Here is a 47617-nt window from a genome sequence, read left to right as displayed (position 1 = left end):
CAGCTCCGGCGGCTAGTCCCTCGAGGTCATAAGTCAAATCAACCAAAATGGCAAAGAGCGCCATTCCGGTTGATTCGCCTTATGCTTGTCGGGCCTGCCCAAGCCGCCTCCACTTTTCGGTTGTCCAGCTCCGGCGGCTAGTCCCTCGAGGTCATAAGTCAAATCAACCAAAATGGCAAAGAGCGCCATTCCGGTTGATTCGCCTTATGCTTGTCGGGCCTGCCCAAGCCGCCTCCACTTTTCGATTGACCAGCTCCAGGGGCTTGGGGCTCGAGGTCATAAGCCAAGTCACCCAAAAAGGCAAAGAACGCCTTTCCGGGTGACTCATCTTATGCTTGTCGCCCCAAGGCAAGCCCCTTACGCTTTTTAATTGTTCAAGAACTTGTCATGACCTTGCGTTGAAGTGTGGGAGGGTTGTCAGTATAATGGGGGTAGGTGTTAATTGTGAAATGAGGTGAGAAGATGCATTTGGCTATTTTCGGTTTTATGGCGTTATGGAGCCCGTTTTTTCTCATGACGTTAGTGTTTTTGACTGTACTCTACTTTTTGATCACGGTAAAGTGGAAGGATAGCTTTAAGGATAATAGAAAATTGACTGGTAAAGAAGCAGGATTTTTCCTTGTTTCAATGGTCTTGCTCTACGCTATTAAGGGCTCTCCTGTTGAGGTGCTCAGTGGGATATTGTTTTCTGCTCACATGACGCAGATGGCCTTTTTATATCTAGTCTTCACTCCATTATTGATATTGGGTATACCGGATTGGTTATGGAAGGCAATTATTGAATTGCCGGTTGTCAGAAAGATATTCCGTTTTATGACGAAGCCGCTGATCTCATTGTTGTCATTTAATTTGGTGTTTTCGATTTATCACATTCCATTGATCTTTGACAACGTTCGAACCGATGTCACCCTTCATGGGTTGACCACGTTTGTATTGTTCATTCTTGCGGTATTTATGTGGTGGCCGTTAATCAATCCCGCCGATGAAGATATTGAGCTCAGTGGTTTAAAAAGGATCGGTTATATACTTGGAAGCGCCGTGTTATTGACCCCGGCATGCGGATTGATCATCTTCGCAGAAAATCCCATGTATGCAACGTACTATGATCCAAATGAATGGCTTAAAGCGTTATCTCTTTGTGTACCGGTGAATACACTCGATGGCCTGACACTGACCGGACCGGAATTATTTACGTCCATGTCAACGATCAACGATCAACAGCTCGGTGGAGTTCTGATGAAAATTGTTCAGGAAATAGTATTTGGGGTGGTTCTTTTCAATTTATTCTTCCATTGGTATAAAAAGGACCAGGAGCAACAGGAGAAGCAATCTTATGATCCAATAGCAGATTCACCCTTACAGGAGCAATAAAAATGGTACAGGAATAGCCAGGTGAAGTTATCCCTGTACATACATATTTTTTTAGTTTTGCTTCTTGTAAGTTCCATGTAAGAATTTTTTAGAAAAGAGAGGAAATGAGATGGATTTACCTATATTACCTACGATAAGTACAAGCTTTATCGTTTTAAGTGCTGTCACTGTGGCAATAGGCTGGTGGCAGATAAATCAGAGAAAGATCGAACAGCACCAGAAAACGATGACACTTGCGGGGATTTTTGCCCTTATCTTTTTCGTTATTTACTTAAGCAGGACAATTTTTATCGGGAACACATCATTTGGCGGTCCAGATGATATCAAAGTTTATTATACGATCTTCCTGGTCTTTCATATTACGTTGGCAACGGTTGGTGCCGTGTTTGGTATCCTGAGCCTTTGGACTGGATATAAGGACCAGCTTAAAAAACATCGCAAACTCGGTCCGATAACGAGCTTCATCTGGTTCTTTACAGCCATCACAGGCGTAGCGGTCTATTTGCTTCTTTACGTATTTTACAAAGGCGGAGAAACGACTTCAGTAATCAGAGCCATCCTCGGTTATTAATCCAAAAGAGGCTGGGACAAAAGGTTTTAGTCAAAGTAAAATCCGAACGATTTCCGAAATTTTTTTGTGAAATTCGAAATCGTTCGGATTTTTTATTGTTATAGCTAAAGCATACTTAGTATATATATCAGGTTCTAGTTGTTAATTGGAGTGCAAGGCGAAGACTGCTACGGGAGTTGCGGATTGAACGAAAAGCTTAGGCGGCTTGCACAGCACCGACAAGCATTAGTTGAATGGGCTTAAGAAGGTGTTTTTTGCCTTCTTGGACCATTTAGCTTATGACCAGAGGGGTTAGCCGCCGGAGCCAGACAGGTGAGTCCCCTAGAGGTGCGACAGCGACGAGGAAGCGAAGTCTTGCGCGGAATCGGGCAACAAGAGACCTAGAAAGGTCATTAGTACAGATAATTCGTCTTTAAATGGGATATATGTAGTCATGTCCCAGCGTATTTTATCTTTCAAGATATAAAAAGGACAAATCCCAGATTTGGGATTTGTCCTTTTATAATTTGAAATTGGTTTTAATGATACCGGCTTCTTTAGCAGAGTTGAACACGATGAGTAACAATGGACCGATGATGAATCCCAACACACCAAAGAGTTTGAGACCGAGATACATCGCAATCAGTGTGGCTAGTGGAGATAATCCGATGTGACTTCCCATCACTTTAGGCTCAACGGTCCTTCTAATGATCAACAGTATGGCAGCCAATACGGCTAATTGGGTGCCGAGAGCAATATTACCCGTCAACAGATGGAAGATTGCCCAAGGACCAAGTACTACGATGGATCCAATCAGTGGTATGAAATCAATCACCCAGATGATGATGGACATCACGATTGCAACGTCAGGAGCAATGAAGAGAAGTCCGATCAAGGAGACGATAAAGATGATGATGCTTACGAGAAATTGAGCTTTAAAGAATCCAAATATGACGTAGGTGAGCCTTGACGTCATAAAGGTAACTTTTTCAGCTGTTCTCTCTGTCAGGTGACCATAAATGGATTTCTTAATCCTGGGTAAATCCAGCATGAATAGAAAGAGTGCAATCAAGTAGACGAGAAAGCTTACCAGATAATTTGGAATATACGACAAGAACAGGCTGATTCTTTCAATGTTGAAAGAATTGAGAATCTTTGTTTTGCCACTGTTTAGAAAGCTCTGGACGTCCTCGCTGAAACTCTTTACCAATTCATCTGGAAGGTCTTCAGTTGCATTCAGCAATCGATCTTCATAATCCAGCCAGATATCGCTTAGTTGATTAACGTATTTGGGTGCATCTTCGATAAGTTTGATTCCTTCTCCCACGACTTTAGTGGTGACGAAGAACGAAGAAACGCTAATGAGGAGCAAAAACAATATGAAAACGGACAGAACTGCGAATCTCCGTTTAGTTGAAAAGCGTTTTTGTATGAAGCCGACAGCTGGCTCCAGAAAAAGAGCGGTGATGATTGCAGTAATCAGCGTTACGGAAACCGGTAGAATAAAGAAAGTGATTAATGCTATCAATAAGATGATCAAAGAGATCATTAATACTTTTTTAGTGAAGAACTTGGACAATTGTGTACCCCTTTCTAACAGGAACCTCTTACATATTATTATATTAGAGACAGAGAAGAATGAACAGTGGGAAGAAAGTGAAATTTTGAAGGTTTTGTAACCATTGATAATAAAGGGATTCTTTGAATTCACGGAATGAAGAGGATAAGAAAAGACTGTCTGTAAGCCAGACAGTCTTTAGTATGTTACCATGCAAAGTTCGTAGCATCCTTCTTAACATCCGCTAATAGCTTTTCACATGAAGTGACTAGGTGTTTAGGGAACTCTTCCCCTTCACCATATTCCACTCCGTGAGGGTAGTAATGTTTCCCAAGTAGAGGGGTCATCAATTGAATAACAGCGTCATGCTTCCCGATATCTCCTTCGACAGCAAGACCTTGGATTCGTAAGTAGAAAATACCTTCTCTAATTTCGAACTTGCGATCATAGGTCACACGCTCATAGTCCCATTGACCGGCACGGACCAGGCCGTGAGATTCCATAATTTCATCTAATCGGTTTAAATCCACTTTTAAGCTTTCAAACTCTGTTGCTTCAAAACGCATAATTTTTTCCTCCTATATTGGTCTGCATGAGGATATCAAAGTTATTTTCGCCCCATGCTGTCCGTATGTTAGAAGCATTTATATCGGTGTATGTACAGTGATACTAAATGCGGTATTTCTCCTTCTTAATAATAGTGGAAAAATCTTTATCTTGCAATGTCTTGAATCATTTGAATATGGCGATTTTTTAAAAGACGAATATCTTTCTCGATGAAGTTGAAAAATATAAGAGCAAATGTTCAACCCGGGAGGATGATTAACTTGACTAAAATCAAGGATATGATGACAAAGGATGTTGAGACCTGTTCATTACTCGACAATGTGTATGAGGTCGCTCTTAAAATGAAAGAACATAATATTGGATCCATCCCCATTGTTGATGGGGAAAAAATTGTAGGGGTGATGACAGACAGGGATATTGTCCTCCGCTGTATTGCAGAAAAACACCCTGCTTCCTCAAAAGTAGAAGATATTATGAGTAAACATTTGATTACGCTAAGTCCTGAGGCTTCAGCTGAGGAAGCCGCGCATATCATGGCCCAGAATCAGATCAGGAGACTGCCCATTGTGGAAGGAGATTGCTTAGTTGGAATGATTTCCTTGGGGGATCTGGCCATTAGGGAATCGTTAGGTAGACAGGCATATGTTGCTCTGGAGAATATTTCCGAATCCAACTTCAGAAATAAACCATTTTAATGTAAAGGGGTGATCATGTTCATAACACGATCACCCCTGTTTTAATGTACGGCAGTGAATAAACGGGTAGGTCAGTTTTAGAACGAAGAAAAATATGCTATTCTTGATTGGAGACTCCATTTATAGCAACAACTTTAGTGGTATACTGTACCTAGTAATGGTGGAAATATCTTATTGTGAAAATAGAGAGGAGGGAAAACTCTGAGAACGGTTTTACGTATTTTGATCATTCTTGTCATTATTTTAATTATTGGAATTTATCAAGGTCAAAAGCAGGAAAACGAACCATTAAGGGGACCAGAAACCCAAACTCTAAAAGAAAACAAAGATAACCAATTAAACCCTACAATTGAAACACCCGGAGAAAGACCTAATTCCGGTCTATCGATCTGGATTGGCAAAGACACAAAAAAGCTGAAAGAAGCTTTTGGTGAACCTAAAAGGGTCGAGCCGAGTTCCTACGGGTATGAATGGTGGGTATATCCGATTTCAAATAAACAATACATACAAATGGGCGTTGTCAATCATAAGGTAGTGACACTCTTTGCAATAGGAAATCAAGTGGATGTTGCCCCTTATAAACTCGGTCAGCGATTGGAGGACATTTATCGTTTTACTATTGTCGATTCTGAAATTGTGGTAAACGATGATTCAGGTTCCTACCAATTTGAATTGAACGAAGAAGACTTGAATACTCGTCTGCTCGTTCCACTCGGAAATATCTTTGCCCAGCTTTATTTGGATAAATTTACAGGAAGGTTGACGAGTATCCGCTTTCTGGATGGCCCGACACTGATTGAGATGCATCCTTATGAGATGATGTATCGGGGTGAACTGGCGGAGGATATGGAACCAACTGAAGACGAATGGGATAAGGTGAACACGGCCAGTGAACAACAGATTTTTGATATTACAAATGTGATCAGACATCAATTCGATCAAGATGTCCTCATGTGGGACGAGGATACAGCCAAGGTAGCCAGAGGGCATAGTCAGGAAATGTATGAAAAAGATTACTTCTCACATGATTCACCTACTCTCGGGGATCTTTCACAGCGACTCGATCAGGAGGATGTACCATTTAAGGCTGCAGGAGAAAACATCGCCTCTCAATATACTGATGCTCCGGAAGCGGTGCATGGCTGGCTCAATTCAGAGGGTCACAGGAAGATCATGTTAGAACAGAATTTCACGCATCTTGGCGTAGGGGTATACAAAAGATTTTATACCCAGAATTTTATCGAAAAGAAGGAAGAGGAAGAATAAACAAGTGGAATCCCCTTCATTGTTTGGGGATTCCACTTTTTGCATTATTGCTTTTTTTTGAAAATAAAAAACGAACCGGTTGAGTTTGCCACGAGCTTTCCGTCGGAATTGACCACTTTTCCATCCACTACAATGGTTTTGCTTCCTTGATGAACGATTTCCGCATGAGCGGTAAGATGTTCACCTACCCCTGGCGCCAAGTAATGGACATTTAAGTTTGTTGTTACCGCCCCATATCCTTCTGGAAGCATCATATTTGCCAACGTCCCCATAGCTGTATCCACTAATGTGGCCGTCACACCTCCATGAACAATCTCCAATGAATTGTGGGTGACGGGTGTGATTGGAATGCTTACCTCAAGGTGTCCATCCTTCATTTCCCTATCCATAGCGAAAATTCCGCCGATAATTGACCCATTCTCCCTGTTGCACTTTCGTTGTACGCCTTCAAGCAGCTGCTTAATGATTTGGAGGTCCTCATCGGTTGCTTCTGATAGACATTCTTTGAATAATTCTTCTACCTGTTCTTTCATTCTTATTCATCCTTTTTTAGTATTCACGGTCTCGATGTCAGTTAAGTAAACAAATGCGTCAATATGCATATTACTACAAAAAGGAATGTATCACCATTCTTTTCGTTTCTTCATAAAGTGTAATAGGTAGATGCCTGTAATGGAGGTGTTCATGAAATGGGAAAATCATTACACCCAAAAGTGAAAGAATTTAAAGGATTTGTGAAAAAACATCCGAAAATCGTAAAAGACGTACGAAATGGAGATGCGGATTGGCAGGATCTCTTTGAAGATTGGTATTTGCTTGGCGAAGAAGACACTAGATGGGATAAGTATAAGAATGAATCCTCGAAAGGAAATGAGACACCATCAACTACTCAGGAGAATAAAGGGGGATGGATGGATCAAGTGGGGGAAATGGTGAAGAAAATGGATGCAAATCAATTGCAGCAGCATATAAACAGCTTAAGTGAAGCACTTGGGGCGGTCCAGGGTGTGCTCAGTCAATTTCAATCCGGCAACAGCAGGGGGGCGGGAACTGCTACCAAAACGGAAACGCCATCCAAACCTTCCCATCCTTTTTCGTTCCGAAAAGATTAGGAGGAGGTCAAATACATGAGAGCAGACATCATAGAATACATTTATACAAAAGAAGATTTGAAATTGTTCCTCAGAGATCAACCCCAGTGGTACCGTACACTTTCCCGAAATCCCAATGAATTAGAAAAATTTGAGATAGCTTCAATCAATCATTTTCAGAAAACGATTCCCCACAGGGTACAGAAATTCTCGAATGGAGTTCAGATGGCTTCCATGATGATCAGTATGTTTCAATCAATGAATAGTGCCGATAATTAAGGTGCTATTTTTTTTGCCACCACTCTATGTAGACAACCGAGTTCTTTGAGTAAAATGGGTGTCGATTGGGCAAGGCTATAGGTAAGGAGTGGTGTAAACGATGAAGAAACGATTGTTGTTCTCGATTGGTTTATTGTTGATATTAAGCGGCTGTAAAGAAAAGATGCCAGAACCAGAAAGCTTTACATTCACAAAAAAAGTGGAAGCTGCCAATACGGAGCAGAAATCTGTTTCCATTAAACATATGGTTCAAGGTAATCAAGTGTATATTGAATGCATTGTACCTGGGATTACGTTTAATTCAGAAAAAAAAGGTGCGAAAAAAGGAAAAATTGTCGTTCGTTCCAATACAGGTAATTTGTATAAGGAATATCATACAGCAGCTTTCGTAGTAAAAGGATTACCGAAAGGTGTGCATCTTTTAAACGTCGAAATCGTAGGCAAGAATAACAAATCATTAGGATTGAAAAAGCAGTTTTATGTCACAATTCAATAAAGTAAGCGCAATCCAGTCACATAATAGTGTCGAGTATGTTTTTGATTTATAACCGTCCAAGGAGTTAATGGATCTGAAAGTTTCAGACAAGCATATTCGCTTCCTTCTGTGAAACATGTTAAAATAATGTTTACGGAGGTGGGCGTTATGCTTGCTACTATAGAAAGAATGGAGATTTTGGATTCAGCTGACGAGTTATCTCAGTGGATCTTAGAATCTGATGTGGCAGAAAATTATCGAAAGTCTTTATATAAACTTCGCAACAACTCTGAAACCCAGCGTAAGGTACAAACCTTTTCCCGGATGAAAGAGAGTTACGAAGAAGTTCAGCGTTTCGGCAGATATCACCCTGATTACAAAACCATCATGAAAGAAATCCGTGAAGTTAAAAGGGAAATGGATCTTGATGAGAATGTAGCAGAGTTCCGAAGAGCCGAAAACGAGTTACAAGATCTCCTTGATCAAGTGAGCCTTATGATTGGACATTCCGTTTCTAAAAATGTAAAGGTTCCTTCAGGAAACCCTTTCTTCTCAAGTGGGGGATCATGTGGTGGAGGCTGTGGTTCAGGCGGCAGCTGCGGATGTTCAGCGTAAATCATATGTAAAAAGAGCGTACCTAAATGGGTCCGCTCTTTTATAAAGCATTATTTTAATCTGACACAATCAACACAAAGGTTCCCGCAGCAAAACATTTTTTCTTGGGGGACATAGAACCTATGTCGATAAACGTATAAAGTTTCCTCTTCCCTGAAGAAAATGGTATCAGAATGCAGTCTCTTTCCCCGCATCGCCTTTGCCGACCATTTCTTGATGCAGAACTCAATATCACTTTTCGCTTTCTTGGATCGAATATAGATGAAAGGAATGCCTGCGCTCCATTTAACATGCGCTTCTTCAATCCCTTCCTCCTTTTTTAAATGTTCGATGAAAAAGTCCCAAATCACATTCAAGTCCATGGAGGTCCTCCGTTCTCTACTACAGTATGTAGTATTCACTATACACCTTATTTCATGATAGTTCATACCATTACATATTGCTTACCCCCACGTGATTATGCTAGACTTAATAAAAAGTGATTCCTAGAGGGGAAACTATATGTTAACAGAAAGACAAGGTTTAGTTGTTTGGTTACATAGTTTGAAACATGCCAAATCCCTTAGACGATTTGGGAATGTTCATTATGTATCGAAGAAAATGAAATATGTTGTACTGTACTGTAATCAGGATGAAATCGACTCTGTGATGGAGAGAATATCGACTTATTCTTATGTCAAGAAAGTAGATCCATCATTTAAACCATTCATCAAGTCTGTGTTTGAAAATTCCAGACCGGACAAAGCGAAGGAATATGATTACAAAATGGGATTTTAGTGATTGCTGCCAAAGAGTATGTTTTGGCAGCTTTTTTCATATATTAGAACCGTTTCCCTTCCTTTTAACATTCATGTATGACACGTTTACTGTAAAGGCAGGATATAATGATTTAATCGCAAAATGGCGATCAGATGTTGATAATACAGGTCAGTCTCCGGAAATAGAGTGGAGGGCTTCACATCCATTTGAATAATCACCTTATCAAGTTTCGCAGCGGTTTCCTCAAATAAAGAGTATCGCTGGTTCGGTTTCATATTTGGGTTCGGAATTCCTTCTCTGCATATATAGATGGCTTGAAATTTTCCTTCCTCTGTAGGCTCCATCACAAGAGCGAGAGAGGTGACCGCTCGTTCTTTCACAACAGTATGGAACGCTAACATATGCTGTAGGCGTTCTTTATTTGCTCTCGCAAGTTCCACAAGTTCATAAATATCTGAATATCCTTCACCTAATTCAATAAATCGTTGAATCATTCTTTCATTCCCCTTTTCTTACCGAGTTAATCAATTCCTTATTATTTCAAACCTATCGACATAAGTAAAGATTCTTATCTAACGATTATGATAATGTTTCACAAAAATGTCCCCCTATTTCTTATCCACATCTGATATTCTTGAAGTAGCATAAAGAGGTAAGGGGTAGGGTATGAAACGTCTTTTCATTACATTCGGATTATTGATGATCCTTATTAGTTCAGGCATCCTCGTTTTTCAATGGATGGGCTTTCGTACTGAGAGTGCCGTAGAAACAGGAACTGTCGAGGTCAATCAATCTTATTCCATCGTTCATCAAAATGGAAAATTTAAAGTTAACCAAACGATTCACTTTCCAACTTCGGTTCCAGATTCTATGACCATTTATTGGCCGGATGGGGCAGAGAACTTTACTTGTAAGAATCAGGATGGGAAGAATTGTTTGACGAAAGAAAACGGTGAATTTCAAATTAGTACATTAAATGTTGAGCCTCAGGAAATCACCGTTACCTATACGATTCATCCGTCGATTGAAGCTGGGTTTATCCTATTAAGGGATTGGTTTCCTGTGTTTTCTGGTGTTTCAACTTCAAGTACAGTTATTCAGTTAACAGAAAAGAGTCTTAGAACCGGAAATTGGATAGCAGGGTATCAATCTGCCAGCCATAAGAAGCTGGATTATATTGATTATTATTTCTTCAGTGGAGAGGGTCAACCATCGGATTTACTATGGACAAAGAACGCGTGGAAAGAGAAAAGATCGTCTGCAGTAAGGATGTTGACAGAGGAAGGGGTTCCCACAGATTTTGGAGATTCCCTGGATTCCCTGGATTCCGATGACGGTTTCGTCACCATCATCCAAACCAAAAAAATCAAACCGTTTCAATCGCCACACCTCATTGTGATGGGCGGTGCTTTCGGAGGAGATCAGATCAACAATATCAGGCGAAGTTTGCTATATCAAACAATGTCCTCCAGGGACGATGATGCTTGGTTGAAGGAAGTGGTTGTCGGCCTCCTTTTAAACGATGCTCCACCTACTGGCCAATCGGCGTGGGCATATAAACAGTTGAAAGATGGACTAAGCCCTTCAGAGTGGGATGAGCTTAGACAAATGGTTAAGAATCCTACTGTTGATCATATCATGTTGGATGATGCAGTAAGCAAAGTGACAGGCTTTACGTCCTCATTCTTTGCAGACAGTGTGAAGGGGAAGGGGAAGGGGAATGAGAATCAAACTCTCATCCTTCATGGGAATAAGCCTATTATAATCAATCAGGAATCAAAGGAATTATCATATCTTTTATTCCAACAAAAAAAGTACATTCAGTTTGCCGAAACAGTTAAAGATTTGGGTTTCGAGATGAGAGAGATAGAGCCGGGTGTATTCTTAACAACTGTAAATGGGAATTCATTAAGGTTTTATGTCAATGAAGACTACTTTATTTATAACGAGGAAAATTACGGTGTATTAGTTAAGCCGGTTCAAACGATAGGGGATTCTGATTATATAGATATCCAGTGGTTGGAGAAGTTGTTTAAAGTAGATGTCGTAGAAAATGATCAAGTCATCAAATTGGTAAAAGAAAAGTAAAAAAGCCCTGCAGAACTTTCTGCAGGGTCCTTCTATATCCATCTCTGGAAAGAAGGCAAAGGGAGAGGAGAAACCGGAGGAAGAACTTATGGGGAATCGTAAGTCTTCTCCGCGGTTGGCAACAACATCAGTTAGGATGCTGTTACTTTCATTATCACCTATCAAAATGATTTTATACATTTTTGTATCAATTTTAGAATGTGGCGATATGTGTCGAGATATGATAGGATAGGGAAGAAAAAATACATATATGGTGGATGATTATGAGAGTCATATCAGGTACGTTAAAGGGCAGGCCGTTAAAGGCGGTTCCTGGAAGTGGAACACGGCCCACAACAGATAAGGTGAAAGAGTCAATATTTAATATGTTAGGTCCCTATTTTGAAGGTGGGACCGGATTGGATTTGTTCGCAGGAAGCGGCGGACTTGGTATTGAGGCTTTAAGTCGAGGGCTTGATTCCGTCATTTTTGTGGATAGGGATGTCAAGGCATTTCAAACCATAAAGACCAATCTTCATGATTGTGAACTGTCGGATCAAAGTGAAGTATACCGAAATGAAGCCACAAGAGCGTTAAAGGCGATATTAAAAAGAGAAATAGTCTTTGACTATATCTTCCTGGATCCTCCATATAAACAACAAAAACTTCAGCAACTCCTGGAATTCATCGACGAACACAACCTTCTAAATGAAAGCGGTTACGTCATGTGTGAGCATGGATCTGAGATATCCTTGCAAGCAAGCATCGGAAGCCTGAGGAAGATAAGGGAAGAGACATATGGAATCATCAGGATTTCGATTTTTTCCAGGGGAGAATGATTGAGGAATATGAAAAAGAGCCGGGAGGTATGAATATGCCAAGTATAGCAGTTTGTCCAGGGAGCTTCGATCCTGTTACATACGGACATTTAGACATTATCAGGCGTGGTGCCAAAGTTTTCGATCAAATACACGTAGTAGTGCTAAATAATTCTTCAAAGAAACCACTATTTTCAGTAGAGGAAAGAATTGAGTTGATCCGTGAAGTCACTCGCGACATACCTAATGTAGTAGTCGATTCTTTTCAGGGTTTATTAGTTGATTACGCGAAAAATGTTCATGCTAAAGCGATTATCAGAGGATTAAGGGCGGTTTCGGACTTTGAGTACGAAATGCAAATTACATCTATGAACAGAGTCCTTGATGATGAAATCGAAACGTTCTTTATCATGACAAATAATCAGTATTCTTTCTTAAGTTCCAGTATCGTGAAGGAAGTGGCTAAATATGGCGGCGATATCTCAGAGCTGGTACCAAAGCGAGTGGAAGAATCATTAAAGAAGAAATATCAGGATAACTAATTTAAACAGGGTTGATCCGGTTATAGACCTCAAATTATCACGCATTGTGAAAATAAGAATGGTCTATAGGGATCAACCCTTTCGTTCTTTTATACACTCCTTTTCTGAGCGTATAGGATCATATATACAACCAGACTTAAAATCGTGATAATGGGACCTGCTGATTTGAACCAATAAAGCATGTCGGTCCAAAATGCGTCGTTATGCCTGGCAAAAACCGGTATGGCATTGGATAGCTGCTCATTGGAAAACCGCTCATAAATAGGCTTCCAAATGAGGATGGTGGTGACAGAGGCTGCAAGTCCGTGAACAAAGCGCGCATAGAAAAACGGTTTAAACCGAATATCTGTCTCAGCCAGAATACTTGCCACTTGAGCCTGGACACTGAACCCGCTGAAACCTAAGATAAAGCTTGTGATGATCGCTTGATGAAGGAGGGTGGCTTCAGTGACACCGCTTGTCAGCTTTGATCCCAACGTAATTTCAAACATACCGGAGATTAACGGTATACTTAACTGTTCAGGTAAACGAAATAGAAGGAATAACGTCGATAAACCCTCGGCCAAAAAGGTCGTGATGTGAAGGTGATACAGCATTTTATTTATGACAGAAAATAAGATGATGAATCCACCAATCATCAATAATGTTTGGATGGATGAAGTAACGGCATCCCCCAGCAGTTTCCCAATTGGACGCTTATCCTCAAGTCTAGTCTTGTGAAGAGCGGAAAAGGCTTCTTTGACGATGAACCCTTTTTTATTGGAAGTTTCCTTCCTTACATCATTTCTATCTGATCCTCCATAGAACCTCATGATGATCCCGACACATACGTTTCCAATATAATGTGCAGCTGCCAATACGATCCCGAGGGTAGCATTTTGGAAAAAACCCACAGAGACAGCACCGAATATAAATAAAGGGTTGGATGAGTTTGTGAACGAAACGAGCCTTTCGGCTTCAACATTTGTAATTTGTTCTTCTTGACGTAATCGTGCTGTCAATTTAGCCCCTGCTGGAAATCCAGATGCCATTCCCATCGCCCACACGAATCCTCCAACTCCCGGGACCCTGAATAATGGTCTCATCAAAGGTTCCAGCATTACCCCTATGAATTTGACCACACCAAAACCGATTAGCATCTCAGAGACGATAAAAAAGGGCAATAAAGAGGGAAAGACGATTTCCCACCACATGTCGAGTCCCCTGATGGATGCTTCGAGGGACTCCCCTGGCATCAGGATGAGAGATGCAGCAAATATCGTAACACTAATGGATAAAGCCAAGGTTTTTAATTTAGATTTGTACAACCGGACTTCCTCCCCTTATAAAATAGGTTCCTACTATTTCAATCCCTTGTGAAACGGGAAAACAATGATAAAATGAGATTAATTCAACTTGTCCTCATATTATTCAATATACTCATACATAATTGAAATAGACCATATGATGACTATACCGAGAACTCGGGAAAAGGGGGAAGGGCATGGATAGACCAAAGATCGGATTAGCCCTCGGCTCGGGTGGCGCAAGAGGATTTGCTCATTTAGGGGTATTAAAGGCATTTGATGATGCGAACATCCCGATTGATATGATTGCAGGCAGCAGCATGGGGGCACTTGTTGGCTGCTTCTATGGGGTGGGTCATAAGATGGAGGATCTATATAAGCTTTCCACTACCTTCAGGAGGAAATATTATTTAGATTTTACCGTTCCGAAAATGGGCTTCATTTCTGGTAAAAGAATAAAAGAATTCATTCAGCTTTTCACTCATAATAAACATATCGAAGATTTAAATATCCCTGTAAGTGTAGTGGCAACAGACATTACTAACGGGGAGAAAGTTGTGTTTACCACGGGTCCCATTGCGAGTGCTGTAAGGGCAAGCATCGCCATACCGGGAATTTTTGTTCCTGAAAAGATAAATGGCCGTTTGTTGGTGGACGGAGGAGTGATCGATCGAGTCCCGGTCTCAGTTGTAAAAGAAATGGGAGCTGATATCGTTATAGGAGTCGATGTATCACACGTAAAACGAAATGCAGAAATCACCACCATTTATGACGTCATCATGCAAAGCATTGACATCTTACAATTAGAAATTGTCGCTCACCGGGAATTTGCTTCCGATTTCATGATCAGGCCACACGTCGAAATGTACAGCACTAGAGCCTTTAAAAATATTGAGGAAATCATCGATATGGGAGAAGAAGAAGCGAAGAAGGTTATTCCTTCAATTCAGGAAGCTCTAAACAATTGGAAGGAGTAAAGAATAATGAAAACGAAAACGTTAATAAGAACGCTGGTCATCATGACCATCATTATGGTTGCCAGTTCCTTTTATTATCTCCCTTATTATGTTACGAAGCCTGGGAGTGCCCATGAACTTGATCCAATCGTCCACGTGGAGAATGGATATAAAGATGACGGGGAATTGATGCTGACAACAGTAAGAATGGGAAGAGCGAATATTTATGCCTATTTAATGGCCAGCATAAGAAAATACGAATATATCTTTCCCGTCGATGAAATCAGAAGTCCTCACGAAAGCGATGAGGAATACAATCTACGTCAACTGCAGCTCATGAATAACTCTCAAAGTCATGCAATTGAAGTAGCGTTTAAAAAAGCCGGTAAACCATATGAATACAACTATAAAGGGATATATGTATTGAATATATACCCATCCATGCCTGCTGAAGATGTCCTTAAGCCCGGGGATCGGATCACCGCCATCGACGGTCAAACGTTTCAGTCTTCACAGGAATTCATCGACTATGTAAGTGGAAAATCAAAAGGGGAAAAAGTGGATATCACGTTCGTTCGAAATAAGAAGGAGAAGATTGAAACGATCCCTTTGGAAGCATTTCCGGATATGCCCGATAAAATCGGTCTTGGTATAACATTGAGCGATGATAAAGAAATCATTACAGATCCACCTGTAACGCTTGAGACCGAGGAGATAGGAGGGCCCTCTGCCGGTTTGATGTTCAGCTTGGAAATCTATGACCAACTAACGGAGGAAGACCTTCCCAAAGGACACAGGATAGCTGGAACCGGAACCATTTCAGAAGATGGGGAAGTGGGGCGTATCGGTGGCATTGAACAAAAAATAATCGCTGCTGACAAAGCCGGAGCTGAATATTTCCTAGCCCCGGATGAAACCATTACAAAGGAAATGAAGGAAAAATACCCTGACCTCGAATCAAACTATATTGCTGCCAAAAGGACCGCAGAAGATATCGGAACTGATATGAAGGTGATACCAGTGAAAACGTTTGATGAAGCACTGGCCTTCCTTCAATCAATAGAAAAATAAACAAAGAGACTGCCTTAAATGAAGGGCAGTCTCTTTGTTTAGGAGCTATGATTGGCTAGATTATGATAGGTGGCTGGGACCATTCCTTGGTCAGCAGTTTTTTCCGCGAAGCAGGATCATGCAAACCTAATGAATAAATTTCAGCAGCCTTGACATCTAATTTTATTGATCGTGGGTCCGCACTTGAAAGCTTACTGATCAGTGGAAGGGACAAGTTCTTTTTCTGCATTCGGATAAATTCCCTGCCTCTCTCATTCATACCCAACAGGCGTATATACCCGGGGGCAACGTGTCTCTCTCGCATATCTTCTTTATGCGTATCGGTTAAAATATGAAGGAGCATTCGTTGGAGACGTGTCCACGTATATCGCTTTGTCTTAAGCTTAATCATGAATTCTTCGAAGCAAAGAGAGTGTCTTGCATACTCTACCATCCGATTTTCAATACCTTCTTCAATTTCATATATGTCTCTCAATTCATCTTTTGAAGAGGAGAGAAGTTTGAATTGAAGCATAGTCCAATAGTTCTCCCATCTATGAAATTCACCAAATTCGTGTACATATTTATCCAGTTCTTTTACAGAACTTTCTGGAAGATAAGAACTGATCTCATGTTGATCATCGGTGTTAAATATACTTTTGCGAATACTGGTCGCACTGGCAATCGAAGGTGAAGCAAAGTGTTCATCATGGTACCCTGCGGATTCACGCGTAATGGTATACGCCTTGAGAGATGATGACAGGAGATCTCTTGCCTCCATATAGTGAAATCCCAGAATATTGTTTGGTTTACTTAGATCGATGACAGATTCTTGATTTCCTAACTTTTTGAATGCATCGGCAAGTGCCGATGGATAGCTCATTCCTTCTTGGATGAATTCCCTTATGTATTGATCGTATTGCTCTTGATTGGACTTGATAAAGCGAAGTGTATTGGAGAAGGCTTCAATATCTCCGTCCTCGCTTCCAAAGCAGAAGCTTTCACATCCAATTTGATCTAAAAGCGCAATGGCTCCCCTTGAAAAGATTTCCGCATGTTGTGTGGCAAAGCTATAAGGGAGCTCGATCACCACGTCCACCCCGGCATCTAAAGCCATTTTTGTTCGGGACCATTTGGAAACAAGTGCAGGCTCTCCCCGTTGGAGGAAATGTCCACTCATCACCGCCACCACAATATCTGCACCCGTTGCAGTGCGAGTCGCTCTTAAATGATGTAAATGTCCATTATGGAAGGGATTATATTCTACTACCACACCTGTGGCTCTCATGTTATTCCCACATCCTTTCTAATGCTTAATTCGTGCTTATTATGTTCATTATATAAGGAAATGATATAAATTCTCCCCTTTTTTGAAAGAATCATAACGAATGTTATAAAATATTTGAAAGGCCTCCTCATTAAACGTTATAATGACAACACTATGGTTAAAAAGAGTGTAAAGAAAAAATATTGACAAACGGTATTATGAAAGCTATAATTACCTTTGTTGCCTTGAGGTGATGACATTGAAATGGTCAATAATACAATTACAAAAATTTAGAGACAAGGGACTTTCCATAGACGAAACAATTAATTTGGATGAACTGAAAGAAGTCGATCCCCAAATTATAGAAGTCTCACCTATTCGAGTGTCTGGAAAGGCTGATATCGGTTCAAACCGTGTCACTTTTCATCTTCATATAGAAGGGAAGTTAGTGTTACCTTGCTCAAGAACCCTTGTGGATGTTGATTTACCAGTTGACATTCATACGATTGAGACGTATCTTCTTAATGAGGCTGATTATGATCAGTATGAGGAAGAGGAAGTACATCGTATACAAGGTGATGTTATTGATTTAAAACCGGCTATCAGAGAATTGCTGTTACTTGAGATTCCAATGCAAGTAATCAGCGATGAAGCGAGAGAACAAGATGAGATGCCTTCCGGTAAGAACTGGGAAGTGATGACGGAAGAACAAGCTCATGGAGTCGAAGAAGAGGAAGAGAAGAAAGTGGATCCTCGACTCGCTGACTTAGCGAAACTTCTTGATCAAAACAAGAACTCTTAAAAGCGAAGTACCAGTCCGACTGGCTTCATAATGAGTATGAATCTCTTTTAAGGAGGTGGGAAGAATGGCAGTACCTTTTAGAAGAACTTCTAAAACAGCAAAAAGACAACGTCGTACACACTTCAAACTACGTGTACCTGGTATGGTAGCATGCCCAAACTGTGGTGAAATGAAACTAGCACACCGTGTTTGTAAAGAGTGCGGAACGTATAAAGGAAAAGAAGTTGTAAACAAATAATCGTTTACAGCGCATAAAAGCGTGAAGAGACCATGGCTCTTCACGCTTTTTTTGTTTTTAAGAAGAAATGCCTGTTCAACCAAAGGGGAAAACCATACACTATAAGTAAGAAAAATAGGGGGGATCAAATTGGGAGAATATTTAATACATATGAATGCTGATGGAATATTGAAGTTTATCATCAATCGACCTGAAAAGCGAAATGCAGTGAGCTATGAAGTGATGGATGGACTTGAGAAGGCATTGGAAGAGAGTGTTCATAACGATCATGTAAAGGCTCTTGTGATAACTGGAAGTGGTGATCGTGCTTTTTGTTCCGGTGGTGATTTATCACAATTTCACAATCTCAAAACAGAAACAGAGAGTTATGGCATGCTTAGTAAAATGGGCGGACTTCTTACGAGGCTTGCCTTTTTGCCGAAACCTACAATCGCTTTCATTAATGGGACTGCGGTTGGCGGTGGGTGCGAAATCGCTACTGCGTGTGACTTCAGAATTGCGAAAACAAACGCGAAACTGGGATTTGTACAAGGAAATCTTGCCATCACTACCGGATGGGGAGGAGGGACCTTGCTCCTTGAAAGACTCCCGGCATCAAAGGCGCTTTCTCTTTTAATGACAGCACGATTGGAACACGCAGAAGCACTATTTGATTTGGGATTTATAGATGAAGTAGTGGATCACAATGTCCCATTGGAGGAAAGTCCGCTGTTTAACATGATCTCATCGAAATCTATAGGGGTCTTGGCAGCATATAAATGTCAACTTCTTGCTAAATGGGATAAGGAAAGAATAGAGAGAAATATTTTAAGTGAAATTCAAAGGTGCTCAAAGCTATGGGCACGTGATGAACATCATGAAGCTGTAGAAGAATTCCTGAACTAAATAGAGTATTTCCGAGTGGAGCAGGTGAGATATTGGCCTGTTCTTTTTCTTTATATGTAAAAAAGAGTGATGCTGATTCTATCTTCTCTAGTAAGAGCATATGTATGGAGAAACTGATCAAACAGGAGGGATGGAAATGTCTTCAAATAGACAAGATGCTTGGAGCCAGGATGAAGATGTATTATTAGCTGAAGTGGTATTGCGTCACATACGCGAAGGAGGAACTCAGCTGCAGGCGTTTGATGAAGTAGGAAAAAAACTATCCAGAACATCGGCGGCATGCGGCTTTCGTTGGAATTCGTTTGTCCGTAAACAGTATAAGTCGGGAATCGAACTTGCCAAAAAACAAAGAAAACAAACTAAAAAGCACTCACCATCAGCGAAGGTGTTTGAAGGAAAACAGGAAATTCCAAAGGTAGAGAGTACATCGGAAGCTCCTGAAGCATTTTCTATGGGAAGTATGATACAGTATCTCCAAAAAGCGGAAGAAGCCGTTCGAAACGAAGAGGCAGTAAGGAATGAAAACAGTCAGCTGTCTGAACAAATTTCACAACTCCAGGATAAGCTCAAAGAAGCGGAAGAGGAGTTGAGAGAATATGAAGAAAAATTCAATCTCCTGGAAGAAGATCACAAATCATTATTAGCTATCTTTGAAAAAGCTAGAAAAATGGCATTACTTCAAGGGAACGAGGACAAAGTGAAATTCCAGATGGATAAAAACGGAAACTTACAAAGGTTGAATAAATAAAGTGAAAAAAGGCTGACTCAACAATATTTGAGCAAGCCTTTTTTTGTGTTAACTGATTTTTTGTTCTTTTACACCTTCAGGGAACCAGACATAAGGGTTTTCTCCTAAATCTCTTTCCACTTCGTATGTGACAGCTTCAAAGCCCATTTTTTCCCAAAATCCTTGGGATTTGATGCGGGAGTTTGTCTTGATCGGCAAACCGAAGTTTTTGGCAAACTCCACTAGAGCTTTCCCGTAGTTCTTGTTTTGATATTTTGGTAATACTTCAAGCTTCCATAGCTCCAGATAATTCTGGGGAGGATCGAAGTATTGATCGAATCGGGCATTCCGTTGATATAAGCTCATTCTAGCAACCAGGGTATCACCGAAATAAATACCGTAAAATGGTGATTCACTGTCGTTTTCGATAATATTTGCCTGCAAGTCTTCAAGCATGGATAATTCTTGGACACCATATTCTTTAAATTTCTTAAACTCTTCCAGAGTTTTATAATTCACTTTTAACTTTTCTACTTTAACTGCCATCGTATGACCTCCTATAATGCTGAAAAATAATTCTGGGAAAACATGATGAGTGCTTTGTCTTTTTCGGTTGACTCTTTTCTTAGAGTCTATATTTATTATTATTATATAACAAAAATACAAAAAATTCTGCACTTAAATAAGAAAACGTTTACAATAGAGAAGAAGGATTTCGACGATTTTTGTAGAATTCGTACTAAGAACAGATATGTTCTGTTATGAAAGGGGAGAGATTGTGCAGAAGATACTAATTGCAAACAGGGGAGAAATCGCTTCTAGAATCATCAAAACATGTAAACAATTAAACATTCAAACAGTCGCGGTATATTCCGATGCAGATCAGGATATGCCCTTTGTGAAAGAAGCGGATGTCGCATACCGCATAGGTGAATCACAAGTAAATCGTTCATACTTGGTAGTGGAGAATATACTCGATGTAGCTAAGAAGGAAAAGGTGGACGGAATCCATCCTGGATATGGATTACTATCTGAAAATGCTGCCTTTGCGAAGGCGGTGACAGAAGCGGGTATTACGTTTATCGGTCCCGCCCATGACATCATCGACAAGATGGGGGATAAGGTAGAGGCGAGAAAGGTAATGCAGGAAGCGTCAGTTCCTGTAGTGCCTGGAAGCGAAGGTGGGGTAGGTACCATTGATGCAGCCAAGGAAGTTGCCCTGGCGATCGGTTACCCCGTCATGTTGAAAGCAAGTGGGGGCGGCGGTGGAATTGGTATGATCCGCTGTGAAAATGAGCAAGCGCTCGTTCAAAGCTTCGACTCTACTAAAAATCGTGCAAAAGCCTATTTTGGGAAAGAAGAAGTCTTTCTAGAGAAATGTATTGAGAATGCGAGACACATAGAAGTGCAAATCTTCGGGGATCAACACGGCAACCTGGTTCATCTGTTCGAACGTAATTGTTCTGTTCAACGGAGAAATCAGAAAGTGATTGAAGAATCACCTTCTCCTGACCTTTCTCATGAAACAAAAGAGCGAATGTTTGCAGCTGCTGTGCAGGCTGGAAAGGCAGTGGGATACACGAACGCAGGAACCGTGGAATTTATCGTAGACGAAGAGGAGAATTTTTATTTTCTTGAAATGAATACACGTCTGCAGGTAGAGCATCCGGTCACTGAAACGATCACAGGTCTTGACCTTGTGAAATGGCAGCTGCTTGTTGCGGACGGGAAGCCCCTTCCTTTATGCAAGCAGGAGGAGATCCTTCATCACGGTCACGCGATTGAATTCAGGATTTATGCAGAAGATCCAAAGACTTTTTACCCTTCTCCAGGCCAATTAAATGTGTTGAAATGGGGCGAAGGAGAGGGTGTCCGTATCGATAGCGGATACGAAGAAGGAAACAAGGTTACCCCGTTCTATGATCCAATGATCTCAAAATGTATCATCAAGGGTAGGGACCGCAATGATGCATTGCATAAAGCGAAGGTATTCTTTGATGGTGTCAGCATTGAAGGTGTCAAGACCAATGTGACGCTATTCAAGGATATCATTGAGGACAACGGCTTTATTGAAGGTACTTACACGACGAAATGGCTTCAGGACTTTTTGACAGCCAAACGCACTCATTGATAAGGGAGTGCTCCCTTTACAAAATACAGTTTTTATATAATAAAGATGGAGGAATCACACATGAAGGAAATTACATCAACAATGGCTGGAACAGTATTAAATGTATTAGTGGAACAAGGTGGGGAAGTGTCTACAGGGGATACTGTACTCATGCTTGAATCAATGAAAATGGAAATTCCTGTTGAAGCTGAAGCTGGCGGGAAAGTGGCGGAAATTAAAGTAAATATAGGTGATTTCGTGAACGAAGGGGATGTATTGCTCGTTATCGAAGGATAAACTCTTTCATTTAATGACAAGTCTGAGGTATATGACCTCCGACTTGTCTAGATGGATACCAATACGTTTACATAAAACGACGGAGGGGATAGTATGTCGACATCCAAAACGATCATCAATACTCTTGAGGAAACAAGAGAAAGGATAGCGTCTGGCGGTCAGCCTAAATATCATGAGAAGTTGAAAGAACAGAAAAAAATGTTTGTTCGTGATCGACTTCAACAATTATTTGACAATGGAGATTATCAGGAAGACGGGATGTTTGCGAACAATAAGGCAGGTGACTTGCCAGCTGATGGAGTGGTTACAGCAATCGGGAAAGTGGGAGGTCAGACTGTGTGTGTCATGGCCAATGACTCTACTGTGAAGGCCGGCTCCTGGGGTGCAAGGACTGTAGAGAAGATCATCCGAATTCAAGAGACTGCATTGAATTTAAAGGTGCCTATCTTCTATTTAGTGGATTCTGCAGGAGCACGGATCACCGATCAATTGGATATGTTTCCAAATCGACGTGGTGCTGGGAAAATATTTCATAACCAAGTGAAGATGTCTGGGATGGTTCCGCAAGTCTGTATCTTGTTCGGGCCATCTGCCGCAGGTGGGGCATACATTCCTGCATTCTGTGATATCGTCATCATGGTTGATGGAAATGCATCTATGTACCTGGGCTCTCCCCGTATGGCAGAGAAAGTCATCGGTGAGAAAGTGACACTTGAAGAAATGGGTGGAGCAAGGATGCACTGTACCGTCAGTGGCTGCGGGGACCTCCTTGCTGCATCCGAACAGGAAGCGATTGAGGAAGCGAAAAGGTATTTAAGTTATTTCCCGGCAAATTATCAAAACAAGCCGAAAGTGGTGGATGGAGCTGCCCCTAAACATGAAAAATTGTTAGAGGACATCATTCCTGAGCATCAAAACGCCCCATTCAATATGTATGATTGCATTGATACGTTGATTGATGAAGGAAGTTTCTTTGAAATGAAGAAACTATTCGCTCCTGAATTGATCACAGGCTTCGGACGACTGGACGGAAAGGTCGTCGGAATCATTGCGAATCAACCTAAAGTAAAAGGTGGGGTCCTTTTCCATGACTCGGCCGATAAAGGGGCTAAATTCATCCAGCTGTGTGATGCTTTCCACATCCCGTTATTATTCCTTGCAGATGTACCAGGATTCATGATCGGGACCAAAGTGGAAAGAGCAGGAATAATCCGTCATGGTGCCAAGTTGATCGCTGCCATGAGCTCTGCAACGGTAACCAAAATTTCTGTTATCGTCAGAAAGGCTTATGGTGCCGGTTTATATGCCATGGCTGGTCCTGCATTCGACCCGGATGTATGTATTGCTCTTCCAACTGCGCAAATTGCCGTAATGGGTCCGGAAGCTGCGGTGAATGCTGTGTATTCCAATAAGATTCAGGCCATAGAAGATCCAAAAGAAAGAATACAATATGTACAAGAAAAACAAAAAGAATATAAAGAGCATATTGATATTTACAAGTTGGCATCTGAATTAATTGTAGATGAAATCACTGCCCCAAATGAATTACGCTCCGTATTAATTCAACGGTATAGTTTATATGAAACGAAGGATGTTCAATTCAGCGAGAGGAAACATCCTGTTTATCCTGTCTGATCGTGATAATATCAGGGTCCGTTCCTTTGGAACGGGCCCTTTCTTTACCTAAGGGGAATGATTCTTTTAGACTATACGTTTTCTTCATGTGGGAAATTTGGTAAAATGTTCTTAAATGAAGTGGGAGAAGGGGTATTTATGAAAATAGGAATCTTTGGAGGAGGGGCGCTGGGTCTTTTATTTGCCGGTTATTTGGGCCGTTTATTCGATGTCACCCTAATTGTAAGGCGAGACTCTCAGGTCAGCTCACTGTTAACCAATGGAGTTACTATACATAGAGATGGTTCAACAATCAATACAAAGGTAAAGGCTGTTAAACAAATAGAGGCAAAGCCGGAATATGACCTAGGAATTGTAGCTGTGAAGGAATATGACCTCGCATCACTAGAAAACATTCTTTTGAAATTTCATCCCGATCGTCCCCTTCTATTTGTCCAAAACGGGATAGCTCATGTCGAATGGGTAAAAACATTGCCGCATCGTCATTTGATTGCCGGCTCAGTTGAACATGGGTCCATGAGAGAGAATGATGATACCGTTCATCATTTAGGAGAAGCAGGGACTAATATTGCCTTAATTAGAGGGAATTGGGGTGTGGTAGAAGAAGTAGTATCACAGAGTGCCCATTCATTCCCTTTTTCAATCCAACCCGATTTCGAAAAAATGCTCCTGACCAAACTTTTTATCAATGTTTTGATCAATCCTTTGACTGCCCTCACCGGTGTGGTAAATGGAAGAGTGGTTGAAAATCCGTATTTACATCAAGTACAGAAGGATTTATTCCGTGAGTTACATCTATTGTTTCCTCATATGGAAGGGGTCATATCTTTCGATAAAGTGGTCGAGATCTGCAGGAACACCTATCAAAACAGATCTTCCATGTTAAAGGATATTGAATCAGGAAGAAGAACGGAAATCGAAGCGATACTAGGCGTACTTCTCGACAAAGCAGAAAAGGAACACCATTTTGTACCCAGCATGAATCTACTATACAGATTAGTTAAAGGAATAGAAACAGAAGGTCTGGGGGGATAAAATGGCATCCGTTTTTTCTACGATCATAGCCATTTTCGTTATGATCCCGTTTTTGGGATATTTCATTAGCTTCATTCTTGCTAAGGAAATCATGAAGAGCCATCGGAAAGCGGTCCATATCGCTATCGATATTACCACCTTTCTATTGATCGTCTCGGTTCACTTTATTGTCATAGCCATTTGGCAGACATCTTATCTATGGTTGATTTTCATCGTGATCTGTTCCATCGGGGTCCTGTTTGCGATTATGTATTGGAAGGCGAAGGGAGAAATTAACTACCCAAAAGTATTGAGGGGGTTCTGGCGAGTAAACTTCCTCTTTTTTTTCACAGCCTATATTACACTAATGATCACGGGACTCATCCTTCGCATTATGGAGTTGAATTAATATTTACAGGCAATTTTTTTCCTTTTCCTCATGTGGAATGATATACTCGTCGTTAGGATATTAAGAGCTAGAAAAGGAGTCATTCATATGGAATTGGGAAGCTTAAACATTCCTGCAATCAATCAGTTTGCATCTAAATATTTAAAACAGGAAGAGCCTGTCACTTCTTTTTTTCACTATAACATCAATATGCCTACAGTATATCAAGAACGGATAAAGGACTTACGTTCACGTCAATTCCCAAGAGAAGGGCTGACTGAATGTATCTCCTCTTATATGGAGGGGCTGCCTTCTTCCGGGGAAGTGGAGGAGTCACTCGGGAAGCTGAGGGATAATGCCGTAACGGTAGTGGCCGGTCAGCAGGCGGGCCTCTTGACAGGACCACTCTATACAATACATAAAATTATTTCAGTCATCCAACTGGCGAGGCAGCAAGAAGCCGAACTTAAACAACCTGTTGTACCGGTTTTTTGGATAGCTGGAGAAGATCATGATTATCAGGAAGTGAATCATATATACGTTGAAAAGGGATTGAAACTTGAGAAGGTTGGATATCCTGAGAGGGTATTAGAAAAGAAGATGACCTCACATATAACGTATACAAAGTCAGTGATGAAGAAGTGGATTGATGACATCCTGGCGGCGTTAGGTGAAACAGAATATACAAAGCAGCTAGTGGCGGACCTCAATAAGATGATTGACCAGGAAGAAACGATTGTTCGTTTATTTGCTCATATTGTCATGGGATTGTTTAAAGATTTCGGATTATTAGTCATCGATTCATCTTACCCTGCGCTTAGAAGACTTGAAGGAGAATATTTTCACCATTTGCTGGAGAGCTCGAAACCCATCACAGATGCTGTCCTGGAACAACAGAGAATCATACGGGAAAGTGGGTTCAGCACTCAATTGGACATATCCCCCACTGCTGCAAATCTATTCCTCCAAATTCAAAACGAAAGAGCGTTGCTCGAGCGAGAGGGGGATCTGTTTTTTGAGAAGAATAGTGGGAAAACATTTTCTACCTCTGAGTTGTTATCCATTTTGGAAAAGAGTCCTGAATCATTCAGCAATAATGTCGTGACAAGGCCGCTGATGCAGGAATGGTTATTCCCTAACCTTGCATTCGTTGCAGGACCCGGGGAAATTGCATACTGGGGGGAATTGAAAAGAGCATTTGAATATGTAAATTTAAAAATGCCTCCAGTTGTGCCCCGGTTAAACATCACCATCATGGAGAGAGAGGTCCATAAGAGGATTCAGGAACTTCAGTTATCCCTTCAAGGAGTCATTACAGAGGGTGTTGAAGCAGCGAGGGATGCCTTTTGGAAGTCTCTCGAACAACCGGAATTAGAAATGGAAATGATAGATATCCAGAATGATCTCCTAAGGAAATATAAGAGAATTAGGGAACAATCTGTTTCGATCGATAAAGGGTTGGCTCCTATTATTGATAAGAACCTTGAATTTCATCTCAGTCAATTCGATTACCTGCGCAATAAGCTGGATAAAGCATTGAAAGATAAACATTCATTGATATTCGATCAATTTAAGAAAGTGGAAAACAGTATCAGACCAAACGAGGGACCACAGGAAAGGACCTGGAATGTACTCTATTTTTTAAATAAGTACGGTCCCACTTTCGTAAGAGACCTTACTCTTCAAGAGTTTACGTTTGATGGAACTCATAAAGTGATATATATCTGACTACCGGAAAATAAAAAAGGACCCGATTCGTTAGGAAGTGCGAATTGGGTCCTTTTTCTGTTGTAAACAGACAAATTTCTCTTAGTGAAATTTGTCTGGAAAAGCGGGAAAAAGACTAATGAAAAAAAGAGGGAATATTTTGCAAGGAAAGAATATAGAAAAGAGTGGAGAAAAGTGGGGGGATGTGGTACATTTGTGTTAGAAAGTGGGGGCAGTGCATATGTTCATGGGCGAATATCAACATAACATTGATAATAAAGGCCGTTTAATCGTACCTGCCAAGTTCCGTGATCACCTTGGAGATTCATTTGTCATCACTAGAGGGCTTGATCAGTGTTTATTTGGTTATCCCATGGATGAATGGCGTTCCCTTGAGGAAAAGCTTAAAGCCCTGCCACTTACAAAGAAAGATGCCCGAGCCTTCACTCGTTTTTTCTTCTCAGGGGCAACCGAGAGCGAACTGGATAAAACGGGCAGGGTTAATATTCCTGCTTCACTTGTGAATTATGCCCAATTGGATAAAGAATGCATTATTTTAGGAGTTTCCAATCGAATTGAGATTTGGAGTAAATCATTATGGGAAGACTATTTTACACAATCTGAAGATTCATTTGCTGAGCTTGCAGAGAATATGATAGGGTTTGATATCTAACCCCCACAAAACGTTCGATTGGAAAGGTGAAGTCAACATGTTTAAACATACAACTGTATTATTAAAGGAAACGGTAGATGGCTTGGATATAAAGAAAGATGGAGTATATGTGGATTGCACGTTGGGTGGAGCAGGTCATAGTGAATACCTGGTCAGTCAGCTATCAAAAGACGGACATCTATATTGCTTCGATCAAGATGAAACAGCCATTAACCATGCCAAAGAAAAACTTTCATCCTATCAGGACAGGGTTACATTTGTTCAATCAAATTTCCGAAATATCAAGGAAGAACTTGAAGAACTCGGAGTACATAGTGTGGATGGGATTTTATACGATCTTGGTGTGTCATCTCCTCAACTGGATACTCCAGAAAGAGGCTTTAGTTATCACCATGATGCGCCTCTCGACATGAGGATGGACTTAGAAGGGGAAGTAAGTGCTTATGATGTCGTCAACCATTGGTCGTTTGAAGATCTTGTTAGAATCTTTTATCGGTACGGTGAAGAAAAGTTTTCCAAGCAAATTGCCAGGAAAATTGAAGCGGCACGTGAAGTAAAAGCAATCGAAACCACAGGTGAACTAGTGGAACTGATCAAGGAAGGGATCCCTGCCCCTGCAAGACGAAAGGGAGGGCACCCAGCCAAGAGGGTCTTTCAAGCGATTCGTATTGCCGTGAATGATGAGCTTGGAGCCTTCGAAGATTCGTTGGAGCAAGCCATTGGACTTCTGAATAAGGGTGGAAGGGTGAGTGTTATTACGTTCCATTCGTTAGAAGACCGGATTTGTAAGACAATGTTCAAAGAAAAAGCTTCTGGGCCAGATTTACCTCCTGGATTACCTATCATTCCAGAAGGATATGAAGCTGAACTTAAGCTGGTAACAAGAAAACCGATCCTGCCAAGCGAGGAAGAGCTTGATGAAAATAATCGAGCAAGGTCGGCTAAACTGAGAATCGCAGAAAAAAATATATAAAAAGAAGGAAATAGGAGGGAGAATTTTGAGTAACTTAGCCAGAAATTACGAGCAGCAAAAAGTTGAGAAATCTTATCAATCCGTTCAAGCCAAGCCTAAAGCGTTAAGAGAGGAAAGAAGGTCCGGCATCACTCCGGGTGAGAAAATCCTTGTAGCCATCTTTGCAATGGTATTTTGTTTCCTTGCCGTTCAAATCGTATCGACACAGGCAGCCATCTATGATGTGAACAAAGAGGTTCAGCACGTTGAAACCACTATTGAAAAACAGGAAAAAGCTAATAATGACCTGAAACTTCAAGTGAGTGAACTGAGTACGTATGAACGTATTCTTGAAAAGGCAAAAGAACTTGGACTTAACTTGAAAGATAAGAATGTTAAGGTTGTTGAACAATAATGAAAAAAAGACCAAGTATGAACATAGGGGCAGCCATCCTTTTCGGGATTTTCGGCTTGCTCTTTTTTGTATTAATGGTTCGCTTTGTCACCATTCAGGTCACTGGGGAAGCTGAAGGGAAAGTACTGGCATCACAGGCAGCAAAAAAATATATTAAGAGTCATATTTTAGAAGCGCACAGAGGCACGATTTTTGATGGAAAGGGTGAGGCAATCGCGGAGGATACCTCCGCCTATACTTTGGTTGCAATATTGGATCCAAGCATCACAAGTGATCCAAAAAAGCCGAAGCATGTCACAGATCCTGAAAAAACGGCCAAGGTTCTCGCTGATCACCTAGATATGAATGAAAATGAGATTTATAAACGCTTAACCAAAAAAGGTTCGAACAATAAATCCCCTTATCAAGTGGAATTCGGTGCAGCAGGAAGAGATCTATCCCATCAGATGATGCTTGAAATTAAAGAAGAGGATCTTCCGGGTGTTACGTTCAGAAAGGAAGCGAAGCGATTCTATCCTAACGGTTCATTTGCTTCTCATCTCATCGGATTTGCACAAAAAACAACCGATGAAGATGGGGATTCCACTACAATCGGAAAAATGGGTGTAGAAGCAAGCTTTGACGATGTGCTGAAGGGTAAGGATGGCTCTGTCTCGTATAAAAGTGATGTATGGGGTTACCTATTACCTAATGCAGATGAACATGTCACTCCTCCTGAAGATGGGGACGACATCTATCTGACAATCGATAAGAAAATCCAAACATTCCTTGAAGAGGCAATGAATGAAGTTCAAAAAAAGTACAAGCCGAAGAAAATGTTTGCTATAGTTTCTGATCCTAAGACAGGGAAGATTCTGGCGATGTCCCAAAGACCTACCTTTCATCCGGATACAAGAGAGGGGCTCTTGGATAACTGGACCAACATCATTGTAGAGGATACCTATGAACCGGGTTCTACAATGAAGTCCTTTTCTCTGGCTGCAGCGGTGAATGAAGGGAAATTCAACCCAAATGAAACATACGAATCAGGAAAGTTCTATGTGGAAAATGTTCCGAACCCGATTCGTGATCACAATGGTGGAGAAGGATGGGGGACGATCACGTACTTGGAGGGAGTTCAAAGATCTTCTAACGTTGCGTTCGCCAATCTATTAGATAAAATCGGATTTAAAAAATATGAGAATTATTTACATGAATTCGGTTTTGGTGAGGCTACGGATGTAGGATTACCTAACGAGGCATCGGGCTCGATTCTCTATCATTATCCGATAGAGAAGTACACAACCATCTTCGGTCAGGGGACTACTGTCACACCACTCCAAATGATACAGGCAGAGTCAGCTATTGCGAATGACGGCAAAATGATGAAACCATATATTATCTCCAAGATCGTTGATCCGAATTCGAAGAAAGTGATTAAGGAGACGAAGCCCGAAGTGTCAGGAAGCCCCATTTCGAAAGAAACAGCCAAAAAAACGAGGGAATACCTGGAGACGACTGTCACATCTGAACACGGTACTGGGCAGAGGTTTGCAATAGAAGGGTATCGCGTTGGTGGTAAATCAGGATCGGGTCAGATACCCGATCCCGAAAATGGGCGATATATGGTGGGTAAAGAGAATTATCTCTTCTCCTTCATGGGGATGGCTCCCATCGATGATCCTCAACTGATTGTATATGTGGGGGTTCAACAGCCTGAATTGGAACCGACTGAAATCGGCTCTGATCCGGTATCTGCGGTCTTCAATCCTGTTATGCAGAATAGCTTGAAATACTTAAATATTAAACCACAGGAAAAAGTGAGCCTGAAAAAACAGTCTCTACCTGAAACAAGAGATATGAGCGTAGAAGAGGCGAAAAAAGAGCTGGAAAAAGCAGGGGTTACCCCGATCGTCGTCGGGAATGGGTCCCGAGTGGTCAAGCAACTTCCTCAAGGTGGAGATGCCATTCTTGAAGGGGAAAGGGTTGTGATTAAAACCGACGGGGATATGACCCTCCCGGATTTGAAAGGCTGGTCCGTAAGAGATGTCTTTAAGGTAGCCAATATCGCAGGTCTGAAGATTAATATGGTTGGAAATGGTTATGCCGTCAGCCAAAATATCCAGCCTGGGGAAAAGGTGAAAAAAGATGAGCCCCTTGTCGTCAACTTCAAAACCCCTGAAGAGGCAGCGGTACCTGAAGCTGATGAAGAACAGCCTTTAAACTAACAAAAAGGATGACTATTGAATGAGACACCTTTCCCCCTGTGCCAGCATCATAGGAAACAGGCATAGGATTGGAAGGGTCTCAGCGTGGTCACCTTTTTTATTTTGCTCACTCCTCGCTATTATTACGCTTATACATATTGATTCCTGACATCATCTGTCTTTCAATGATTTCAAACATACCCCAATAAGTCCAAGCATATAATGGAACGAGCCATAGAAGGGGAGGTTCCATTTGTGAAAAGAGTATCGAATGTAACGGTAAGAAAGAGATTAGCTGTAGCGCTTGTAGTAGGAGTCCTCATATTCTCCATCATAGATATCAGGCTGGGGTATGTTCAGTTTTTTAAAGGGGACTGGCTTACCGGATTAGCGAAAGACTCCTGGAGTCGAAATATACCATTTCAACCTGAACGTGGAAAGATTGTAGACCGAAATGGAGTGGAACTCGCTGGAAATCAGAGTGCGCCAACAATATTTGTCGTTCCACGACAAATCACCGATCCTCAGGGAACAGCAGATAAACTGGCTGCCGTTCTTAATATTTCGGTAGAATCTGCATATAAATATGTAACACAGAAAGCCAATATGGTGTTGATAAAGGAAGCAAGAAAAATTTCATACGAAAAAGCGAAAGAAGTAAGGGACTTGAATTTAAAGGGTGTTTATTTAGGGGAGGATTCTAAGCGTTATTATCCGTATGGAAGCTATTTATCCCATGTTCTCGGGTTTGCGGGGATTGATAATCAGGGGCTGATGGGTCTTGAACTTTCATATGACGAAGAGCTTAGTGGAGATAAAGGGTATGTGAAATTTTTTTCTGATGCCAAGGGGAAGAGAATGCCCGATATGGCGGATGATTTTGAAAAACCACAAAATGGATTGGATTTAAAGTTGACGATTGATACCAAAGTACAAACAATCGTAGAACGTGAGTTGGATATCGCTGAGGCTACGTATAATCCAGATGGTATCATAGCGATTGCCATGAATCCAAAGAATGGTGAAATACTGGCCATGTCGAGCCGGCCGACATTTGATCCTGCGAACTTCCGCAATGTACCTCAGGAGATATATAACCGTAATTTACCGATTTGGAGTACGTATGAACCTGGGTCCACGTTCAAGATTATCACGCTTGCCGCGGCCCTGGAAGAAAAGAAAGTGGACCTTTATAAAGAAACATTTCATGATCCTGGTCACATAGAGGTGGCGGGTTCGACCCTTCATTGCTGGAAACGGGGAGGACACGGGACACAAACGTTCCTGGAAGTCGTACAGAACTCTTGTAACCCTGGTTTTGTTGAATTGGGTCAGAGGTTAGGGAAAGAGAAATTATTCGATTATATCCATGATTTTGGATTTGGAGAAAAGACTGGCATCGATCTGCAAGGTGAAGGTAAGGGTATCCTGTTCAACCTTGACCGTGTCGGTCCCGTGGAGCAGGCGACGACCGCATTTGGCCAAGGTGTTGCCGTTACTCCTATTCAGCAGGTTGCAGCTGTTTCTGCAGCAGTCAACGGAGGAGTATTGTATCAGCCTTATATTGCAAAAGAGCTGATTGACCCTTCTACAGGAGAAGTAGTCATGAGAAAGACCCCTCAAATCAAGAAAAGGGTCATATCTGAAGAGACATCCAAGCAGATTCGGGATGCGTTGGAAAGTGTCGTTGCGAAAGGCAGCGGTAAGAAAGCTTATGTAGACGGTTACCGGGTAGGCGGAAAAACAGGGACAGCTCAAAAAGCAAAGGATGGTAAATACCTCGAAAACAATCATATCGTTTCATTTATGGGAGTCGCACCAATGGATGATCCTGAAATAGTCGTATATGTTGCGGTTGATAATCCAAAGGGTACAATTCAATTCGGTGGGGTCGTTGCTGCCCCTATCGGTGGAAGCATTATTGGTGATAGTTTAGAAGCAATGGGTGTACCGAAGCGTAAAGGTCAAATTGAAAAAGAATTGACTTGGACTGACACTCCAATGATTGAAACCCCTGACTTGATTGGATTAACGAAGAATGAACTTCAGGAACAACTTGTGGATCTCAACTTGGACGTAAGTGGAAGTGGAGAAAAGGTGGTAAGCCAATCTCCTGACCCGGGGGTGAAAGTGAAACAAGGATCTAAAGTGAGGGTATATTTATCTGAGTAAACACAATAGGGAAAACTTCTTTAAAAATATTTCATGGTATACTTATTATTTTGATAAGCAACGTGAAGAACCGGAAGGAATGGAAAAAGATATCGAACTAAGTTAAAAGGTTGATAGCTTTCACACGTATTTTTTTGTAAAATATAAAAAGGTTGCTTTCTACCTGTGAGGAGTTGAAAAGATGAGATTGCACACTTTGCTGGAAGTACTACCGTTTTTCTCAGTACAGGGTGAAGGGAATCCAGCTATTTCAAACATCGCGAACCACCATAAGAAAGTGAAGAGTGGAGATTTATTTATCTGTATCAACGGGTTAGAGATTGATAGTCATTCTCTTGCAGGAGTAGCTGAAAGAAATGGTGCAGCAGCCATTCTAGCAGAGAGGACTTTAGAAGTAGACATTCCCGTGATTGTTGTTCCTGATACGAAGAAAGCGATGGCCATTCTGGCAGACTATTTCTATAAACAGCCCTCTCACCAGCTTTTTCTCGTCGGAGTGACGGGAACGAATGGGAAAACAACAACAACCCTTCTCATTGACCAGGTTTTTACTCAAAGTGGAATGAAAACTGGATTAATTGGGACCATGCACATTAAAGTGGGGGATGAATTACAAGTCAGCCACAATACGACCCCTGACAGTTTAACCCTGCAACAGACCTTTAGGAGTTTTTGTGATAAAGGGGTGCGTTCAGCCATCATGGAGGTTTCTTCCCATGCCTTGGATCAAGGGCGTGTACACGGATGCGACTACGATATCGCCGTGTTTACAAACCTGACTCAGGATCACCTGGATTACCATAAGACCATGGATAATTATCGTAATGCAAAAGGCTTATTGTTTTCTCAATTAGGGAATACTTATTTTAAAAAATCCCCTAAATATGCCATTATTAATAAGGATGACGAAGCAGCTGACTATTTCATCAAGTCTACAGCCGCCCATGTAGTTACATACGGTCTGTCTCCTTCAGCTGACTTCCATGCGAAAGATTTGATTCTTGGTGCAACAGAGACCCAGTTCACTCTCGTGTCCCCTTTCGGAGAACAAAAGATGGTCTTAAATTTAGCGGGGCAATTTAATGTATACAATGCTCTTGCAGCCATTGCGACAGCTTTTGCGGCAGGAATCCCAATCGAAGAGAGTATAGGGAGCCTGGAAAAGGCAAAAGGGGTCAGGGGACGATTTGAAACGATTTCTGAAGGGCAGCCATTTTCTGTCATCGTTGACTACGCCCATACACCTGATGGTTTGAAGAATGTACTGGAAACCATCCAGACCATTGTTGCAGGCAAGGTGATAGTAGTGGTCGGTTGCGGTGGGGACAGAGATAGGATCAAGAGGCCGATCATGGCGGAGATCGCCTGTGATTACGGTGATTATGCTATTTTCACCTCTGATAATCCAAGGACCGAGGATCCGGTTGGCATCTTGAAAGATATGGAGTCGGGTGTCTTTGGTAAACAGTATCAACTGATCGTCGACCGTAAAGAAGCAATCAAAGTAGCTTTGAATAGGGCACAACCTGGAGATGTGGTGTTGATTGCCGGGAAGGGTCATGAGACCTATCAGATCATAGGGAATAATGTATACGATTTTGATGACCGGGAAGTGGCAAGACACTTCATCAAGGGAATGTAGAAATGCTCCTATACGATGATGTAAAGAAATTGTTTCCCGATGCAAAAGGAATTTATCTGCCCGGCTATACGTTTTTAGTAGTTTCAAATTCAACTAGTATGAGGATGGAGAAGGGACTATATGTCCCTTTTGGTGATAAAATCGATCTTTTCAAAAGTATTGAAATGGGGGCAATCGCTTCACTATGGCCAAATAGTGAACAAGTGCCCTCCTTTGTTCCAAATCACTTTCCGTTATTTATGGTTGAAGATGTGTACTTGGCCTATGTAGACTTACAAGAGAATTACAAACAAAATTACAATCAAGAAAAGTGGGAAATTATGACGAAGTTTATTTATATCAATGAACCTGAAAAACATCAAACAGTGGAGAACGGATCTGCTATGAAACAAAAAAGAGAAAAAGGAGGGGAATAACCATGATGGAACAAGTGATCTTATTTACGATTATAATGGCATTTTTAATAACCGTATTGCTTGCACCTCTATTTATTCCTTTCCTCAGAAGGTTGAAGTTTGGACAAAGCATCCGGGATGAAGGTCCACAATCGCATCAGAAAAAGACTGGAACCCCTACCATGGGTGGGATTGTGTTCCTGCTCTCCATTGTCATTACAACATTTATTATGACAGGGAAATATTCAGAGCCGGGTCCTGAAACATATTTAATGATCCTGGTGACAGTTGGTTTTGGCTTATTGGGATTCCTGGACGACTTTATCAAGGTCGTGATGAAAAGGAATTTAGGTTTGACATCCAAGCAGAAACTCCTTGGACAGATCGTCATATCGGTCATTTTTTACCTTATTTACACTCAGAATGACTTTCCGACTTCGGTATCGATACCGCTAACGGATCTTTCATTTGAACTGGGTTGGTTTTACTGCTTATTTATCATCTTCTGGCTGGTCGGATTTTCAAATGCAGTCAACTTGACGGATGGGCTTGATGGACTGGTATCCGGCACGAGTGCCATCGCCTTTGGTGCGTTGGCTGTCCTTGCATGGAGCCAATCACAGTATGATGTAGCCATATTTGGGGTGGCGGTAGTAGGTGCAGTACTCGGTTTTCTCGTTTTCAATGCCCATCCTGCCAAAGTGTTCATGGGGGACACTGGATCGCTGGCTCTCGGAGGTGCGATTGCCACGATTGCCATTTTAACCAAACTTGAAATTATCCTAATCCTGATTGGAGGGGTTTTCGTCATCGAGACTCTTTCCGTCATCTTACAGGTTGCCAGCTTCAAAACAACCGGAAAACGAATTTTTAAAATGAGTCCTTTACACCATCATTACGAGTTAGTAGGATGGTCAGAATGGCGAGTAGTCGTTACATTTTGGACTGTAGGACTACTTTTTGCTGTATTAGGAATCTATATTGAGGTGTGGTTATAAGTGAAAAAAATAACAAAATTCAAACATAAAAAAGTACTGGTATTAGGCCTGGCAAAAAGCGGGGTAAGTGCTGCCTCTCTCCTACATAAACTGGAAGCATTTGTTACGGTGAATGATCAAAAGCCTTTGTCTGAAAACCCTGAGGCTCAGGGGCTTCTTCAGGAAGGGATTAAAGTAATTTGTGGCAGCCATCCCATTGAGCTTTTGGATGAAGGTTTTCAATATGTGATAAAAAATCCTGGGATTCCCTATCACAACCCATTGATTCAAAAAGCAATCGAAAAGAATATTCCAGTCTTGACGGAAGTAGAGCTCGCCTATTTGATTTCCGAGGCAGAAATGATTGGAATCACAGGAACAAATGGAAAAACGACGACAACCACTCTTCTGTTCGAGATGTTGAAAGAGGACAACCAAAAGCCTTTGATTGCGGGGAATATTGGAACTGTTGCTTCTGAGGTAGCACAGAATGCAAAGGAAGATGAGAAAATGGTCGTCGAGCTCTCATCTTTCCAACTGATGGGAATTGAAGAGTTTGCTCCTCACGTCGCCATTATAACCAACTTGTATGATGCTCATCTGGATTATCATGGGGATTTATCAGAGTATTGGAGAGCGAAATCCAATATCACAAAAAACCAAACAGAAAAGGATTATCTGATCATCAATGGTGACCAAGATCATGTTCAGGAAGCAGTCAGCTTTACAAAAGCCCGGGTCATTCTCTTTTCAACACAAAAAGAGGTTCGGGACGGAGCCCATATCAAGGATGGTGCGATTTATTTCAAGGATGACAGAGTCGTTGAATTAGACTCAATCGTCCTGCCTGGAGAGCATAATCTTGAAAATATCTTATGTGCTGTTGCAGCCTGTAAGATTTATGGTGTATCCAACAACAGCATCCAGAAGGTATTGAGTACTTTCGGTGGAGTGAAACACCGCACTCAATTTGTACGGGAACTAAATGGAGTTAAATACTACAATGATTCGAAGGCAACGAACAGCTTGGCAACGAAGAGCGCCCTTAAGGCATTTGACTCTCCTACTATCCTGCTTGCAGGAGGTTTGGATCGTGGAAATGAGTTTGATGACCTGATTCCATTTCTGTCCAAAGTGAAGACGTTGATTACATTTGGAGAAACGTCATCGAAGCTTGTGAAAACAGGGGAAAAGGCAGGGATACAAACCATCATTCCTGTCGATAATGTTGAGGAAGCGGTTCCGGTCGCATTTAAGAACGCTGAAGAAGGGGACGTAATATTATTGTCTCCTGCGTGTGCGAGCTGGGATCAATATCGAACTTTTGAACAACGTGGTGACATTTTTATTGAAGCCGTGCATAAGCTTAAATAAGGGCTTGTCCAGATAGAGCATCCATACCAGCGCAGCCAGTCATTCAGGGATAAACGATTTTCTATGCTCGAACGGCTCTAAATTTGTCTATTCGAGGTGTTTAGCATTGCCTTTAAAAAAATCGACTCCCGATTTTATTCTCATTATGGTCACCCTCACATTACTTGCCATTGGACTGGTCATGGTTTACAGTGCAAGTGCAGTATGGGCGGATTACAAATTCGATGATTCCTTTTTCTTTGCAAAAAGGCAGGTTTTGTTTGCCGGTGTAGGATTATTTGCCATGTTCTTCATCATGAATGTAGAGTACTGGACATGGAGAAAATGGTCAAAAATCATTATCATCGTTTGTTTCGTCCTTCTTGTCCTCGTGCTGGTCCCCGGTATTGGGGTATTGAGAAACGGTTCGAGGAGCTGGATTGGCGTCGGTGCCTTTTCCATTCAGCCTTCAGAATTCATGAAGCTTGCCATGATTGCTTTTCTTGCAAAATATTTATCTGAAAATCAAAAGTACATCACTTCTTTTAGAAAAGGGGTCCTGCCCGCACTCTTGCTCGTGTTTACAGCTTTTGGAATGATCATGTTGCAGCCGGATTTGGGAACGGGTACCGTAATGGTTGGGACATCCGTTGTGATGATTTTTATATCAGGGGCTAGAATTAAGCATTTCGTAGGTTTAGGAATGATTGGTTTGTTGGGGTTTGTTGGTCTGGTTATATCTGCACCATACAGGATTAAACGGATCACCTCCTTTTTAGATCCATGGCAGGACCCACTAAATAGTGGATTCCAAATCATTCAGTCACTATATGCGATAGGACCGGGTGGGTTATTCGGACTAGGACTGGGACAGAGTAGACAGAAGTTCTTTTACCTGCCGGAGCCGCAAAATGACTTTATATTTGCCATATTGGCAGAAGAACTCGGTTTTATTGGTGGGACCCTGGTCCTAATCTTGTTTTCATTGATCTTGTGGAGGGGTATCCGGATTGCGCTGGGGGCACCAGATCTATTTGGAAGCTTTCTTGCATTAGGGATCGTTTCCATGATTGCGATTCAAGTAATGATCAATGTAGGGGTTGTGACAGGGCTGATGCCTGTTACAGGGATTACACTGCCATTTTTGAGCTACGGCGGATCTTCTTTAACTCTGATGCTTATGGCTGTAGGAGTACTGTTGAATATTAGTCGTTATACAAGGAATTAAAACCATGTAATGTTAGAGATCGATGAGAGAAAAGCTGATGCAAGTGGAGGATGAATCTTGAAAATCATTCCTGAACCACTTTCACCTCTTTTCTTTTGTCGTTCTCTTTTTTTTTTTCGCTCTTTTCGCAAAAAATGTTGTTATACTTGCACAGACTATGATTTGCAAAAGCTCTGTCAATTATTATTTGGGAGAAGGGGAAGTGTTGACAGAGCAAAGGTTCATGAATATCAGTTGAAAAAGAGTTGCTGTAAGTTATCCTGACAGTACACTGGTATTGCTGAAACATTTATGCTTAGACAGTTGATTGGAGCGGAAGATGCTCGACTCCTGCGGGAAACGCTGGACAGGTGAGACCCCACAGGACTTTAGCCCGAGGAGGCTCACCGCCAGCCCCGCGGAAAGCGAGCACCTGGAGCGGAGATCAACCACTTCTCTCTACATCCAAAAGCAACAATGTTTATGAAAACAGACTTTTTTATCGATGAAGGAAATCTAAAGAAAATCTATGTTTTATTGAAATAACAATAGGATATTTAAAGATGGGATGTTACAATAAATTACATATACGTAATTCATTATTATCATGCCTTTTCAAAATAAAGGAGAGTTTGTTACTTTTGTTAACCAAAACTTTTACAATTCAATGACATGCATTCATAATGCTTAAATTGTTGTTTAAAATAGGGTTTAAGAGTGAAATACATAAGGTAGCCTTTCCTCTGGAAAAGGAATGAAAGTATATCCCAAAAGTGGTATGAGCAATCCATCTTAGGGATCTGTTTAATCATTCTCTTAAATAGGACAGGCTGTCGAGAAATGTAGTCACCCGGTAACACTCATTTGTTTTCAAAATGGTTTATGGCAGAAAACGTTCTGTTCCTCTTTTAACCTGGTATACCTTCGTATAGAATAGAAGTATCCCAATGTAAAGAGTACTTTCATTATAAGACAAGATGAGTTTAACTCATCCCATACATAATGAATTCAAAGTGAAATTGAGGAGAACGAAATGAAAAAAGAAAATGTTGTTTCCATAGAAGATCGAATTCCCAAATTAAAACAACACCGAAAAAAGAAGGCAAATCGAAGACTTTTGTTTTTACTTGCTTTATTCTTTCTGATGATTCTTTCGGTTGTATACTTTCAATCGCCTTTGAGTCATGTACACAAAGTGACTGTGGATGGGAATGAGCTTATTTCGAATAAGACGGTTCTTCAAAAAAGTGGAATTGACAATGGAATGAACGTGTGGAGTGTAAACAAAGAGAAAACGGTGGAACAATTAAAGAAGCTTCCTGAAGTGAAGGATGCAACGGTAAAGTTAACCTTTCCCAACACTTATCAAATCTCCATCCAAGAATATGATAAAAAGGCTTACCTTTCGAAGGGAAGTAAGTTTTATGTCATATTGGAAAATGGAAAGGTATTGGATAAAGGGACAGAATCGATCCCTGTCGATGCACCTTTATTAAGAGGGTTCGAAGAAGATAAGACTCTAGTCATAATGGTTAACGAACTAGGGAAGCTTCCAAAGGAAGTACAGCATCTTATCTCAGAGATTAATCTTGTTCCCAAGAAAACAGATCAGTATCACTTGACTCTCTTTATGAACGACGGATTCGAAGTGAGTGCAACCATACGAAGTTTCTCAGAAAAGATGATGCATTATCCTTCGATTGTCAGCCAATTGGATCCATCGGTCAAAGGGGTTATTGACTTAGAGGTTGGTTCTTATTTCAGAGCGTACGAAACGGAAGGTGAACAAAGCAATGAAGAGGATGAGGGTGAGAGGTAAGCACGTGATCCTCTCTCTTGTATGTCTGGTTTTGGGTTTCATCCTTGCTTTTTCATTTAGTCTGGCAAACACAGAACAAGCAGAACTAGGGAATCGGACAAATGGTCAGTGGAAACAGGAAGAAGCATTAAGAGATCAAATCCTCGAGTATCAGCAGAAGAATAACAATCTTCAGGAAAAGCTCTACGAGAAACAGGAGAAGGTCGGCAATATGGAGAAGGAATTCTCCAAAGAGAAACAAATTTATTTTAACCTGGCAGAAGATGCCGAGAAGTACAGAATGTACTTAGGCAAAACGAAAGTGAAAGGTCCTGGGGTAACGGTAACCTTATCCGATGCGAAATATGATCCAGAGGAAGAAAACGCAAATAATTATATTGTCCATGAACATCACGTGTTCAAGGTGATTAATGAATTATATATAGCGGGTGCTTCTGTAGTTGCAATCAATGGGCAAAGGCTTAAGCATGATTCATACATACTCTGTAACGGTCCGGTCATCCAGGTAGATGGAATCGATTATCCTGCCCCGTTCAAAATTACGGCAATTGGAGATCCGGAAGTATTATCCTCTGCCATGAATATAACGGGCGGAGTGAAGGATCAGCTTGTGAACGACAATATTATCTTTGAAATGAAAAAAGAGAATTCGGTCATCCTGGAACCGACGATTGGTGAATGATGTGCTTGCACCCATTGAAGTGTACGATTGGGTGTATTCAGGATGAGGGGTAGTTTTGAAAGTAAGGTGCACTAAATGGACAACAAACTTAAAATCAGCTTTACCGTCATTACGGTCATAATCGGATTTATGATTGCCATCCAGTTCCAGACTGTCAAAGAGCCCGTAGTCCGGGATACAAGAGATATATGGGAATTGAGGGAAGCTCTTTTGAAAGAAAAGGAAGTGAATTCCAATTTACTTTCCGAAACGCGTTCTGTGGAAGCGAAGCTTGAACAATATAAGACAGAACAACAATCGAGTCCCGAACAGGCATTAAAGCAAACCCTGGAGGAATTGAAGACTGAAATGGGCTTGACAGAGAAGACAGGTCCCGGCCTCATCCTGACGATCGAGCCTTCAATGGAAGAAATCCTGTTGGGTGAAAAGGTTCAAAACGTTTCACCTGAGCTTCTGGAGAGGCTAGTAAATGAGCTGAACCAGTATGATGCAGTGGATATTGCAATTGATGGCCATCGACTAATCAATACTTCGGTCATTCGGGATATTAATGGAGAAACGAAGGTTGATGGTAATACGATAAAGAAAATACCGTTTGAGGTGAGGGTTCTGACCAAAGACGTAAAAGCTGCCAAGGACTTGTATAATCGTATGCAGGTTTCACGGTCGGTAGAAGATTTCTTTATCGATAACCTGAGGGTCAGCATTTCAAAGCCTTTAGAAAAGCTGGTGGTACCAGAGTATAAGGATAGCATCCGGATCCGATTCATGGAACCGGTTAAGGAAAGAGGAGGGAACGAATAATATGTGGCTTCCCGTTTTAGGGTTGCTAGTAGGGGTCTTCCTTGGGCTTCTCACAGATATTAGAATTCCAGAAGAGTATTCAAATTATTTATCGATTGCCGTTCTGGCAGCATTGGATACATTGTTTGGCGGTATTCGTGCTCACCTCCAAAATATTTATGATGATAAGGTCTTTGTTTCTGGGTTCTTTTTTAATATTTTACTAGCAGCAAGTTTAGCTTTTCTGGGGGTACATCTTGGTGTAGACTTGTATTTGGCGGCTGTTTTTGCTTTTGGAGTAAGATTATTCCAGAACATTGCAGTGATTAGAAGAATAATGATTAGCAATTGGTCAAATAATCAAGAAAAAAGAGAAAAAAATTAGAATTTTAAAAGGGAATCGTTTTTGTTACGACGAATATCATATTAAGATATACTTAGAATCATGTTTTTCTAGGATTGTTGTTCCAAATAAACATTCTTTAAGGAGGTGCCATAGAGTGAACAGCAATGAAATTTACGTTAGCCTAGACATCGGTACATCCACAGTGAAAGTAATCATTGGTGAAATGACAAATGATTCCTTAAACATAATCGGTGTAGGAAATGTGAACTCAGAAGGAATCAGAAAAGGTTCCATCGTAGATATAGACGAAACTGTTCATACAATCAAGAAGGCAGTTGAACAAGCTGAAAGGATGGTCGGTTTATCCATAAGCCAGGTCATTGTAGGAATTACAGGAAACCACGTGTCGCTTCAATCTTGTCATGGAGTTGTGGCCGTTTCGAGCGACAATAGGGAAATTGGCGATGAAGATGTTCTACGAGTGATGGACGCAGCTCAGGTTGTTTCTATTCCTCCAGAAAGGGAAATCATCAACGTAATCCCTAGACAGTTCATCGTTGATGGATTGGATGAGATTACAGATCCCCGTGGCATGATCGGTGTTCGACTCGAAATGGAAGGCACCATCATTACGGGATCTAAGACGATTTTACATAATACTCTCCGTTGTGTTGAAAAGGCTGGTCTTGAAATTGTCGATATTGTCCTTCAGCCATTAGCTGCCGGTACGGTGGCATTATCGAAGGATGAAAAAAATCTTGGAGCTGCCCTGATTGATATCGGTGGTGGATCTACAACCATAGCTGTTTTCGAACAAGGGCATTTAAAGGCTACGACTGTGCTTCCGGTTGGGGGAGAACATATCACCAAAGATTTATCGATTGGATTACGGACTTCGACGGATGATGCCGAGAAAATCAAAACAAAATATGGCCATGCATTTTATGACCATGCTTCAGAAGATGAAGTGTTCAGTGTGCCAATTATTGGCAGTGATCAACACCAGCAATTTAATCAATTAGAAATTTCTGATATTATAGAAGCAAGGCTGGAAGAGATCCTGGACCTCATCAGCCACGAGCTGAAACGATTGGGAATCAGGGACCTGCCGGGTGGTTATGTATTAACTGGTGGTGTAGCAAATCTTCCAGGTGTGTTAGAATTAGCACAAATCGTTTTCCAAAATCGTGTACGAGTGGCAATTCCTGATTATATAGGAGTTCGGGAACCACAGTATACAACAGCAGTTGGATTGATCAAATACGCTCAAAAAAATGCTAGATTGCAAGGAAGATCTGTCAGTGCAGAACCAGTGCCCGTAGAGGCAGCTGAGAAACGTCAATCAAAACCGGTTACTAAAAAGCCAAAGCCTGCAAAGGTAAATGAAGAAGAACATGAAGATGAAAAGGCCATGTCAAAAGTGAAAAAGTTCTTTGGATACTTCTTTGAATAAATAAAGGAATCCATAGATTCGACGAGTTAGGAGGATTTGTCATGTTGGAGTTTGATACAAATTTAGATTCATTAGCGACAATAAAAGTTATTGGTGTCGGTGGCGGAGGAAACAATGCCGTAAACCGAATGATTGAACATGGTGTTCAAGGTGTTGAATTTATTGCCGTCAATACGGATGCACAAGCTTTGAATCTATCAAAAGCTGAAATAAAAATGCAAATCGGTGGCAAATTAACCAGGGGATTGGGAGCAGGTGCCAATCCTGAGGTGGGAAAAAAAGCTGCTGAAGAAAGTAAAGAACAGATCGAAGAAGCTCTTAGAGGAGCGGATATGGTCTTTGTTACTGCCGGGATGGGTGGAGGAACCGGTACTGGTGCAGCGCCGGTAATCGCTCAGATCGCACGTGAAATCGGAGCATTGACAGTGGGTGTCGTAACACGACCATTCACCTTTGAAGGCCGAAAGCGTTCAAATCAGGCAAGTGGTGGTATCGCTGCTATGAAAGAAGGAGTAGATACACTGATCGTTATTCCAAACGATCGCCTTCTAGAGATTGTGGATAAGAGCACACCTATGCTTGAAGCTTTCCGTGAAGCGGATAATGTACTGCGTCAGGGTGTACAAGGTATCTCGGATTTGATTGCTACACCTGGTCTGATCAACCTGGACTTTGCAGATGTTAAGACCATCATGTCTAACAAAGGTTCAGCGTTAATGGGAATCGGTGCCGCGTCTGGCGAGAATCGTGCCACTGAAGCTGCGAAAAAAGCGGTTTCCAGTCCTTTGCTTGAGACATCCATCGATGGTGCTCAAGGTGTCCTGATGAACATTACAGGTGGAACGTCGTTAAGCCTTTACGAAGTACAGGAGGCAGCTGATATTGTTGCATCTGCTTCAGATCAGGAAGTAAACATGATCTTCGGTTCAGTCATCAACGAAGATTTAAAAGATGACATCGTTGTAACCGTCATTGCCACTGGTTTCAATGAAGAGGTCATCCAGCCACCAAAGCAAACACGACCAACATTTGGTGGGATGAAACCAAATCAAAGTCCTAGCCCGAGCCAGTCGGTTAAACGGGAACAGCCTAAACGTGAAGAGCAGCCTCCACAGCAAGAGCCTGTTAGAACCTCTTCCAATCAAGGTGCGGAAGAAACACTGGATATCCCAACCTTCCTCCGTAACCGTAATCGCCGCCGATAATAGAAAAGCGGAAGGGCTTTGCCCAGAGGCGACAAGCATAAGTTGAGCCACTCGGAAAGGCGTACTTTGCCTTTTTGGGTGGCTTAGCTTATGACCTCGAGCCTCTAAGCCCTGCAGCTGGACAAAAAAAGCGTAGGCGGCTGTTCAGCCCCGACAAGCATAACTTGAAAATCCCCAAAGGCAATCATGTCTTTGGGGATTTTTGCTTTTTCCTTCTATCTATTTTCCCCCAAAACAAGAACAAAAAATGCCATATATTTAATGACATTTTTCGTTCTTATCTCCGAAAAGTTTTCCGAAGGAGCATACAAAAAATGACAACCTTTAAAGGGTATGTACGATATACTGCTGATAAGTCATTCCTCTCGTGACTAAATGGAACTTGATGAAGTTTAAAAGGAGGGTAGAAATTGACTTTATACTTGGATGTCATCTGGTTGTTAAATCTGTTAGTAGACTTTTTCCTTCTATGGTTAACAGGGATCATCTTAAAGAGACAATATGCCCTCTGGAGAATTGGTATCGGGAGTTTGATAGGCTCTATCATTATTCTCCTTGCTTTTTCACCACTAGCTCATTTTACTGGAAGCCCACTTGTTAAGTTATTATTCTCAATTGTCATGGTCTATACAGCCTTTGGTTACAGAAGATTACGCTATTATTTATCAAATCTTCTAATGTTCTATTTCGTTACCTTTTTTACGGGTGGGATATTAATCGGGACTCATTATTTTATAAGTTTTGATCCAAGTCGGGAATCGTCCGTTCTGCTCGCAAGCATACGCGGATTCGGAGACCCGATCAGCTGGGTATTTATCATGCTTGCCCTGCCTCTTGCATGGTATTTCTCAAAGGGGAGGGTTGACAGCATAGAACACGTGAAGCTCCAATTCGATCAACTCCTGGAAGTGAGTATAAGGATTGAAGATTTCCATTGTACAGTCACTGGTCTTGTGGACAGTGGAAATCAGCTTCAGGATCCGATCTCCAAATGTCCTGTCATGTTTTTATCCATTGCAGACATCAAGGGGGAGATCCCAGATGAAATGAAGGCACTTTGCCATGATGTTGAAGAGATCTTTTCGGGTGTGAAGCATATTGACACTCGCTGGTCAGACAGATTGCGCATCGTCCCTGCACAATCCGTGGGAAGAAAAAGTCAGCTTCTAGCCGCGTTAAAGCCTGATTCAATTGTTTTGAAGGATCATGAAACCGAATGGGCTGTACCAAATGGGTTAATTGCCTTCAGGGAAGAACCTCTCGCAGCCGATGGGCATTTTCAAGCAATCGTCCATCCAAAAATGGCTTCAAGAAAACCAGTGCTAAATGTTTCTTAAATCAATTATTACTACTATACTCACATTTCAAAGAAATAGAAGGGGGAGCAACAATGAAAATATTCAAAGTTAAGTTTTTATATTACTGGTACAAACTGTTAATCAAGCTTGGTCTAAAAACAGATGAAATTTACTACATAGGCGGTAGTGAAGCGCTGCCTCCTCCATTGACTAAAGAAGAGGAAGAAGTGCTCCTCAATAAATTACCTAAAGGGGACAAGGCGGCAAGGTCGCTATTAATTGAACGTAACTTAAGGCTGGTTGTATATATAGCACGAAAGTTTGAAAACACGGGGATCAATATTGAAGATTTGATCAGCATCGGTACAATCGGCTTGATCAAAGCAGTGAATACTTTCAATCCTGAAAAAAAAATCAAGCTGGCTACGTATGCTTCAAGATGTATTGAAAATGAGATTCTCATGTATTTAAGAAGAAACAATAAAATCCGATCTGAAGTTTCATTTGACGAACCCCTTAATATCGATTGGGATGGAAATGAATTGCTGCTATCAGATGTACTTGGCACGGACGAAGATATCATCACAAAAGACCTTGAGGCAACAGTTGATAAAAAATTACTCTTTAATGCCCTGCATCAGCTTTCAGACCGTGAGAAACAAATTATGGAGCTTCGTTTCGGTTTAATGGGAGAAGAAGAAAAGACCCAGAAAGACGTAGCTGATATGCTGGGAATATCTCAATCCTATATCTCAAGATTAGAAAAAAGGATTATTAAACGTCTAAAGAAGGAATTTAATAAGATGGTTTAAAAGAAGTAAAGCTGACCTTTTCAATTGAAAAGGTCAGCTTTTTATATTTAAAATGAATAACATTTTTTTAACCCTTATTTATCCATATTTCATAAGGGATTTGGAGTATATCATCCACTACTTGTCAGAATGAAATGCATATTTTTCCTCTTCAAGGAAATACTGAATTTTGTACAGCAGCTCCTACAAGGAGGGGAAAGAATGACACGTAATAAAGTCGAGATTTGTGGTG

At 41.3% G+C, this 47617-nt stretch carries 51 protein-coding genes (1 of these 51 running past the window's edge); 43 read left to right on the top strand and 8 right to left on the bottom strand.

All coding sequences use genetic code 11. The features are described from left to right. Positions 1 to 462: 462 nt before the first annotated feature. Both ctaG and LCL96_RS10125 read left to right on the top strand, forming a co-directional pair. On the top strand, positions 463 to 1371 hold the full coding sequence (gene ctaG / locus LCL96_RS10130) for a cytochrome c oxidase assembly factor CtaG (protein ID WP_224941245.1): 909 nt from the start codon (positions 463 to 465) through the stop codon (positions 1369 to 1371). A gap of 109 nt (positions 1372 to 1480) precedes the next feature. Further along, positions 1481 to 1942 carry a DUF420 domain-containing protein gene (locus tag LCL96_RS10125; RefSeq protein WP_224941244.1) on the top strand — a complete coding sequence of 154 codons (462 nt, stop codon included), beginning with the start codon at positions 1481 to 1483 and terminating at the stop codon, positions 1940 to 1942. 499 nt (positions 1943 to 2441) lie between these two features. On the opposite strand, the gene ytvI is transcribed toward LCL96_RS10125, so the two are convergent. Together ytvI and LCL96_RS10115 are read right to left on the bottom strand one after the other, a co-directional pair. Then, complete coding sequence (gene ytvI / locus LCL96_RS10120) at positions 2442 to 3500, bottom strand: sporulation integral membrane protein YtvI (RefSeq protein ID WP_224941243.1); 1059 nt, start codon at positions 3498 to 3500, stop codon at positions 2442 to 2444. Between the two features lie 185 nt (positions 3501 to 3685). Further along, positions 3686 to 4045: a YugN family protein gene (locus tag LCL96_RS10115; protein ID WP_079531576.1), complete on the bottom strand. Its 360-nt coding sequence runs from the start codon at positions 4043 to 4045 to the stop codon at positions 3686 to 3688. 261 nt (positions 4046 to 4306) lie between these two features. Between LCL96_RS10115 and LCL96_RS10110 the strand changes: the two genes are divergently transcribed. Then, positions 4307 to 4741 (top strand): CBS domain-containing protein, encoded by a 435-nt coding sequence (locus LCL96_RS10110; RefSeq protein WP_224941242.1) that lies wholly within the window; start codon positions 4307 to 4309, stop codon positions 4739 to 4741. 222 nt (positions 4742 to 4963) lie between these two features. Further along, positions 4964 to 6007 carry a CAP domain-containing protein gene (locus LCL96_RS10105; RefSeq protein WP_224941241.1) on the top strand — a complete coding sequence of 348 codons (1044 nt, stop codon included), beginning with the start codon at positions 4964 to 4966 and terminating at the stop codon, positions 6005 to 6007. A 44-nt stretch (positions 6008 to 6051) separates the two neighbouring features. Here LCL96_RS10105 and LCL96_RS10100 read toward each other — a convergent pair whose 3' ends face one another. Then, positions 6052 to 6540, bottom strand: a complete 489-nt coding sequence (locus LCL96_RS10100; protein WP_224941240.1) for a PaaI family thioesterase — start codon at positions 6538 to 6540, stop codon at positions 6052 to 6054. 156 nt (positions 6541 to 6696) lie between these two features. On the opposite strand from LCL96_RS10100, the gene LCL96_RS10095 reads away from it, so the two are divergent. The 4 genes from LCL96_RS10095 (at position 6697) to LCL96_RS10080 (ending at position 8467) form a co-directional block, all read left to right on the top strand. Continuing rightward, positions 6697 to 7119: a YlbD family protein gene (locus LCL96_RS10095; RefSeq protein WP_224941239.1), complete on the top strand. Its 423-nt coding sequence runs from the start codon at positions 6697 to 6699 to the stop codon at positions 7117 to 7119. Between the two features lie 15 nt (positions 7120 to 7134). After that, entirely contained in the window at positions 7135 to 7377 is a 243-nt protein-coding gene (locus tag LCL96_RS10090) for a YlbE-like family protein (RefSeq protein ID WP_224941238.1), read from the top strand. Between the two features lie 100 nt (positions 7378 to 7477). Then, a complete protein-coding gene (locus LCL96_RS10085; protein ID WP_224941237.1) occupies positions 7478 to 7873 on the top strand; it encodes a hypothetical protein in 396 nt (131 codons plus the stop codon). Between the two features lie 147 nt (positions 7874 to 8020). Further along, positions 8021 to 8467, top strand: coding sequence for a YlbF family regulator (locus LCL96_RS10080; protein WP_224941236.1), 447 nt, complete (start codon positions 8021 to 8023; stop codon positions 8465 to 8467). A 50-nt stretch (positions 8468 to 8517) separates the two neighbouring features. Here LCL96_RS10080 and LCL96_RS10075 read toward each other — a convergent pair whose 3' ends face one another. Beyond that, positions 8518 to 8829 (bottom strand): hypothetical protein, encoded by a 312-nt coding sequence (locus LCL96_RS10075; protein ID WP_224941235.1) that lies wholly within the window; start codon positions 8827 to 8829, stop codon positions 8518 to 8520. 139 nt (positions 8830 to 8968) lie between these two features. Here LCL96_RS10075 and LCL96_RS10070 point away from each other — a divergent pair, with 139 nt between their 5' ends. Next, positions 8969 to 9244, top strand: coding sequence for a YlbG family protein (locus LCL96_RS10070; RefSeq protein ID WP_044337505.1), 276 nt, complete (start codon positions 8969 to 8971; stop codon positions 9242 to 9244). Between the two features lie 86 nt (positions 9245 to 9330). Here LCL96_RS10070 and LCL96_RS10065 read toward each other — a convergent pair whose 3' ends face one another. After that, positions 9331 to 9720, bottom strand: coding sequence for a methylthioribose kinase (locus tag LCL96_RS10065; RefSeq protein WP_224941234.1), 390 nt, complete (start codon positions 9718 to 9720; stop codon positions 9331 to 9333). A 172-nt stretch (positions 9721 to 9892) separates the two neighbouring features. On the opposite strand from LCL96_RS10065, the gene LCL96_RS10060 reads away from it, so the two are divergent. The 3 genes from LCL96_RS10060 to coaD all read left to right on the top strand — a co-directional run bounded on the left by LCL96_RS10060 (position 9893) and on the right by coaD (position 12653). Beyond that, complete coding sequence (locus tag LCL96_RS10060) at positions 9893 to 11314, top strand: hypothetical protein (RefSeq protein WP_224941233.1); 1422 nt, start codon at positions 9893 to 9895, stop codon at positions 11312 to 11314. A gap of 263 nt (positions 11315 to 11577) precedes the next feature. Next, positions 11578 to 12132: a 16S rRNA (guanine(966)-N(2))-methyltransferase RsmD gene (gene rsmD / locus LCL96_RS10055; protein WP_224941232.1), complete on the top strand. Its 555-nt coding sequence runs from the start codon at positions 11578 to 11580 to the stop codon at positions 12130 to 12132. A 35-nt stretch (positions 12133 to 12167) separates the two neighbouring features. Next, positions 12168 to 12653, top strand: a complete 486-nt coding sequence (coaD, locus tag LCL96_RS10050) for a pantetheine-phosphate adenylyltransferase (protein WP_224941231.1) — start codon at positions 12168 to 12170, stop codon at positions 12651 to 12653. A gap of 89 nt (positions 12654 to 12742) precedes the next feature. Here coaD and ylbJ read toward each other — a convergent pair whose 3' ends face one another. Then, positions 12743 to 13960: a sporulation integral membrane protein YlbJ gene (gene ylbJ, locus LCL96_RS10045; protein ID WP_224941230.1), complete on the bottom strand. Its 1218-nt coding sequence runs from the start codon at positions 13958 to 13960 to the stop codon at positions 12743 to 12745. A 176-nt stretch (positions 13961 to 14136) separates the two neighbouring features. Here ylbJ and LCL96_RS10040 point away from each other — a divergent pair, with 176 nt between their 5' ends. Then, on the top strand, positions 14137 to 14916 hold the full coding sequence (locus LCL96_RS10040) for a patatin-like phospholipase family protein (RefSeq protein ID WP_224941229.1): 780 nt from the start codon (positions 14137 to 14139) through the stop codon (positions 14914 to 14916). Positions 14917 to 14922: 6 nt separating this feature from the next. Further along, positions 14923 to 15966, top strand: coding sequence for a SepM family pheromone-processing serine protease (locus tag LCL96_RS10035; protein ID WP_224941228.1), 1044 nt, complete (start codon positions 14923 to 14925; stop codon positions 15964 to 15966). 55 nt (positions 15967 to 16021) lie between these two features. On the opposite strand, the gene LCL96_RS10030 is transcribed toward LCL96_RS10035, so the two are convergent. Continuing rightward, the gene (locus LCL96_RS10030) at positions 16022 to 17233 is read right to left on the bottom strand and encodes a nucleotidyltransferase (protein ID WP_224941227.1); all 1212 of its coding nucleotides are present in this window, start codon (positions 17231 to 17233) and stop codon (positions 16022 to 16024) included. A gap of 238 nt (positions 17234 to 17471) precedes the next feature. Between LCL96_RS10030 and LCL96_RS10025 the strand changes: the two genes are divergently transcribed. The 4 genes from LCL96_RS10025 to LCL96_RS10010 all read left to right on the top strand — a co-directional run bounded on the left by LCL96_RS10025 (position 17472) and on the right by LCL96_RS10010 (position 19885). Further along, the gene (locus LCL96_RS10025; RefSeq protein WP_318246411.1) at positions 17472 to 18014 is read left to right on the top strand and encodes a YceD family protein; all 543 of its coding nucleotides are present in this window, start codon (positions 17472 to 17474) and stop codon (positions 18012 to 18014) included. A 64-nt stretch (positions 18015 to 18078) separates the two neighbouring features. Next, positions 18079 to 18252 (top strand): 50S ribosomal protein L32, encoded by a 174-nt coding sequence (gene rpmF, locus LCL96_RS10020; RefSeq protein ID WP_044337494.1) that lies wholly within the window; start codon positions 18079 to 18081, stop codon positions 18250 to 18252. Between the two features lie 129 nt (positions 18253 to 18381). Next, entirely contained in the window at positions 18382 to 19137 is a 756-nt protein-coding gene (locus LCL96_RS10015) for an enoyl-CoA hydratase/isomerase family protein (RefSeq protein WP_224941225.1), read from the top strand. Between the two features lie 136 nt (positions 19138 to 19273). Then, positions 19274 to 19885, top strand: a complete 612-nt coding sequence (locus LCL96_RS10010) for an RsfA family transcriptional regulator (RefSeq protein ID WP_224941224.1) — start codon at positions 19274 to 19276, stop codon at positions 19883 to 19885. A gap of 48 nt (positions 19886 to 19933) precedes the next feature. Here LCL96_RS10010 and LCL96_RS10005 read toward each other — a convergent pair whose 3' ends face one another. Then, positions 19934 to 20410, bottom strand: coding sequence for an N-acetyltransferase (locus tag LCL96_RS10005; RefSeq protein WP_224941223.1), 477 nt, complete (start codon positions 20408 to 20410; stop codon positions 19934 to 19936). A gap of 232 nt (positions 20411 to 20642) precedes the next feature. Between LCL96_RS10005 and LCL96_RS10000 the strand changes: the two genes are divergently transcribed. From LCL96_RS10000 to sigG, 25 genes are all read left to right on the top strand, one after another. Then, complete coding sequence (locus tag LCL96_RS10000; RefSeq protein ID WP_224941222.1) at positions 20643 to 21995, top strand: acetyl/propionyl/methylcrotonyl-CoA carboxylase subunit alpha; 1353 nt, start codon at positions 20643 to 20645, stop codon at positions 21993 to 21995. A gap of 60 nt (positions 21996 to 22055) precedes the next feature. Further along, positions 22056 to 22271: a biotin/lipoyl-binding carrier protein gene (locus LCL96_RS09995; protein WP_224941221.1), complete on the top strand. Its 216-nt coding sequence runs from the start codon at positions 22056 to 22058 to the stop codon at positions 22269 to 22271. 93 nt (positions 22272 to 22364) lie between these two features. Further along, entirely contained in the window at positions 22365 to 23906 is a 1542-nt protein-coding gene (locus LCL96_RS09990) for an acyl-CoA carboxylase subunit beta (RefSeq protein ID WP_224941220.1), read from the top strand. Between the two features lie 138 nt (positions 23907 to 24044). Continuing rightward, positions 24045 to 24941 carry a ketopantoate reductase family protein gene (locus LCL96_RS09985; RefSeq protein ID WP_224941219.1) on the top strand — a complete coding sequence of 299 codons (897 nt, stop codon included), beginning with the start codon at positions 24045 to 24047 and terminating at the stop codon, positions 24939 to 24941. Between the two features lies 1 nt (position 24942). Beyond that, complete coding sequence (locus LCL96_RS09980) at positions 24943 to 25329, top strand: DUF3397 domain-containing protein (RefSeq protein WP_224941218.1); 387 nt, start codon at positions 24943 to 24945, stop codon at positions 25327 to 25329. Between the two features lie 87 nt (positions 25330 to 25416). Continuing rightward, entirely contained in the window at positions 25417 to 27036 is a 1620-nt protein-coding gene (gene bshC / locus LCL96_RS09975) for a bacillithiol biosynthesis cysteine-adding enzyme BshC (RefSeq protein ID WP_224941217.1), read from the top strand. Positions 27037 to 27256: 220 nt separating this feature from the next. Beyond that, on the top strand, positions 27257 to 27688 hold the full coding sequence (gene mraZ, locus LCL96_RS09970) for a division/cell wall cluster transcriptional repressor MraZ (RefSeq protein ID WP_224941216.1): 432 nt from the start codon (positions 27257 to 27259) through the stop codon (positions 27686 to 27688). A 37-nt stretch (positions 27689 to 27725) separates the two neighbouring features. Beyond that, positions 27726 to 28661, top strand: a complete 936-nt coding sequence (gene rsmH / locus LCL96_RS09965; RefSeq protein ID WP_224941215.1) for a 16S rRNA (cytosine(1402)-N(4))-methyltransferase RsmH — start codon at positions 27726 to 27728, stop codon at positions 28659 to 28661. 25 nt (positions 28662 to 28686) lie between these two features. Beyond that, entirely contained in the window at positions 28687 to 29055 is a 369-nt protein-coding gene (gene ftsL / locus LCL96_RS09960) for a cell division protein FtsL (protein ID WP_224941214.1), read from the top strand. After that, positions 29055 to 31262, top strand: a complete 2208-nt coding sequence (locus LCL96_RS09955) for a penicillin-binding protein (RefSeq protein ID WP_224941213.1) — start codon at positions 29055 to 29057, stop codon at positions 31260 to 31262. The genes ftsL and LCL96_RS09955 overlap by 1 nt, the downstream gene beginning before the upstream one ends. A gap of 234 nt (positions 31263 to 31496) precedes the next feature. Continuing rightward, a complete protein-coding gene (locus LCL96_RS09950; protein ID WP_224941212.1) occupies positions 31497 to 33413 on the top strand; it encodes a stage V sporulation protein D in 1917 nt (638 codons plus the stop codon). Between the two features lie 181 nt (positions 33414 to 33594). Further along, positions 33595 to 35055 (top strand): UDP-N-acetylmuramoyl-L-alanyl-D-glutamate--2,6-diaminopimelate ligase, encoded by a 1461-nt coding sequence (locus LCL96_RS09945; protein ID WP_224941211.1) that lies wholly within the window; start codon positions 33595 to 33597, stop codon positions 35053 to 35055. A 2-nt stretch (positions 35056 to 35057) separates the two neighbouring features. Further along, entirely contained in the window at positions 35058 to 35471 is a 414-nt protein-coding gene (locus tag LCL96_RS09940) for a hypothetical protein (RefSeq protein ID WP_224941210.1), read from the top strand. 2 nt (positions 35472 to 35473) lie between these two features. Next, positions 35474 to 36448 carry a phospho-N-acetylmuramoyl-pentapeptide-transferase gene (gene mraY, locus LCL96_RS09935; protein ID WP_224941209.1) on the top strand — a complete coding sequence of 325 codons (975 nt, stop codon included), beginning with the start codon at positions 35474 to 35476 and terminating at the stop codon, positions 36446 to 36448. After that, the gene (gene murD / locus LCL96_RS09930; protein WP_224941208.1) at positions 36449 to 37801 is read left to right on the top strand and encodes a UDP-N-acetylmuramoyl-L-alanine--D-glutamate ligase; all 1353 of its coding nucleotides are present in this window, start codon (positions 36449 to 36451) and stop codon (positions 37799 to 37801) included. It abuts the gene before it with no gap. A gap of 106 nt (positions 37802 to 37907) precedes the next feature. Beyond that, the gene (gene spoVE / locus LCL96_RS09925; RefSeq protein ID WP_224941207.1) at positions 37908 to 39008 is read left to right on the top strand and encodes a stage V sporulation protein E; all 1101 of its coding nucleotides are present in this window, start codon (positions 37908 to 37910) and stop codon (positions 39006 to 39008) included. A 1012-nt stretch (positions 39009 to 40020) separates the two neighbouring features. Next, entirely contained in the window at positions 40021 to 40806 is a 786-nt protein-coding gene (locus LCL96_RS09920) for a cell division protein FtsQ/DivIB (RefSeq protein WP_224941206.1), read from the top strand. Further along, positions 40781 to 41488 (top strand): DUF881 domain-containing protein, encoded by a 708-nt coding sequence (locus tag LCL96_RS09915; RefSeq protein WP_224941205.1) that lies wholly within the window; start codon positions 40781 to 40783, stop codon positions 41486 to 41488. The genes LCL96_RS09920 and LCL96_RS09915 overlap by 26 nt, the downstream gene beginning before the upstream one ends. 75 nt (positions 41489 to 41563) lie before the next feature. Beyond that, a complete protein-coding gene (locus tag LCL96_RS09910; protein ID WP_224941204.1) occupies positions 41564 to 42292 on the top strand; it encodes a DUF881 domain-containing protein in 729 nt (242 codons plus the stop codon). Between the two features lies 1 nt (position 42293). Beyond that, positions 42294 to 42656 carry a small basic family protein gene (locus tag LCL96_RS09905; protein WP_206851012.1) on the top strand — a complete coding sequence of 121 codons (363 nt, stop codon included), beginning with the start codon at positions 42294 to 42296 and terminating at the stop codon, positions 42654 to 42656. Positions 42657 to 42771: 115 nt separating this feature from the next. Beyond that, a complete protein-coding gene (gene ftsA / locus LCL96_RS09900; RefSeq protein ID WP_224941203.1) occupies positions 42772 to 44070 on the top strand; it encodes a cell division protein FtsA in 1299 nt (432 codons plus the stop codon). A 41-nt stretch (positions 44071 to 44111) separates the two neighbouring features. Next, complete coding sequence (gene ftsZ, locus LCL96_RS09895) at positions 44112 to 45275, top strand: cell division protein FtsZ (protein ID WP_224941202.1); 1164 nt, start codon at positions 44112 to 44114, stop codon at positions 45273 to 45275. Between the two features lie 410 nt (positions 45276 to 45685). Next, positions 45686 to 46612, top strand: a complete 927-nt coding sequence (spoIIGA, locus tag LCL96_RS09890) for a sigma-E processing peptidase SpoIIGA (RefSeq protein ID WP_224941201.1) — start codon at positions 45686 to 45688, stop codon at positions 46610 to 46612. Between the two features lie 53 nt (positions 46613 to 46665). Continuing rightward, positions 46666 to 47385 carry an RNA polymerase sporulation sigma factor SigE gene (sigE, locus tag LCL96_RS09885; protein ID WP_224941200.1) on the top strand — a complete coding sequence of 240 codons (720 nt, stop codon included), beginning with the start codon at positions 46666 to 46668 and terminating at the stop codon, positions 47383 to 47385. 201 nt (positions 47386 to 47586) lie between these two features. Then, a protein-coding gene (sigG, locus tag LCL96_RS09880; RefSeq protein WP_060669863.1) for an RNA polymerase sporulation sigma factor SigG crosses the window boundary here: on the top strand, positions 47587 to 47617 show its 5' portion. The gene runs 746 nt beyond the window's last position; the window shows 31 of its 777 coding nt (coding positions 1–31); its start codon is at positions 47587 to 47589; the stop codon falls past the right edge of the window.

This window comes from Rossellomorea aquimaris (assembly GCF_020172085.1).
Lineage (GTDB): Bacteria > Bacillota > Bacilli > Bacillales > Bacillaceae_B > Rossellomorea > Rossellomorea aquimaris_E.
Note: the sequence above shows the minus strand (reverse complement) of the source record. Positions and strands in the feature narration are given on the sequence as shown.

What these genes read in the sequence shown, in the direction of transcription:
- LCL96_RS10125 (WP_224941244.1), top strand. Translation starts at nt 1,481, where the DNA reads ATGGATTTACCTATATTACCTACGATAAGTACAAGCTTTATCGTTTTA.
- LCL96_RS09995 (WP_224941221.1), top strand. Translation starts at nt 22,056, where the DNA reads ATGAAGGAAATTACATCAACAATGGCTGGAACAGTATTAAATGTATTA.
- bshC (WP_224941217.1), top strand. Translation starts at nt 25,417, where the DNA reads ATGGAATTGGGAAGCTTAAACATTCCTGCAATCAATCAGTTTGCATCT.
- LCL96_RS10035 (WP_224941228.1), top strand. Translation starts at nt 14,923, where the DNA reads ATGAAAACGAAAACGTTAATAAGAACGCTGGTCATCATGACCATCATT.
- sigE (WP_224941200.1), top strand. Translation starts at nt 46,666, where the DNA reads ATGAAAATATTCAAAGTTAAGTTTTTATATTACTGGTACAAACTGTTA.
- LCL96_RS10030 (WP_224941227.1), bottom strand. Translation starts at nt 17,233, where the DNA reads ATGAGAGCCACAGGTGTGGTAGTAGAATATAATCCCTTCCATAATGGA.
- LCL96_RS09990 (WP_224941220.1), top strand. Translation starts at nt 22,365, where the DNA reads ATGTCGACATCCAAAACGATCATCAATACTCTTGAGGAAACAAGAGAA.
- LCL96_RS10070 (WP_044337505.1), top strand. Translation starts at nt 8,969, where the DNA reads ATGTTAACAGAAAGACAAGGTTTAGTTGTTTGGTTACATAGTTTGAAA.
- LCL96_RS10095 (WP_224941239.1), top strand. Translation starts at nt 6,697, where the DNA reads ATGGGAAAATCATTACACCCAAAAGTGAAAGAATTTAAAGGATTTGTG.
- LCL96_RS09905 (WP_206851012.1), top strand. Translation starts at nt 42,294, where the DNA reads ATGTGGCTTCCCGTTTTAGGGTTGCTAGTAGGGGTCTTCCTTGGGCTT.
- LCL96_RS10100 (WP_224941240.1), bottom strand. Translation starts at nt 6,540, where the DNA reads ATGAAAGAACAGGTAGAAGAATTATTCAAAGAATGTCTATCAGAAGCA.
- LCL96_RS09985 (WP_224941219.1), top strand. Translation starts at nt 24,045, where the DNA reads ATGAAAATAGGAATCTTTGGAGGAGGGGCGCTGGGTCTTTTATTTGCC.
- LCL96_RS09920 (WP_224941206.1), top strand. Translation starts at nt 40,021, where the DNA reads ATGAAAAAAGAAAATGTTGTTTCCATAGAAGATCGAATTCCCAAATTA.
- LCL96_RS10090 (WP_224941238.1), top strand. Translation starts at nt 7,135, where the DNA reads ATGAGAGCAGACATCATAGAATACATTTATACAAAAGAAGATTTGAAA.
- ftsZ (WP_224941202.1), top strand. Translation starts at nt 44,112, where the DNA reads ATGTTGGAGTTTGATACAAATTTAGATTCATTAGCGACAATAAAAGTT.
- LCL96_RS10115 (WP_079531576.1), bottom strand. Translation starts at nt 4,045, where the DNA reads ATGCGTTTTGAAGCAACAGAGTTTGAAAGCTTAAAAGTGGATTTAAAC.
- LCL96_RS10075 (WP_224941235.1), bottom strand. Translation starts at nt 8,829, where the DNA reads ATGGACTTGAATGTGATTTGGGACTTTTTCATCGAACATTTAAAAAAG.
- rpmF (WP_044337494.1), top strand. Translation starts at nt 18,079, where the DNA reads ATGGCAGTACCTTTTAGAAGAACTTCTAAAACAGCAAAAAGACAACGT.
- LCL96_RS10010 (WP_224941224.1), top strand. Translation starts at nt 19,274, where the DNA reads ATGTCTTCAAATAGACAAGATGCTTGGAGCCAGGATGAAGATGTATTA.
- LCL96_RS09980 (WP_224941218.1), top strand. Translation starts at nt 24,943, where the DNA reads ATGGCATCCGTTTTTTCTACGATCATAGCCATTTTCGTTATGATCCCG.
- LCL96_RS09955 (WP_224941213.1), top strand. Translation starts at nt 29,055, where the DNA reads ATGAAAAAAAGACCAAGTATGAACATAGGGGCAGCCATCCTTTTCGGG.
- LCL96_RS10060 (WP_224941233.1), top strand. Translation starts at nt 9,893, where the DNA reads ATGAAACGTCTTTTCATTACATTCGGATTATTGATGATCCTTATTAGT.
- LCL96_RS10065 (WP_224941234.1), bottom strand. Translation starts at nt 9,720, where the DNA reads ATGATTCAACGATTTATTGAATTAGGTGAAGGATATTCAGATATTTAT.
- coaD (WP_224941231.1), top strand. Translation starts at nt 12,168, where the DNA reads ATGCCAAGTATAGCAGTTTGTCCAGGGAGCTTCGATCCTGTTACATAC.
- LCL96_RS09945 (WP_224941211.1), top strand. Translation starts at nt 33,595, where the DNA reads ATGAGATTGCACACTTTGCTGGAAGTACTACCGTTTTTCTCAGTACAG.
- LCL96_RS10080 (WP_224941236.1), top strand. Translation starts at nt 8,021, where the DNA reads ATGCTTGCTACTATAGAAAGAATGGAGATTTTGGATTCAGCTGACGAG.
- LCL96_RS09940 (WP_224941210.1), top strand. Translation starts at nt 35,058, where the DNA reads ATGCTCCTATACGATGATGTAAAGAAATTGTTTCCCGATGCAAAAGGA.
- LCL96_RS10040 (WP_224941229.1), top strand. Translation starts at nt 14,137, where the DNA reads ATGGATAGACCAAAGATCGGATTAGCCCTCGGCTCGGGTGGCGCAAGA.
- mraY (WP_224941209.1), top strand. Translation starts at nt 35,474, where the DNA reads ATGATGGAACAAGTGATCTTATTTACGATTATAATGGCATTTTTAATA.
- rsmH (WP_224941215.1), top strand. Translation starts at nt 27,726, where the DNA reads ATGTTTAAACATACAACTGTATTATTAAAGGAAACGGTAGATGGCTTG.
- mraZ (WP_224941216.1), top strand. Translation starts at nt 27,257, where the DNA reads ATGTTCATGGGCGAATATCAACATAACATTGATAATAAAGGCCGTTTA.
- LCL96_RS10085 (WP_224941237.1), top strand. Translation starts at nt 7,478, where the DNA reads ATGAAGAAACGATTGTTGTTCTCGATTGGTTTATTGTTGATATTAAGC.
- LCL96_RS10005 (WP_224941223.1), bottom strand. Translation starts at nt 20,410, where the DNA reads ATGGCAGTTAAAGTAGAAAAGTTAAAAGTGAATTATAAAACTCTGGAA.
- ctaG (WP_224941245.1), top strand. Translation starts at nt 463, where the DNA reads ATGCATTTGGCTATTTTCGGTTTTATGGCGTTATGGAGCCCGTTTTTT.
- rsmD (WP_224941232.1), top strand. Translation starts at nt 11,578, where the DNA reads ATGAGAGTCATATCAGGTACGTTAAAGGGCAGGCCGTTAAAGGCGGTT.
- LCL96_RS09910 (WP_224941204.1), top strand. Translation starts at nt 41,564, where the DNA reads ATGGACAACAAACTTAAAATCAGCTTTACCGTCATTACGGTCATAATC.
- LCL96_RS09915 (WP_224941205.1), top strand. Translation starts at nt 40,781, where the DNA reads ATGAAGAGGATGAGGGTGAGAGGTAAGCACGTGATCCTCTCTCTTGTA.